Source organism: Amycolatopsis sp. NPDC003731, from assembly GCF_053586895.1.
In genome coordinates, this window is the sequence record NZ_JBSFNC010000015.1 from 1 (window position 1) to 56700 (window position 56700).

The 56700-nt window shown below is 72.3% G+C and carries 52 protein-coding genes and 1 pseudogene (1 of these 53 only partly in view); 27 read left to right on the forward strand and 26 right to left on the reverse strand.

Annotation, left to right across the window (positions count from 1 at the left end; all coding sequences use genetic code 11):
- Positions 1–154: 154 nt before the first annotated feature.
- From ACWDN5_RS08960 to ACWDN5_RS08975, 4 genes are all read left to right on the forward strand, one after another.
- The gene (locus tag ACWDN5_RS08960; RefSeq protein WP_449675655.1) at positions 155–1363 is read left to right on the forward strand and encodes a cytochrome P450; all 1209 of its coding nucleotides are present in this window, start codon (positions 155–157) and stop codon (positions 1361–1363) included.
- 95 nt (positions 1364–1458) lie between these two features.
- On the forward strand, positions 1459–2067 hold the full coding sequence (locus tag ACWDN5_RS08965; RefSeq protein WP_449675656.1) for a TetR family transcriptional regulator: 609 nt from the start codon (positions 1459–1461) through the stop codon (positions 2065–2067).
- Positions 2064–2264, forward strand: coding sequence for a ferredoxin (locus ACWDN5_RS08970; protein WP_449675658.1), 201 nt, complete (start codon positions 2064–2066; stop codon positions 2262–2264). Before ACWDN5_RS08965 ends, ACWDN5_RS08970 begins: the two co-directional genes overlap by 4 nt.
- Positions 2261–3436: an NAD(P)/FAD-dependent oxidoreductase gene (locus ACWDN5_RS08975; protein WP_449675660.1), complete on the forward strand. Its 1176-nt coding sequence runs from the start codon at positions 2261–2263 to the stop codon at positions 3434–3436. The genes ACWDN5_RS08970 and ACWDN5_RS08975 overlap by 4 nt, the downstream gene beginning before the upstream one ends.
- A 45-nt stretch (positions 3437–3481) precedes the next feature.
- On the opposite strand, the gene glmS is transcribed toward ACWDN5_RS08975, so the two are convergent.
- Positions 3482–5305, reverse strand: a complete 1824-nt coding sequence (gene glmS, locus ACWDN5_RS08980; protein ID WP_449675662.1) for a glutamine--fructose-6-phosphate transaminase (isomerizing) — start codon at positions 5303–5305, stop codon at positions 3482–3484.
- Positions 5306–5319: 14 nt separating this feature from the next.
- Entirely contained in the window at positions 5320–5592 is a 273-nt protein-coding gene (locus ACWDN5_RS08985) for a hypothetical protein (RefSeq protein WP_449675664.1), read from the reverse strand.
- A 94-nt stretch (positions 5593–5686) separates the two neighbouring features.
- On the opposite strand from ACWDN5_RS08985, the gene ACWDN5_RS08990 reads away from it, so the two are divergent.
- A complete protein-coding gene (locus ACWDN5_RS08990) occupies positions 5687–6019 on the forward strand; it encodes a class I SAM-dependent methyltransferase (RefSeq protein ID WP_449675666.1) in 333 nt (110 codons plus the stop codon).
- Positions 6020–6049: 30 nt separating this feature from the next.
- On the opposite strand, the pseudogene dapA reads toward ACWDN5_RS08990, so the two are convergent.
- Positions 6050–6906 (reverse strand): annotated as a pseudogene (gene dapA, locus ACWDN5_RS08995) (4-hydroxy-tetrahydrodipicolinate synthase).
- A 176-nt stretch (positions 6907–7082) separates the two neighbouring features.
- Here dapA and ACWDN5_RS09000 point away from each other — a divergent pair.
- Entirely contained in the window at positions 7083–8009 is a 927-nt protein-coding gene (locus tag ACWDN5_RS09000) for a LysR family transcriptional regulator (protein ID WP_449675667.1), read from the forward strand.
- A gap of 84 nt (positions 8010–8093) precedes the next feature.
- On the opposite strand, the gene ACWDN5_RS09005 is transcribed toward ACWDN5_RS09000, so the two are convergent.
- From ACWDN5_RS09005 to ACWDN5_RS09020, 4 genes are read right to left on the reverse strand one after another with little or no spacing between them, the layout of a single operon-like run.
- Positions 8094–8438, reverse strand: a complete 345-nt coding sequence (locus ACWDN5_RS09005) for an STAS domain-containing protein (RefSeq protein WP_449675669.1) — start codon at positions 8436–8438, stop codon at positions 8094–8096.
- Positions 8435–9664 carry a PP2C family protein-serine/threonine phosphatase gene (locus tag ACWDN5_RS09010; protein ID WP_449675671.1) on the reverse strand — a complete coding sequence of 410 codons (1230 nt, stop codon included), beginning with the start codon at positions 9662–9664 and terminating at the stop codon, positions 8435–8437. Before ACWDN5_RS09010 ends, ACWDN5_RS09005 begins: the two co-directional genes overlap by 4 nt.
- A complete protein-coding gene (locus ACWDN5_RS09015; protein WP_449675673.1) occupies positions 9664–10464 on the reverse strand; it encodes an alpha/beta fold hydrolase in 801 nt (266 codons plus the stop codon). The genes ACWDN5_RS09010 and ACWDN5_RS09015 overlap by 1 nt, the downstream gene beginning before the upstream one ends.
- A gap of 56 nt (positions 10465–10520) precedes the next feature.
- Complete coding sequence (locus ACWDN5_RS09020; RefSeq protein ID WP_449675675.1) at positions 10521–11189, reverse strand: TetR/AcrR family transcriptional regulator; 669 nt, start codon at positions 11187–11189, stop codon at positions 10521–10523.
- A 57-nt stretch (positions 11190–11246) separates the two neighbouring features.
- Between ACWDN5_RS09020 and ACWDN5_RS09025 the strand changes: the two genes are divergently transcribed.
- Positions 11247–12251 (forward strand): hypothetical protein, encoded by a 1005-nt coding sequence (locus ACWDN5_RS09025; RefSeq protein ID WP_449675677.1) that lies wholly within the window; start codon positions 11247–11249, stop codon positions 12249–12251.
- Here ACWDN5_RS09025 and ACWDN5_RS09030 read toward each other — a convergent pair.
- Positions 12241–12615 (reverse strand): STAS domain-containing protein, encoded by a 375-nt coding sequence (locus ACWDN5_RS09030; protein ID WP_449675679.1) that lies wholly within the window; start codon positions 12613–12615, stop codon positions 12241–12243. The two genes, ACWDN5_RS09025 and ACWDN5_RS09030, sit on opposite strands and share 11 nt — an antisense overlap.
- A gap of 99 nt (positions 12616–12714) precedes the next feature.
- The gene (locus ACWDN5_RS09035; protein ID WP_449675681.1) at positions 12715–13200 is read right to left on the reverse strand and encodes a pyridoxamine 5'-phosphate oxidase family protein; all 486 of its coding nucleotides are present in this window, start codon (positions 13198–13200) and stop codon (positions 12715–12717) included.
- Between the two features lie 37 nt (positions 13201–13237).
- On the opposite strand from ACWDN5_RS09035, the gene ACWDN5_RS09040 reads away from it, so the two are divergent.
- Positions 13238–13831: an acyl-CoA-like ligand-binding transcription factor gene (locus ACWDN5_RS09040; protein WP_449675683.1), complete on the forward strand. Its 594-nt coding sequence runs from the start codon at positions 13238–13240 to the stop codon at positions 13829–13831.
- 289 nt (positions 13832–14120) lie between these two features.
- Here ACWDN5_RS09040 and ACWDN5_RS09045 read toward each other — a convergent pair whose 3' ends face one another.
- On the reverse strand, positions 14121–15089 hold the full coding sequence (locus tag ACWDN5_RS09045) for a hypothetical protein (RefSeq protein ID WP_310971127.1): 969 nt from the start codon (positions 15087–15089) through the stop codon (positions 14121–14123).
- Positions 15090–15531: 442 nt separating this feature from the next.
- Here ACWDN5_RS09045 and ACWDN5_RS09050 point away from each other — a divergent pair, with 442 nt between their 5' ends.
- The 7 genes from ACWDN5_RS09050 (at position 15532) to ACWDN5_RS09080 (ending at position 23617) form a co-directional block, all read left to right on the forward strand.
- Positions 15532–16641 (forward strand): glycoside hydrolase family 53 protein, encoded by a 1110-nt coding sequence (locus tag ACWDN5_RS09050; protein ID WP_449675685.1) that lies wholly within the window; start codon positions 15532–15534, stop codon positions 16639–16641.
- A 156-nt stretch (positions 16642–16797) separates the two neighbouring features.
- On the forward strand, positions 16798–19074 hold the full coding sequence (locus ACWDN5_RS09055) for a cellulase family glycosylhydrolase (RefSeq protein ID WP_449675687.1): 2277 nt from the start codon (positions 16798–16800) through the stop codon (positions 19072–19074).
- 52 nt (positions 19075–19126) lie between these two features.
- Positions 19127–20944: a rhamnogalacturonan lyase gene (locus ACWDN5_RS09060; protein ID WP_449675689.1), complete on the forward strand. Its 1818-nt coding sequence runs from the start codon at positions 19127–19129 to the stop codon at positions 20942–20944.
- 71 nt (positions 20945–21015) lie between these two features.
- Positions 21016–21414: a hypothetical protein gene (locus tag ACWDN5_RS09065; protein WP_310971131.1), complete on the forward strand. Its 399-nt coding sequence runs from the start codon at positions 21016–21018 to the stop codon at positions 21412–21414.
- A gap of 32 nt (positions 21415–21446) precedes the next feature.
- Positions 21447–21842 carry a VOC family protein gene (locus tag ACWDN5_RS09070; protein WP_310971132.1) on the forward strand — a complete coding sequence of 132 codons (396 nt, stop codon included), beginning with the start codon at positions 21447–21449 and terminating at the stop codon, positions 21840–21842.
- Positions 21843–21857: 15 nt separating this feature from the next.
- On the forward strand, positions 21858–22688 hold the full coding sequence (locus tag ACWDN5_RS09075; protein WP_449675778.1) for an MEDS domain-containing protein: 831 nt from the start codon (positions 21858–21860) through the stop codon (positions 22686–22688).
- Positions 22685–23617: a sensor histidine kinase gene (locus tag ACWDN5_RS09080; RefSeq protein ID WP_310971133.1), complete on the forward strand. Its 933-nt coding sequence runs from the start codon at positions 22685–22687 to the stop codon at positions 23615–23617. The genes ACWDN5_RS09075 and ACWDN5_RS09080 overlap by 4 nt, the downstream gene beginning before the upstream one ends.
- Positions 23618–23624: 7 nt before the next feature.
- Here ACWDN5_RS09080 and ACWDN5_RS09085 read toward each other — a convergent pair whose 3' ends face one another.
- A complete protein-coding gene (locus ACWDN5_RS09085) occupies positions 23625–24566 on the reverse strand; it encodes a lysyl oxidase family protein (RefSeq protein WP_449675691.1) in 942 nt (313 codons plus the stop codon).
- A gap of 162 nt (positions 24567–24728) precedes the next feature.
- On the opposite strand from ACWDN5_RS09085, the gene wecB reads away from it, so the two are divergent.
- A complete protein-coding gene (wecB, locus tag ACWDN5_RS09090; RefSeq protein WP_449675693.1) occupies positions 24729–25883 on the forward strand; it encodes a non-hydrolyzing UDP-N-acetylglucosamine 2-epimerase in 1155 nt (384 codons plus the stop codon).
- Positions 25884–26018: 135 nt separating this feature from the next.
- Here the strand turns inward: wecB and ACWDN5_RS09095 are convergent, their stop codons facing one another.
- Both ACWDN5_RS09095 and ACWDN5_RS09100 read right to left on the reverse strand, forming a co-directional pair.
- A complete protein-coding gene (locus tag ACWDN5_RS09095) occupies positions 26019–27326 on the reverse strand; it encodes an NAD(P)/FAD-dependent oxidoreductase (RefSeq protein WP_449675695.1) in 1308 nt (435 codons plus the stop codon).
- 4 nt (positions 27327–27330) lie between these two features.
- Positions 27331–28161, reverse strand: coding sequence for a glycosyltransferase (locus ACWDN5_RS09100; RefSeq protein ID WP_310971137.1), 831 nt, complete (start codon positions 28159–28161; stop codon positions 27331–27333).
- A gap of 305 nt (positions 28162–28466) precedes the next feature.
- On the opposite strand from ACWDN5_RS09100, the gene ACWDN5_RS09105 reads away from it, so the two are divergent.
- Both ACWDN5_RS09105 and ACWDN5_RS09110 read left to right on the forward strand, forming a co-directional pair.
- A complete protein-coding gene (locus ACWDN5_RS09105; RefSeq protein WP_449675697.1) occupies positions 28467–29897 on the forward strand; it encodes an exopolysaccharide biosynthesis polyprenyl glycosylphosphotransferase in 1431 nt (476 codons plus the stop codon).
- Positions 29879–31246 (forward strand): putative glycoside hydrolase family 15 protein, encoded by a 1368-nt coding sequence (locus ACWDN5_RS09110; RefSeq protein WP_310971139.1) that lies wholly within the window; start codon positions 29879–29881, stop codon positions 31244–31246. The genes ACWDN5_RS09105 and ACWDN5_RS09110 overlap by 19 nt, the downstream gene beginning before the upstream one ends.
- 130 nt (positions 31247–31376) lie before the next feature.
- Here ACWDN5_RS09110 and ACWDN5_RS09115 read toward each other — a convergent pair whose 3' ends face one another.
- The 9 genes from ACWDN5_RS09115 to ACWDN5_RS09155 are packed head-to-tail and all read right to left on the reverse strand — an operon-like array spanning position 31377 to position 41150.
- Positions 31377–32501 carry a glycosyltransferase family 4 protein gene (locus ACWDN5_RS09115; protein WP_449675699.1) on the reverse strand — a complete coding sequence of 375 codons (1125 nt, stop codon included), beginning with the start codon at positions 32499–32501 and terminating at the stop codon, positions 31377–31379.
- A complete protein-coding gene (locus ACWDN5_RS09120) occupies positions 32498–33607 on the reverse strand; it encodes a glycosyltransferase (protein WP_449675701.1) in 1110 nt (369 codons plus the stop codon). Before ACWDN5_RS09120 ends, ACWDN5_RS09115 begins: the two co-directional genes overlap by 4 nt.
- Complete coding sequence (locus ACWDN5_RS09125) at positions 33604–35028, reverse strand: oligosaccharide flippase family protein (RefSeq protein WP_449675703.1); 1425 nt, start codon at positions 35026–35028, stop codon at positions 33604–33606. The genes ACWDN5_RS09120 and ACWDN5_RS09125 overlap by 4 nt, the downstream gene beginning before the upstream one ends.
- Positions 35025–36260 (reverse strand): glycosyltransferase 87 family protein, encoded by a 1236-nt coding sequence (locus tag ACWDN5_RS09130; protein ID WP_449675705.1) that lies wholly within the window; start codon positions 36258–36260, stop codon positions 35025–35027. The genes ACWDN5_RS09125 and ACWDN5_RS09130 overlap by 4 nt, the downstream gene beginning before the upstream one ends.
- Entirely contained in the window at positions 36257–37105 is an 849-nt protein-coding gene (locus ACWDN5_RS09135; protein ID WP_449675707.1) for a hypothetical protein, read from the reverse strand. Before ACWDN5_RS09135 ends, ACWDN5_RS09130 begins: the two co-directional genes overlap by 4 nt.
- A complete protein-coding gene (locus tag ACWDN5_RS09140) occupies positions 37102–38145 on the reverse strand; it encodes a glycosyltransferase (protein WP_449675709.1) in 1044 nt (347 codons plus the stop codon). The genes ACWDN5_RS09135 and ACWDN5_RS09140 overlap by 4 nt, the downstream gene beginning before the upstream one ends.
- On the reverse strand, positions 38120–39355 hold the full coding sequence (locus tag ACWDN5_RS09145; protein WP_449675711.1) for an O-antigen ligase family protein: 1236 nt from the start codon (positions 39353–39355) through the stop codon (positions 38120–38122). The genes ACWDN5_RS09140 and ACWDN5_RS09145 overlap by 26 nt, the downstream gene beginning before the upstream one ends.
- A complete protein-coding gene (locus ACWDN5_RS09150) occupies positions 39352–40317 on the reverse strand; it encodes a polysaccharide deacetylase family protein (RefSeq protein ID WP_449675713.1) in 966 nt (321 codons plus the stop codon). The genes ACWDN5_RS09145 and ACWDN5_RS09150 overlap by 4 nt, the downstream gene beginning before the upstream one ends.
- Positions 40314–41150 carry a hypothetical protein gene (locus tag ACWDN5_RS09155; protein WP_449675714.1) on the reverse strand — a complete coding sequence of 279 codons (837 nt, stop codon included), beginning with the start codon at positions 41148–41150 and terminating at the stop codon, positions 40314–40316. The genes ACWDN5_RS09150 and ACWDN5_RS09155 overlap by 4 nt, the downstream gene beginning before the upstream one ends.
- 406 nt (positions 41151–41556) lie before the next feature.
- Between ACWDN5_RS09155 and ACWDN5_RS09160 the strand changes: the two genes are divergently transcribed.
- The 4 genes from ACWDN5_RS09160 to ACWDN5_RS09175 all read left to right on the forward strand — a co-directional run bounded on the left by ACWDN5_RS09160 (position 41557) and on the right by ACWDN5_RS09175 (position 43675).
- Positions 41557–41925 (forward strand): hypothetical protein, encoded by a 369-nt coding sequence (locus ACWDN5_RS09160; RefSeq protein ID WP_310971149.1) that lies wholly within the window; start codon positions 41557–41559, stop codon positions 41923–41925.
- A gap of 106 nt (positions 41926–42031) precedes the next feature.
- Positions 42032–42382 (forward strand): hypothetical protein, encoded by a 351-nt coding sequence (locus ACWDN5_RS09165; RefSeq protein WP_310971150.1) that lies wholly within the window; start codon positions 42032–42034, stop codon positions 42380–42382.
- Between the two features lie 90 nt (positions 42383–42472).
- The gene (locus ACWDN5_RS09170) at positions 42473–42766 is read left to right on the forward strand and encodes an ANTAR domain-containing protein (RefSeq protein WP_449675717.1); all 294 of its coding nucleotides are present in this window, start codon (positions 42473–42475) and stop codon (positions 42764–42766) included.
- 558 nt (positions 42767–43324) lie between these two features.
- Entirely contained in the window at positions 43325–43675 is a 351-nt protein-coding gene (locus ACWDN5_RS09175) for a hypothetical protein (RefSeq protein ID WP_310971152.1), read from the forward strand.
- A gap of 239 nt (positions 43676–43914) precedes the next feature.
- Here ACWDN5_RS09175 and ACWDN5_RS09180 read toward each other — a convergent pair whose 3' ends face one another.
- Positions 43915–44136 carry a hypothetical protein gene (locus tag ACWDN5_RS09180; protein ID WP_310971153.1) on the reverse strand — a complete coding sequence of 74 codons (222 nt, stop codon included), beginning with the start codon at positions 44134–44136 and terminating at the stop codon, positions 43915–43917.
- A gap of 108 nt (positions 44137–44244) precedes the next feature.
- Complete coding sequence (locus ACWDN5_RS09185) at positions 44245–45873, reverse strand: glycoside hydrolase family 27 protein (protein WP_449675720.1); 1629 nt, start codon at positions 45871–45873, stop codon at positions 44245–44247.
- Positions 45874–46108: 235 nt separating this feature from the next.
- Here ACWDN5_RS09185 and ACWDN5_RS09190 point away from each other — a divergent pair, with 235 nt between their 5' ends.
- From ACWDN5_RS09190 to ACWDN5_RS09200, 3 genes are all read left to right on the forward strand, one after another.
- Positions 46109–48985 carry a glycoside hydrolase family 9 protein gene (locus ACWDN5_RS09190; RefSeq protein WP_449675721.1) on the forward strand — a complete coding sequence of 959 codons (2877 nt, stop codon included), beginning with the start codon at positions 46109–46111 and terminating at the stop codon, positions 48983–48985.
- A gap of 169 nt (positions 48986–49154) precedes the next feature.
- Complete coding sequence (locus ACWDN5_RS09195) at positions 49155–49880, forward strand: ABC transporter ATP-binding protein (RefSeq protein ID WP_310971156.1); 726 nt, start codon at positions 49155–49157, stop codon at positions 49878–49880.
- On the forward strand, positions 49877–50602 hold the full coding sequence (locus tag ACWDN5_RS09200; RefSeq protein ID WP_449675723.1) for an ABC transporter permease: 726 nt from the start codon (positions 49877–49879) through the stop codon (positions 50600–50602). Before ACWDN5_RS09195 ends, ACWDN5_RS09200 begins: the two co-directional genes overlap by 4 nt.
- A 35-nt stretch (positions 50603–50637) precedes the next feature.
- On the opposite strand, the gene ACWDN5_RS09205 is transcribed toward ACWDN5_RS09200, so the two are convergent.
- Entirely contained in the window at positions 50638–51828 is a 1191-nt protein-coding gene (locus tag ACWDN5_RS09205) for a glycoside hydrolase family 5 protein (protein ID WP_449675725.1), read from the reverse strand.
- A 729-nt stretch (positions 51829–52557) separates the two neighbouring features.
- On the opposite strand from ACWDN5_RS09205, the gene ACWDN5_RS09210 reads away from it, so the two are divergent.
- Together ACWDN5_RS09210 and ACWDN5_RS09215 are read left to right on the forward strand one after the other, a co-directional pair.
- Complete coding sequence (locus ACWDN5_RS09210; protein ID WP_449675727.1) at positions 52558–53403, forward strand: hypothetical protein; 846 nt, start codon at positions 52558–52560, stop codon at positions 53401–53403.
- A 115-nt stretch (positions 53404–53518) separates the two neighbouring features.
- Positions 53519–54676 carry a toll/interleukin-1 receptor domain-containing protein gene (locus ACWDN5_RS09215; protein WP_449675729.1) on the forward strand — a complete coding sequence of 386 codons (1158 nt, stop codon included), beginning with the start codon at positions 53519–53521 and terminating at the stop codon, positions 54674–54676.
- Here ACWDN5_RS09215 and ACWDN5_RS09220 read toward each other — a convergent pair.
- A protein-coding gene (locus tag ACWDN5_RS09220; RefSeq protein ID WP_449675731.1) for a CHAT domain-containing protein crosses the window boundary here: on the reverse strand, positions 54657–56700 show its 3' portion. 1847 nt of this gene lie beyond the right edge of the window; only the last 2044 of its 3891 coding nucleotides appear in the window; the start codon falls outside the window, past its right edge; it ends in the stop codon at positions 54657–54659. The genes ACWDN5_RS09215 and ACWDN5_RS09220 overlap by 20 nt on opposite strands.

A 56700-nucleotide genomic window follows, 5' to 3' on the forward strand; every position in this document is an offset into this window, starting at 1 on the left:
GCCAGCTGATCAAAATATAAATAGTCCACACACCAAAAAACAATATTTAAAAAGCCCCGGCACTCGGTGGGCGGCGATTAAGTCAACTGCTTGACTTAACAAGGGATCGTCGCCATCCTCGGGGCAGCGGACATTCACCAACGAGAGGCCCGTAATGACGCCAAGCCACCCCGAATCGCTGCCGCGGTTCCCGTTCGAGGCCGCCACCGCGCTGGAGCCGCCGGCCGAGTGGGCCGAGTTCCGCGAGAAGTGCCCGGTCGCGCGCGTCGCGCTGGCCAGCGGGGACGAAGCCGCGCTGATCACCCGCTACGCCGACGTCAAGACCGTCCTGTCCGACCCGCGGTTCACCCGGCCGGCGCCGGGGGACAACGCCGCCCGCGTCGCGGACACCGAGTCGGGCGGGGTGTTCAACAGCGAGATGGCGTCGGTGCTCCCGCAGCACGGCGAGGACCACCTGACGTGGCGCCGCATGATCGGCAAGTGGTTCACCGCCAAGCGGATGAACGCGCTGCGGCCGGGCATGGCGGCGATGGCCGGGCAACTGATCGACGAGATGGTCGCCAAGGGCGCGCCCGGCGACCTCAAGGCGGGCCTCGCCTTCCCGCTGCCGGTCTGGGTCATCTGCGACATGCTCGGCGTGCCGGACACCGATCGCGACCGGTTCGCCCACTGGTCCGACGTCATGCTCAGCATGACCCGCTACACCCAGGCGGAGTTCGACGCCGCGCAGGCGGAGTTCGGCCGGTACATGGGCGGGCACCTCGCCGCCAAGCGGGCCGAACCGGGTGACGACATCCTCAGCGCGCTGATCGCCGACGGCGCCGGCTGGTCCGACGCGAAGCTGGCCGCCACCGGCATCGGCCTGCTCATCGCCGGCCACGAGACCACCGCGAACATGATCGCCAAGATGACGGCGATGCTGCTGGCCGACCGCAGCCGCTGGGAGCAGCTGCTGGCCGATCCGTCGCTGGTGCGCACGGCGGTCGAGGAGGCGCTGCGGGCGGACGCCAACGCGGGAGTCGGCATGCAGCGTTACCTGACCGAGGACTTCGAAGTCGGCGGCACCGTGCTGCCGGCGGGCACCACCGCGATGTGCAGCATGGCCGCGGCCAACCGGGACGAAGGCGCCTTCGAGAACGCCGCCGAACTCGACCTGACCCGCAGCCCGAACCCGCACCTGGCCTTCGGCGCCGGTGCGCACGCGTGCCTCGGGCAGCCGCTGGCCCGCACCGAGCTGCAGGTCGTGCTGGAAGTGCTGCTGCGCAAGCTGCCGAACCTCGAGCTCGCGGTCCCGGCGGACCAGCTGCGCCGGGTCGAGGGGCTCGCCGTCGGCGGGTTGCGGGAACTGCCCGTCCGCTGGTGACGGCGGCGCGTGGGCCCGGCCGGGGCTGCGCGGCGGCGCCCGGGGTGACCACGGCGGGCCGGGCCGGACGCGCCCGGGCGACCCGGGAGCGGATCTTGGTCGCTGCGGAACACCTCTACGCCGAACACGGCGTGCTGGCCGTGTCGAACCGGCAGATCAGTGAGGCGGCCGGGCAGAGGAACAACACCGCCGTGGGCTACCACTTCGGCACCCGGGCCGAGCTGGTGCGGGCCATCGTCCGCAAGCACACCGGGCCGGTCGAGCGGCTGCGTGGCCGCCGGCTGGACCGCGGCCAGACCGGGCTGCGGGGTTGGCTCGCGTGCCTGGTGTACCCGACGACCGAGCACCTGGCCGAGCTGGGCACGCCGACCTGGTTCGCCCGGTTCGCCGCCCAGGTGATGACCGAGCCGTCGCTGCGCGAAGTCATCATCGAGGAGACCCTGACGTCCCCGTCGCCGGCGCGGACCCTCACCGGCCTCTACCGGTGCCTGCCCGGACTGCCCGCCGAAGTCCGCGCCGAACGCAACGACAGCACCCGCCTCGTGCTGATGCACGCGATGGCCGAGCGCGAACGCGCCCTCGCCGACGGCACGGGCACCCCGAGGGCCGGCTGGCGCGACACCGCCGCCGCCCTCACCGACGTACTGGCCGGGCTGTGGCTCGCGCCGGTCACGAAGCAACCGCGAGGAAAGGAAAAGCCATGAAGGTCATCGTGGACGAGGCCAAGTGCTGCGGCGCCGGCACCTGCGTCATGCTCGCCCCGGACGTGTTCGACCAGCGCGACGACGACGGCATCGTCATCCTGCTCGACGAGCGCCCCGCCGAGGCGCTGCACGCGACCGTCCGCGAGGCGGCGAGCGTGTGCCCGGGGGTCGCGATCTCGATCAGCGAGCAGGGATGATCGACGACGTCCTGGTCGTCGGCGCCTCGGCCGCCGGGCTCGCGACCGTGGAAGCCCTGCGCCGCAAGGGGTACGCGGGCCTCGTGACCGTGCTGGGCGCCGAAGCGCACCTGCCTTACGACCGGCCGCCGCTGTCCAAGCAGGTCCTCGAGGGGAGCTGGACCCCCGAGCAGACCCGGCTCCGGACCCCGGACGAACTGTCCGCATTGGACGCCGAGTTCGCGCTCGGCGACCCGGCGGTGCGGCTGGACGCCGGCGCGCGGACCGTCCACACCGCGGCCGGGCGGACCCGGACCGCCGACGCGGTCGTGCTCGCCACCGGGCTGCGGCCGCGCACCCTGCCGGGGCAGGACGGCCTGGCCGGCGTCCACGTGCTGCGCACCCTCGACGACACGCTGGCCCTGCGTGCGGACCTGGCGCCGGGCAAGCGGGTGGTGGTCGTCGGCGACGGCGTGCTCGGTACGGAGATCGCCGCGACCCTGTGCGCGGCGGGCGTGGCGGTCACCCTCGCCGGACCTCAATCCGCGCCGCTGGCCTACCAGTTCGGCCCCCTCGCCGCGGGCTTGCTCGCCGAGCTGCACATCGCCCGCGGCGTCGAGTTGCGGCTCGGCTCGCCGGTCACCGGGCTCGCCGCGGAAGCCGGCCGGGTGACCGGGGTGCGGCTGGCGACAGGAAAGGCGCTGCCTGCCGACGTCGTCGTGGTCGCCTTCGGAGCCGCGCCGGCGACGGAATGGCTGGCGGGCAGCGGGGTGCTGTGCGACAACGGCGTGGTGTGCGACTCCCGCTGCCGGGCGGCGCAGGGGATCTACGCGGCCGGCGACGTCGCCCGCTGGCACCACGAAGGGCTCGATGCGGTGCTGCGGCTGGAAAACCGGACAAACGCCACCGAGCAGGCGGTCGCGGTCGCGGGGAACATCCTCGGCGAGGACCGCCCGTACACGCCGGTGCCGTACTTCTGGACCAACCAGTTCGACGCCCGGATCCACGTGCACGGAACCCTGTCCGCGGACGCCGAAGTGTCCGTTGTGGAGGGTGACCCGGCCGCGGGGCGGTTCGTGGCGGAGTACCGGCGTGGCGGGGCCGTCACCGGGGTGCTCGGCTGGAACATGCCCAAGCAGGCCCGGCTGCGGCGGCAGGACATCGCCGGGGCGGCCCTCGCCGGGAGAGCCTGAAACCTCGATCCGCCGGGCAGCCCGCACGGCGCCTGGGCGGAAGTGTCACTCGACTGTGACGGATTTCGCCAGGTTGCGCGGCTTGTCGATGTCGTAGCCCAGGGTCAGCGCCGCGTGGTAGGCGAGCAGCTGCAGCGGGATGGTCAAGAGGATCGGGTCGAGCTCCGGCTCGGTCTTGGGCACCACGATCCGCGGGACGTCGAGTTCGCCGAAGTCGACGTCCGCGTGGGTCACCGCCAAGACCGCGCCGCCACGGGCCTTGATCTGCTGGACCGCGGCCAGGTTGCGCTCGGTCAGCTCGTCCGACGGCACGACGGCGACCGTCGGGAGGGCTTCGTCGATCAGGGCCAGCGGGCCGTGCTTGAGCTCGGACGTCTGGTACGCCTCGGCGTGCCGGTAGGAGATCTCCTTGAACTTCTGCGCGCCCTCGCGGGCCACCGGGTAGCCGCGGACGCGGCCGACGAAGAACAGGCTCTTCGCGGCGGCGACCGTCTTCGCGTGCTCGGCGATCTCCGGCTCGAAGTCCAGAACGGACTTGATCTGGCCGGGCAGCGCGCGGACGGCGTCGATGATCCGCAGACCGTCCGCATTGGACAGATCGCGCACCCGGCCGAGCGCCAGCGCGATCAGGGCGAACCCGACGGCCATGTTGGTCAGCGCCTTGGTCGAGGCGACCGCGATCTCCGGGCCGGCGTGCAGGTAGACGCCGCCTTCGCAGGCGCGGGCGATGGTCGAGCCGACCACGTTGACCAGGCCGACGACCCGGCCGCCCTTGCGCTTGATCTCCTCGACGGCGAAAGCGGTGTCGATGGTCTCCCCGGACTGGCTGACCGCGATGTAGAGCGTGTCGGCCTCGATGATCGGGTTGCGGTAGCGGAATTCCGACGCGGCCTCGGCGTCGGCCGGGATCCGGGCGAGTTCTTCGATCATCGTCGCGCCGATCTGGCCGACGTAGTACGCGGAGCCGCAGCCGAGGATCTTCACGCGGGCGAACCCGCGCAGCTCCCGCGGCGTCAGGTTGAGCCCGTCCAGCCGGGCGACGCCGAACCGGTCGTCGAGGCGGCCGCGGATGATCCGCTCGACGGACTCGGGCTGCTCCTGGATCTCCTTGGCCATGTAGTGCGGGTAGCCGCCCAGGTCGAGGTCCTCGGCGTCGATGTCGATCTCGGTGGCGGGCTTGGTGGTGTCGCTCTCGTCGACGGTGAAGGTGCGGTAGCCGGTGGCGAAGACGGTCGCGAACTCGCCGTCGTCGAGGTGCGCGACCTGCGAGGTGTGCCGGACGAGCGCGGCGAGGTCACTGGCGACGAACATCTCCCGCTCGCCGACGCCGATGATCAGCGGCGAGCCGTTGCGCGCGATGACCAGCCGGTCCGGGTGCGCGCTGTCGGTGACGGCGATCGCGTACGTGCCGGTGACCCGGGAGACCGCCTCGACGACGGCGTCTTCCAGGGTTTCGGCGGCCGAGCGCGCGATCAGGTGGGCGAGGACCTCGGTGTCGGTCTCGGACGCGAGGGTGACGCCGGCGTCCGCGAGCTGGGCGCGCAGGGTGTCGGCGTTGTCGATGATGCCGTTGTGGACGACGCAGATCCGGCCGTCTTCGGAGGTGTGCGGGTGCGCGTTGGCCTCCGACGCGGGGCCGTGCGTGGCCCAGCGCGTGTGCCCGATGCCGGCCTTGCCGGTGAGCCGCTTGGGCAGCGCGGCGGCGAGGTTGCGCACCCGCCCGACGACCCGGTGGACCTGGGCGGTGCCCTTCGCGCCGAGGACGGCGATGCCCGCCGAGTCGTAGCCGCGGTACTCGAGCCGGGTCAGGCCTTCGAGCAGGATGGGGGCCGCGTTCTGGCCGCCGATGTAGCCGACGATCCCGCACATGGGGAGACCTCTTCCTAGCTGTAGACGATGCGGCGCAGCTGCCGCTCGGAGAGGACGGGCGCGGCCACCAGCCGCCCGCGGAGCTCGCCGGCGATCAGGGGGAAGATCTCGGGGTTCTTCCGCCCCTGGGCCTGCAGCTCGGCGTGCCGGCGGCGCACGTAGTCCTCGGTGGGAGTCCGGTAGAAGGCCAGGACGTCGTCGACGACGCGGGCGGCGACCCCGGGTGGCAGCCCGGTGGACGCGGCCACGCGCTCGACGATGTCGGTGTCCTTCACGCGGGCCATCATGCCTCTTCTGGTGGCGAACCCCAAATTCCTGCCCGAAATCGGGCAAGTTCTACCTGGTTGGACACTTTCCGCGGCTGCGGGCGAGGGTGGGGACGTGCGACAAGACGAGATCTGGGACGCCGACGCCGCCGAGCGCTACGACACCCCGGGCCGCGGGATGTTCGCCCCCGAGGTCGTCGGGCCCGTCGTGGAGCGCCCGGACGGCGGGCGGGCGCTGGAGTTCGCCATCGGGACCGGGCGGATCGCCGTCCCGCTCGCCGAGCGCGGCGTGTCCGTGACCGGCATCGAGCTGTCGGAGCCGATGCCGGCCCGGCTGCGCGCGAAGGCGGCGATCCCGGTGGTCGCGCGAACCTGCCGACCCAGGACGAGCAGGTGGCGTGCTTCCCCAACGCGGCCCGCCACCTGGAGCCGGGCGGCCGGTTCGTGATCGAGCTGGGCGTCCCTGTGTCCCACCACTTCACGTTCGGCTCGGGACGGCAGGCGCGGGCTCCGCTTCGACCAGCGGAAGGCGCACGCTCGCGTGCGGGATGACGCCCAGCTCGGCCAGCGCGGCCTTGGCGTTCGCCGCGGCCGTGCCGGACCGCATGAGCCGGTCCGTCAGCGGGATCAGCTCGTCGTGGATCGCGCGCGCCTTCCCGAGGTCGCCGTCGCGGACGGCGCGGATGAGGTCGGCGGTGCGCTCGGCCGCCACGTTGGCCACGACGCTGACCAGGCCCGCGGCGCCGCACGCCAGGTACGGCAGGTTGAGCTCGTCGATGCCGCAGTAGTACGCCAGCGACGTCCGGCTCAGCACCGTCATCGCTTCGGACAGGTCGCCCTTCGCGTCCTTGACCGCCCGGATCCGCGGGTGGCCGGCCAGCTCGATCAACGTCGCCGCCGTCATCGCGACGCCGGTGCGCGCCGGGACGTCGTAGAGCATCACCGGCAGCTCGGTGGCGTCCGCGACGGCCAGGCAGTGGGCGAGCACGCCGGCCTGCGTCGGCCGGGAGTAGTAGGGACAGACGAGCAGCAGCGCGTCGGCGCCCGCCGCCTCGGCTTCGCGGGCCCGGCGGACGCTCGAGGCCGTGTCGTGGGTGCCGACGCCGGCGATCACGCGCGCCCGGTTCGCCACCTGGGCGGCCACGGCCCGGACGAGGCCGGCGGACTCGGCGTCGGAGAGGGTCGGGACTCGCCGGTGGTCCCGCCGACGACGAGGCCGTCGCACCCGGTGGCCAGCAGGTGCTCGACGAGCCGGGTCAGGCCGGGTGCGCTGAGCGCGCCGCCGGGCTCCATGGGGGTCACCATCGCGACGAGGTTGGCGCCGAATTCGGTCATGGTCCGACCGTGCCGGGTGAAACTGCTGCGGTCCAGCGATGCTTTTTTGCCGATATTGCGTAGTTTGGCTTTACCAATCCGGCCAAAGTAGGCCGGCCCCCCACGCGGCAGGTAACCCGTTGCCGCGAAAGTCATCCGGCCGTGACTGCGGTCGGATTGGTAAAGATCGGCACAGCATGATTGAGGTGGGTGCACTGCGGGCGTTGCGCTCCGTGGCGGCGCTCGGGACGCTGGCGCGGGCGGCCGAGGAGCTGGGTTTCACGGCGTCGGCGGTGTCGCAGCAGATCAAGCGGCTGGAACGGCAGGTCGGCGTCCCGGTGCTGGCGCCGGCGGGCCGCGGGGTGGTGCTGACCCCGGCGGGCCGGGCGATCGTCGACTCGGCGCCGGAGGTGTTCCAGGCGCTGGAGCGCTGCGCCGAAGCCGCCCAGTCGGTCTCGGAAGGCGCACCGCGGGGCACGCTCCGGGTGGTGGCGTTTTCGACGGCGATCCGCGGCCTGCTGGCGCCCCTGATGCCGCGGCTGGCCTTCCCGGAACTGCGCGTGGAGGTCACGGAGCAGGACCCGGACGAGGCGTTGCGCAGCGTCCTCGCGGGGACCGCCGACCTGGCGCTGGTCCACGACGCCGACGGGTTGCTGCCCACGCCGTTGCCGCCGACGCTGGCCCGGCGGTGGGTGCACACGGACGTCGGCGACGTGGTGGTGAGCCGCACGCACCCGCTCGCGGAGGCCGGAGCACCGCTGGACGAGCATTCGCTGGCCGGGCACGCGTGGGTGACCAGCCCACCGGGAACCGTTTGCCACCAATGGTTCCGGCGGTTGTTCGCGGAGGAGCCCGATGTGCGTCACCGGGTCGACGACTTCGCGACGCAGCTGTCGCTGGTGGCGTCGGGGCAGGTGGTGGCGTTGGTTCCGAGGCTGGCGCGGCCGCCGCTGGGGGATGGCTTGATCGCGCGGCCGCTTCGACGGCCGCCGAAGCGGGAGGTGCACGCGGTGTGGCGGCGGAGCGCGGAGGCCAGCCCGGCCATCCGGGCGGTGCTGGCCGAGCTGGATCCCGCTGCGTGTGTTGAGGGCGGGGCTTCAGCCGGTGGTCGGGTCGGGGCGTGACGGGAGCCGTTCGGGCTCGGCATCGGCCGGGTCGTGTTCGCCGCACCGACCCGTCGCTCGGACCAGGCCCTGGCCGGGGAAACGTCAATCCTTGAAGGCGTCTTCGGCGCTCGGGTAGGTCGGGAAGAAGCCGGCGAGGCCGATCAGCCCGAAGGTCCGGCTCAGCCGGGCCGGAACCGCCGCCAGTGCGACGCCCGCGCCGGCCGCCTCGGCGACGTTGCGGGCCGCGATCAGCGCGGAAATCCCGCTGGAGTCGCAGAACGTCACCCCGGCCAGGTCCACCACCAGCAGCTGACCGGGCCCCAGGGCGAGCGCGGCCACCCCGGCGCGGAGGCGGGGCGCGGTCGCCACGTCGAGTTCGCCCTCGACGGTGACCACCGCCCCGGCCCCGGTGGTGCGGGTCGCGACGGAGAACGGGGTGCCGGTCACGCTCGATCGCCTCCGGGAAGCGGGATGCTCAGCGCCAGCAGCGCCGTGTCGTCCTCGACGCCGTCGCCGAAGCCGGCGAGCAGGCCGGTCACCGCCGTGATCACCGCCGGTGCCGTCGTCGGCGCCAGGCCGGTCAGGTGCGTCCGCAGCTGCTCTTCGCTGTAGCGGACGCGGCCTTGCGTGCGGGCTTCGGTCAGGCCGTCGGTGTAGAGCAGCAGAGTGTCGCCCGGGTTCAGGAAGACGTCCTCGGTGGCGAAGCGCGCCCGGGGCAGCGCGCCCACCAGCTGGCCGCCCGGGACGGGCAGGAACGCGGACGTGCCGTCGGCGCGGATCAGCAGCGCCGGCGGGTGGCCGCCGGTGGCCAGGGTGACCGCCGCGCCGTCCGCCCCGGGCCGGATGCGACCCTGGATGACGGTGCAGTAGCGCGGATCGGCGCCGCGGTACTCGTGGTGCAGCACGGTGTTGAGGCGGTCCAGCACGGTGGCCGGCTCGGGATCGTGCACCGCGGCGGCGCGCAGGGTGTAGCGCGCCAGCGACGTCACCACGGCCGCGGCGGCGCCCTTCCCGGACACGTCGCCGAGGAAGAACCCCCACGTGTCCCCGGTCAGCGGGAACAGGTCGTAGAAGTCGCCGCCGACCTCGTCGGCCGACGCCGGGTGGTAGTAGGCCGCGACCTGCACGCCGGGCACCTCGGCCAGGGCGGGCGGCAACAGGGTTTGCTGCAGCGTCCGCGCGAGCCGCTGCACCCGGTCGCGTTCGCGCTCGGCTTCTTCGCGCGCCCGCAGGAGTTCCTGCTCGTAGGCCCGCCGGTCACGGGCGTCGAAGATCGTGGTGCGGATCAGCTGCGCCTGCCCGTCCGTGCCGGTCTTGACCGTCGAGGTCACCAGCACCGGCAGCCGGCTCCCGTCGGCGGTCTTCAGCTCGAAGGCGACGCCGCCGAGCTCGCCCTGCATGCGCAGGAGCGGCGCGAAGTGCGTCTCGTGGTAGATCCGGCCGCCGACGGTGAGCAGATCGGCGAACCGGCGCCGGCCGACGACGGCGTCGCGCTCGTAGCCGAGCCAGCCGAGCAGGGTGGTGTTGATCTTCGCGATGGTGCCGTCGAGCAGCGTCGAGAGGTACCCGCAGGGGGCGTGCTCGTAGAGGTCTTCCGCGCTGTCCTCCAGCAGGGCCGAGAATTCCGGGGCCGCGCTCTCCCGACCACCCGGACCGGGGTGGTCTTCGCACATCACGGCCCGCTCACGAACGCCGTGATCGCGGCGGCCGTCGCCTCCGGCGCGCTGAGCTGCGGGCAGTGCCCGGTGGCGGCGAGCGTCACCAGGGTGCTGCCGTCGATCTGCTCGTGGGTGAACCGCCCCACCGCGGGCGGCGCGATGGCGTCGTTCTCGCACTCGAGGATCAGCGTGGGCACGGAAACCTTCGCCAGATCGGCCCGGTTGTCGGAGAGGAAGGTGACCCGGGCGAAGACGCGCGCGATCGCGGGATCGGTGCGGCAGAAGCTGTTCGTCAGCTCCTCGCCCAGCTCGGGGCGGTCCGGGTTGCCCATGATGACCGGCGCCATGGTCGCCGACCAGCCCAGGTAGTTCGACTCGAGCGAGTCGAGCAGTTCGTCGATGTCGGCCCGGCTGAACCCGCCGTGGTAGTCGCCGTCGTCGAGGTAGCAGGGCGACGGCGTGAGCAGCACCAGCTTCGCGAACCGGTCCGGTTCCCGGTTGACGGCCAGCACGGCGATCATCGCGCTGACCGAGTGGCCCACGAGAACGACGTCCCGCAGGTCGAGCTCGTGGCAGATGGCGAGGACGTCGTCGGCGTAGCCGTCGAGGCTGCCGTAGCGCTCGGGGGTCCAGGCGGAGAGGTCCGAGCGCCCCGCGCCGGTGTGGTCGAAGAGAACGACCCGGTACTGCTGCGCGAGTGCCGGGACGACGAGCCGCCAGAGGTTCTGGTCACAGCCGAAGCCGTGCGCGAGCAGCAGGGTGGGGCCGTCGTCCTGGCCGGTGACGGTCACGTTGTTCCTGGCACGCATGCTCACCGCGCACATCCTGCCACCCACCCCGCGGCCCTGCGTGCTGAGCAACGCAACCACGGTCAGCGGCGCCGCTGGGCGAAGCCGTCGAGCAGGCAGTCCAGGCCGAGCTCGAAGCGGCCGTCCGCCGTCAGGTCCGGCATGTCCGCAAGCCACGTCGCGAGCGAGTCGTCGGCCATCTCGGGTGCATACGCCTGCAGGTCCTCCGTCGAGCCGATGCCGAAACTTTCGAGCAGCACCAGCTCCCGGCTGACGCTCATCGCCGTTCCCGTCACGTAGTTGTCCAGCAGCGACGCATACGCGACGGCGGGGGACAGGCCGGCGCCGTCGAGCACTGACAGCAGGAAAGCCGTCCGCCGGAGGGTGTGCGGCCCGAACGGGGGCCGGCCGTCCACCAGCTCGGCGTACCAGCGGTGCCGCCCGATCATCGACCACAGGCTGAGCGCGAGCCCGCGCAGGTCGGCGCGCCAGTCGCCGCTGGGGGCGGCCGGCACCGCGACCTCGGCCGACACCGCGTCGAGCATCAGGTCGACCAGGCCGTCCTTGTTCAGTACGTACCGGTACAGCGACATCGGCGTCGACACGCCCAGCGCGTCGGCCACCGTCCGCATGGTCAGCGCGGCGACCCCGCCGGCGTCGGCGACCTCGATCGCCGTGCGCACCACCGCCGCGCGGGTGAGCGCGTTCTTCCGGCCCGGCGGCTCCGGGTGGTGCCAGATCAGCTGTGGCATGTCCGGAATATACAGCGTACATTCGGGTGTACGACGTACATTCCGATGGGGGGATGGATGCGGCTCAGGGGAATCAACTACGACACCGGCTTCGGCGGCGCGGTCGGCGACCGGTCGCGCCGGGACTTCGAGCCCGCGGTCGTGCGGCGGGAGCTCGAGATCATCGCGACCGACCTGCACTGCGACACCGTCCGGATCAGCGGCGACGATCCGAGCCGCCTCGCCCTCGCCGCGCACGCCGCGGTCGACGCCGGGCTGCGCGTGTGGTTTTCGCCGTTCCCGATGGACCTCACGCCGCCGCAGCTGACGCCCTACTTCGCGGAGTGCGCCCGGCGGGCGGAGGAGATCCGGGCGCGGGACCCGGAGACCGTGCTCGTGCTCGGCTGCGAGATGTCGTTGTTCTGCACCGGGTTCGTTCCCGGCGCCGTCCTCATGGAACGCCTGCGCAACGCGATGGACCCCGCTGCCTGGGCCGGGTTCGAGCACGAGTGGGACTTCGGCGCGATGCTGCGGGACCTCGTCGAGACCGCGCGGGAGCACTTCGGCGGCCAGGTCACCTACGCCGCCGGGGACTGGGAGGAGATCGACTGGACCGCGTTCGACTTCGCGGCCGTCGACCTGTACCGCTCGGCCGCCAACGCCGAGGACTTCGCCCGGCACGTGCGGGGCCACCTGAGCCACGGGAAGCCGCTGGTCGTCACGGAATTCGGCTGCTGCACCCACCGCGGCGCCGCCGACGCGGGCGGTAGCGGGTGGACGATCGTCGACTTCGAGGCCGAGCCGCGCGTGCTGAACGGCGACTACGTCCGCGACGAGGCCGGGCAGGCGGCGTACTTCACCGAACTGATGGACGTCTTCGAGGCCGAAGGGGTGCACGGCGCGTTCTGGTTCACCTTCGCCGGCTACGAATGCCCGTCCGATCCGGACCCCCGGCGCGATCTCGACCTGGCGAGCTACGGCGCCGTCAGAGTCCTCAATGGACAGAGCGGAACCGCGTACCCGGGGCTCGCCTGGGAACCGAAGGAGGTCTTCCGCGCGATCGCGGCCCGGTTCAGCCGCTGAGCGCGTCTTCCCGGGTGGTGGTGACGGCCAGTGCCTCGTGCAGGCCGGTCAGCCGGAGGGTGCGGTTGACGACGCCGTCCTCGGGGGCGACGACCCGGAGCCGGGTGGCGGTGCCGGCCGCGTGGCGCGCTTCGAGCAGCACCGTGATGCCGATGGACGCCAGGAAGGACACTTCGGACAGGTCGATCACCAGCACGTCCGGCTCGCCCGCGAGCGCGGCGGTGACGCCGTCGCCGAGGAGGGGTGCGCTGAGCAGGTCGACCTCGCCCGCGATCGCGAGCACGACCGCGCTGCCGGCGTCGTGGGCCGTCACGCGCAGGAGGTCCTGGGGGCGGACGCGGTTGCCGTCAGCGGTCACGATCACCCCTGGTCTGCATGCGCGGATCCCTTCTCTCGGTTCACTCCGGGTGGGTGGTACCCCGGGTGCCCGACGACGAAACATCCGGCAACGACCCGAACGGAGTCACCGCGCGGTGGAGCCGCCGAGCGGCATCGCGGGCAGGCCGAGCTTGCGGTGGTCCCAGGAGCGCGTCCGTTCGACGTCGAGGCGGACGGCGACCCGCTTGGTGAGCATGAACTCGACCATCGGGCGGACGTCTTCGCTGTACGGGCCGGTGTACCGCTCCCAGACGTTGACGCCGACGGCCCACAGCGTGTCCGGGTCGTCGACGATCGTGGCCCGGCCTTCGAGGGCGACCCCGCGCAGCGCGTCGTAGGTGTCGCCGGTCTCGATCAGCACGGTGGCGCGGCCGTCGCGGCGCAGGTTCGCGGCCTTCTGCGACTTGGCCTTGGTTTCGAACCACAGCACCCCGTCGAGCACGGCGTACCACATCGCGACGAGGTGCGGCTGGCCCGACGGCCCCAGGGTGGCGAGGGTCGCGACGCGCTGCTCGTCGAGGAACCGGCTGACCTCGTCCGCGGACATGACGATCTGCGCGCGCTGGTTCACCCGTGCTCCTCCGTGAGAGATAGTCCAGAATGAGACTATGTCTCAGAGTGAACCGGAAGGCCTGGCCGTCCGCAAGAGGCGGGCGACGAACGCGCGGATCGCCGCGTCGGCGGCCCGGCTGGCGGGACGGCACGGCGTCGCAGGGACAACGGTCGAGCACATCGCGGCGGACGCCGAGGTCGCCCGCGCGACCTTCTTCCGTTATTACGACACCAAGGAAAGCGCGGTGGCGGCGGGGATCACCGGCCCGTGGCTGACCCTGGTCACGGCGGCGCTCGCCCGGCAGCCGGCCGAGCTGGCGCCGAAGGAAGCGCTGGTGGCGGCGTTCGGCGAGCTCGCGGCGGAGTTCCCGGCCCACGAGGACGCGATCCGCGAGCTGGCCCGGCTGACCCGGACGTCGGCGACGCTGGCGGCGTGGACGGCGCAGACGTACCAGCGTTACGAGCGGGCCATCGCGGAGCTGCTGGCCCCGCGGTTCCGGGACGCGCCGGAGGGCGATCCGCGGCCCCGGATGCTGGCGGCCCTGGCGATGGCGGCGGTCCGCATCTCACTGGACGACTGGGTCGGCGGCGAGGGCCCGCTGCCGGACCTCATCGGCCGCGCGCTGGACGCGATCTCGGTGGCCGGGTAGGCGGCTCGCGTGAGTGGGGCCGCATCTCGCGTGGCTTGGGGATCGTATCTCGCATGGCTGGGGCGTAACTCGCGTGGCTTGGGGGCCGTATGTGGCATGGCTGGAGGTCGTATCTCGCATGGCTGGGGCGTAACTCGCGTGATCGGGGGCGTGTCTCGTGTGATTGGAGAGTCGACACGCGTGTCTGGAGGGACGACACGCGTGATTGGCGGGACGACGCGTGATTGGAGGGTCGACACGCGTGATTGGGGGGACGACACGCGTGATTGGGGGGACGACACGGGTGGGGTCAGATCAGGGGTTCGGCTCGGTAGTGGGCGATGCGGTCGGCCAAGCCCCGGGCTGCCGGGTCGCTCCGGTGGTGGGTGAGGAGGCGCTCGAGCGGGGCCAGGCGGTCCTTCGGGCGGACCGAGCCGACCGTCCCGGCCAGGTCGACCGCCTCCGCGCCGATCCGGGTGGCTTCGTCGACGTCGCCGCGGAGGGCGTGGTTCTGGGCCAGCATGATCAGCGTCAGCGAGCGGCTCCGGGCCATGTCGGCGCCGTACCGGTCGGCGGCCGCGGTCAGCTGGGTGATCGCCGCGCCGCTGTGGCGGGCCGCCACCGCGGTGGCCAGCTCGGTCAGGACCGTGCCGCGCATGGCCGCCATGTCCGTCTCGCGGAAGAACGCCTCCCACGGCCTCGGTTCCGGCCACGAGTCCGCCGTCGCGAACGCGGCCTCGGCCTCCTCCAGCCGGGTCAAGGCCGAGTGCTCGTCGCCGGCCATCGCGCACGCCCACGCCTCGTTCGCCGCGAGGATCGCCAGGGCCCGGCGGGAGTCCGAGCGCCGCGCCGCCGCCCGGCCGCGGGCGAACTCGGCCAGCGCGCCGTCAGCATCGTGGCGGTGCAGGTGCACGCGGCCGAGCCGGTAGTGGATGTTCGCGATCAGGCTCTCGTTGCCGGCCTCGGCCGCGATGTCGAGCGCGCGCTCGAAGCGGCGTCGCGCCGGCTCGTCGCGTCCGATGTCGAACTCCGTCCAGCCCAGCAGGTTGTGCACGTCGGCCAGCACGGTGTACAGCCTGGCCCGCAACGGATCCGGGACCGTTCCCCAGTGCAGCAGCACGCTCGCCGTCTTCACCACCTGGACGGCGTCCCGGCAGAACCCGCCGCCCTGCCGGTAATCCAGGGCCCGCAGAACTCCGACGGCCGCTTCCAGCTGGGCCACGTCGGTGTCTTCGATGCCGATCGGAAGCGGAAAGCCATCACCTGTCGTCGTCACCATGACCTCACCTCGCGCAGGAGCGCACGCATGGTCGGGTTACCGGCGCAGGGGGAATACCCAGGAGCGCCCGGAAAGAAACGGCCCTCACCCGGCAGGGGGGCGCAGGAACCGCGGGATCGGCAACCGGGCGCAGCCCGCCGAGCCGGCCGTCCGGCCGACGCCGCCGCGGTGAAGCCAAGCAGACCCGACGTTCCCGGGCTTGCCGACCGGGCCGAACCGAACGGATCACGCCGAGAGTAAGCGCTTTCTCGATGATCTATCGCCCGGCTGAACCGGTTCGACTGCTTCGAAAGTATCGGTACTTCCGGGGAAATCATTGCTGGTTGACGCCCGTCCGCGCGCGGACTTATCGTGCTTGAACCGATTCGGGGGCCCGCGAGTCCGGCCGCCGTCCGCTGCGGAGACATCACCTGCCCGGAACGGCCCCTTCGAAGGAGATCGGATGACCCTCTTGCGCACCGGCCGTCTCGCCACGGCGGCCCTGATCCTGGTGACCGTGGCCCTGCCCGCTCCGACGGCTTCGGCCGCAAACTCCCTCGGCATGCTGGGCGCGGACGTCTCGACCGTCCAGCGCGCGCTCGACCTCGGCGCCAAGTACACCGACGCGGCCGGGGTGGCCCGCGATCCCCTGGACATCCTGAAGGGCGCGGGCGTCAACTACGTGCGGCTGCGGGTCTGGAACAACCCGCGCAGCGGCTACAACAACAAGGCCAAGGTGCTGCAGTACGCCCGCGCGGTGAAGGCCAAGGGGCTCAAGCTCCTGGTCGACTTCCACTACTCCGACACGTGGGCCGACCCCGATACGCAGACCAAGCCCGCCGCTTGGGCGTCGCACGCCATCGGCCGGCTGCAAACCGACGTGTACGACTACACCTACGACCTCTGCACCGGCCTGAAAGCCCAGGGCACGACACCGGACAGCGTGCAGATCGGCAACGAGATCAACGTCGGCATGCTGTGGAACGACGGGAAGGTCGTCGACAACGACTTCACGAACCTCAGCCTGCTGCTCAAGGCCGGTTACAACGCCACCAAGGCGTGCAACGGCGGCACGCAGGTGGTCGTCCACACCGCCGACGCCGACAGCGACGCCCACGCCCGCTGGTTCTACGACGGCATCCGGGCGAAGGGCGTCCCGTGGGACATCACCGGCCTGTCCTACTACTGCTACTGGCACGGGACGATGGCGGCCATGGCCGGCGTGGTGTCCGACGTGCGGTCCCGGTACGGCAAGCCGGTCGTCCTCGCCGAAACGGCCTACCCGTACACCACGGCCAATGACGATGGCACCCCGAACGTCGTCTCGGCCGCGCAGCCGTGCGCGGGGTACCCGGCCACCCCGGCCGGGCAGGCGGCGAACTTCACCGCGGTCCAGGACACCGCCCGCGCGGCCGGCGCGATCGGCGTCTTCTACTGGGAACCCACCTGGTACGCGGTGACCGGCAACGGCTGGGACCCGGCCGACCTCGCCGGGTCCGGCAACGGCTGGGAGAACCAGGCCGTCTTCGACCGCTCCGGCCGGTTCAACGCCCAGGTTCGGTGGCGAGCGTGAAAACGCTTTCTCAAACCGTGGGGCAGCGAGCTTAACGTTCAGCAGATTGGCCGGTTTCTGTCTCGTGGCCGGTGTTCCGCCCGAGGTCCGCGTGTTACCGTGGGAGCGCTCCCAGCCTGAAACTTTCCTGTCGAGTGGTTCTCCAGGAGGTCGGTAATGAACTGGCGATTCTTCCGCGCGCTCGTGGCCGGCCTGCTGCTGGCCGCCTGCGCCGTCGTGGCGCCGGCCGGGCCCGCCGTGGCCCGAGCGGCCGCGCCCACGCGGGTGATGGCGCTGGGTGACTCGATCACCGGGTCGCCCGGCTGCTGGCGGGCGCTGCTGTGGAAGCACCTCCAGGACACCGGCCACCCGGACGTGGACTTCGTCGGCACCCTGCCCCCGCAGGGCTGCGGCTTCACCCACGACGGTGACAACGAGGGCCACGGCGGATTCCTCGCCACCGGGATCGTCCGGGACAACCAGCTGCCCGGCTGGCTGTCGGCGACGCACCCGGACATCGTCCTGATGCACCTGGGCACCAACGACGTCTGGAACAACATCCCGGCGAGCACGATCCTCGACGCCTACACCACGCTGCTGGGCCAGATGCGGGCCGCGAACCCGGCGACCAAGCTGATCATCGCGAAGATCATCCCGATGAACCCCGCCAACTGCGCCGCCTGCGGCCAGCGGGTCGTCGACCTGAACAACGCCATCCCCGGCTGGGCGCAGGCACACTCGACGGCCGCGTCGCCGATCACCGTCGTCGACCAGTGGACCGGGTTCGACACCGCGGCCGACACCGGTGACGGCGTGCACCCGAACAACACCACCGGCATCCAGAAGATGGAGAGCCGCTGGTACCCGGCGCTGGTGGCCGCCCTCGGCACCGACACGCCCGCCGCGACCGGCCTGCACGTCGACGGCACCCGGATCCTCGAGGGCAACGGAAGTCCGTTCGTGATGCGCGGGGTGAACCATGCGTACGTCTGGTACCCGAGCCAGAGCCGGGCCTTCGCCGACATCAAGTCCTTCGGCGCCAACACGGTCCGGGTCGTCCTCGGCAGCGGGCAGAGGTGGGGACCGACGCCGGCCGCCGAGGTCACCAGCGTCATCGGGCAGTGCAAGCAGAACCGGCTGATCTGCGTCCTGGAGGTGCACGACACCACCGGGTACGGCGAACAGAGCGGCGCCGCCACCCTCGACCAGGCGGCGAGCTACTGGATCAGCGTCGCCAGCGCGCTGAAGGGCCAGGAGGACTACGTCGTGATCAACCTGGGCAACGAGCCGTTCGGCAACGACCAGCAGGTGAGCGCGACCTGGCCGGCGGCGACGGGCAACGCGGTCAAGCGGCTGCGGGCCGCCGGGCTGACGCACCTGCTGATGGCCGACGCGCCGATGTGGGGCCAAGACTGGCAGAACATCATGCGCGACAACGCGGGCACGGTGTTCGCCGCCGACCCGCAGCACAACACCGTCTTCTCCATCCACATGTACGGCGTCTACGACACCGCGGCCGAGATCAACGCCTACTTCGACGCCTTCCGCACCGCCGGGCTGCCCCTGGTCGTCGGCGAGTTCGGGAACATGCACACCGACGGCAACCCGGACGAGGACACCATTATGGCCCAGGCGCAGGCCCGCGGCCTCGGCTACCTCGGCTGGTCGTGGAGCGGCAACAGCAGCGACGTCGCCTACCTCGACATGACGAACAACTTCGACCCGGCCGGCCTGACGACCTGGGGCCAACGGTTCCTCACCGGCACCGACGGCGTCCGCCAGACGTCGAAGGAAGCCACCGTCTACGGCGGCGGCCAGGCGGACACCCAGGCACCGTCCGTTCCGGGCACCCCGGCCGTGTCGGGCGTGACTTCGAGTGGTGCCACGCTGAGCTGGACGGCTTCGACCGACGACGTCGGCGTCACTGGCTATGACGTCCTCCGCGCGCCGGGGGCGAGTGGTGGGACGTTCGCGGTGGTGGGTTCGACGGCGACGACGTCCTACACCGACAGCGGGCTGGCCGCTTCGAGCACGTACCGGTACCAGGTGCGGGCCAGGGACGCCGCCGGCAACGTCTCGGCCGCGTCCGGTGCCGCGTCGGTGACGACGAGCGCGGGTGGCGGGGCCGGTGGGTGCAAGGTCGCCTACTCCGCCTCGAACTGGGGCGGCGGCAACGGGTTCACCGCCAACGTCACCATCACGAACACGGGCACCGGTGCGCTCACCGCCTGGACACTGGCGTTCACCTTCGCCGGCGGCCAGCAGGTGACCCCGCCCGGCTGGGGCGCCACCTTCGCCCAGTCCGGCGGTGCCGTCACCGCCAAGAACCTGAGCTGGAACGGTTCGCTGGCGCCGAACGCCTCGACCGGCATCGGCTTCAACGGCACCTACACCGGCGCGAACCCAGCACCGACGGCGTTCACGCTCAACGGCAGCGCCTGCACGACCGGCTGAGTCCATTCGGGACGGAAAGCTCGTCCCGCACCGAACCCGGAACGGAGAAACCATGCGTGACTTCGGCAAGCGGCTGGTCTTCGCCGCCACCGGCCTGGCCGTGGCCGGGCTACTGCCCGCCCCGGCCGCCGGCGCGGCCGCCGCGCCGCAGCTCGACCGGCTGAACCGCGGGGTGGTCAGCGTCCACACCGCACAGGGCAACGCCGTCGGCTGGCGCCTGCTGGCCGGCGACCCGGCCGGCGTGGCGTTCAACGTCTACCGCGACGGCGCCAGGGTGACCGCGAACCCGGTCAGCGGGCCGACGAGCTTCGTCGACGCGGGCGCGCCCGCCGGGGCCCGGTACACCGTGCGGGCGGTCGTCGGCGGCGTCGAGCGGATGTCCACCTTCGCCGCGGAGGACTCGCTGACCTTGGAAAGCGGGGTCGCCGCGAGCACCCGGGACGTCCCGATCCAGCCGCCGTCCGGGGGCACGACACCGTCCGGGGAGAGCTACACCTACACCGCGAACGACGCCAGCGCCGGTGACCTCGACGGCGACGGCCAGTACGAGCTCGTGCTGAAGTGGGACCCGACCAACTCGAAGGACAACTCGCAGTCGGGCTACACCGGCAACGTCTACGTCGACGCCTACCGGCTCGACGGCACCCGCCTCTGGCGGATCGACCTCGGGCGCAACATCCGCGCCGGTGCGCACTACACGCAGTTCCAGGTCTTCGACTACGACGGCGACGGCAAGGCCGAGGTGGCGATGAAGACCGCCGACGGCACCCGGTCGGGCACCGGCCAGGTGATCGGCAGCGCGAGCGCCGACTACCGCAACTCCAGCGGGTACGTCCTGTCCGGCCCGGAGTTCCTGACCGTGTTCAACGGCCAGACCGGTGCCGCGGCGTCCACGGTGAACTACGACCCGCCGCGCGGCACGGTGTCGTCGTGGGGCGACAGCTACGGCAACCGCGTCGACCGGTTCCTCGCCGGCACGGCCTACCTGGACGGCTCCCGCCCGAGCTTGATCATGAGCCGCGGCTACTACACCCGGACCGTGATCGCCGCCTGGGACTTTCGCAACGGCGCGCTGACCAAGCGGTGGACGTTCGATTCGAACTCGGCCGGCTCGCAGTACACCGGCCAGGGCAACCACCAGCTGGCCATCGCGGACACCGACGGCGACGGCCGCGACGAGATCGTCTTCGGGGCGATGGCCATCGACGACAACGGCAGTCCACTGTGGAACACCCGCAACGGCCACGGCGACGCGATGCACGTCGGCGACCTGATCCCGGCGCGGGCCGGCCTGGAAGAGTTCAAAGTGGACGAAGACAAGTCCAAGCCCGCCGCCTGGATGGCCGACGCGAGGACCGGCCAGATCATCTGGCAGAACGCCTCCTGCACCTGCGACAACGGCCGCGGCGTCTCGGACGACATCTACGCCGGCAGCCCCGGCGCCGAGTCGTGGTCGTCCGCGGTGTCCGGGTTGCTGAACACCAGCGGACAGAACATCGGGCGCAAACCGTCGTCGGCGAACTTCGTCATCTACTGGGACGGCGACGCCCAGCGCGAGCTGTTGGACGGAACTCATATAGACAAGTACGGCACCGGCGGCGACACCCGGCTGCTGACCGCCTCGGGGGTGCACGCGAACAACGGCACGAAGAGCACGCCGTCGCTGCAGGCCGACTTGTTCGGCGACTGGCGCGAGGAGGTGGTCTGGCCGACGTCGGACAACCGCGCGCTGCGGATCTATTCGACCACGGACGCGACGAGCATCTCGCACGTTTCGCTGATGCAGGACCGCCAGTACCGGGAGGCCGTCGCATGGCAGAACACGGCGTACAACCAGCCACCGCACGCCAGCTTCGCGCTCGCCCGGTGACGGCGGTGGCCCGCGCCGAGATCAACTAGGGTGGGCGGTGCCCTGGGGGAAGGCGAGAGCGAGGAGCGGCCGTGCCCACACTGACCGAATTGCCCCGGTGGACGATTCGGACCTCCGGCGACCAGGCCACCTTCACGCCCACGGGCCACGAAGCCGGCGCACCCGGGATGCCGCGCGGACTGGTCCTGCGCGAGGAAGACCTCCCCGGCTTCGCCAAGGCGCTCGGCGAGGTGATGAAGCTGCCGACCTACTGGACGGCACGCGCCCGGGCGGGCCGGCTCGCGCTCGACGGCGAACCGGCCTGGTCGGCGCCCCGGCGCGACCCGGTGGACGGCTTCGTCCACGTCGACGGCCCGTGCCACGGCTCGGGTGACTCCTTCACCGTCGACCTGGCCGACGTCCGCGCCCTGCGGGTCCGGATCGCCGCCTACCTGCACCAGCGGGGGTTCGAGGCCCGGTCCGGCGGGTAGCCCGGAGGCACCCGCGGGGACAGGGAGACGACATGGCCATCCGGCTCGGCAGCACCGTGCTCAACTGCACCGACCTCGACACGATGACCCGCTTCTGGTGCGCGGCGCTGGACCTCGAGCCGTCCTCCGAGGACGACGGCTTCCGCCTGCTGCGCGGCCGGTACGTCAACCTCTCTCTGCAGCGGTCCTCGACGCCGGTGTCCGCGCGCGACCAGATGCACCTGGACCTCTACACCGACGACCAGCGGCACGAGGTCGACCGGCTGATCGGCCTGGGCGCGCGGTTCGTGCGGCACGTCGACGACGATCCGGCCGACGACTGGGTCGTCCTCGCCGACCCGGAAGACAACCTGTTCTGCGTCTGCGCGAAACCGGCGGAGGAGGTCCGCGACCCCGCGGCCCGGACAGGTGCCGGCCCGGCAGCGTAGTCTCGGTCTGTGCCGATGCCGACCGAGCGGGACAGCAGACCTCGCGACCACGTGTGCCGGGGATACCGGCGGCGCGGCGAATTCGTGTCCCACGCGCAGGAGTTCCTGGCCGAAGGGCTGGCCGCCGGCGAGCGGGTGCTCTACGTCGCCCCTGGTGACGAGGCCGCGCTGACCGGGCAGCTGCGGGCGGACGAGCGCTGCGACGAAGGCCTGGACAGTGGCGCGGTCCAGGTCGCTTCGGTCGACGCGACGTACGCCATGGGAGCCGTCGTCGACCCCGCCGGCCAGGTCGAGCTCTACACCGCGGCGACCTCCGACGCGCTGGCGGCCGGGTTCACCGGGCTGCGGGTCGCGGCCGACGTGACGTCGCTGGTGCGCACCCCGGCCCAGGTGGACGCCTTCGCCCGCTACGAGCACCTGGTGGACCACTACATGGCCGGCCACCCGATGTCGGCGATGTGCGGCTACGACGTGGCCGAGCTCGGGGGCGACGTCGTCGCGCAGCTGGCGTGCATGCACCCCACCGACTACGACGGCGGGACCCGGTTCCACCTGCACGGCCACGCGCGCGGCGGCAGCGCCGCGGCGCTCGACGGGGAGCTGGACCTGGAGTCTCGCGGGAGCTGGCCGCTGGCGCTGGAGCGCGCCGGCCTTCGGTCCCAAGGAGGAACGATCGCCATCGACGCCGCCGGTCTCGACTTCGTCGACCACCGCAGCCTGATCGCGCTGGCCGACTACGCCGAGCGGCACGCCGCCACGGTGGTCCTGCGGACGAAGCTGTCCACGCCGGCGCGGCTCGTGGACCTGCTGGACCTGCCCGGCGTGCGCGTGGAGCGTGCCGCATGAACGTCCAGGGCTACGACCACGCCGCCGTCCACTACAGCGGCGACGAGGACCTGCTCGCCGTCGCCGTGCCCTTCCTGGAAGGCGGGCTGGCGACCGGCGAACCGACGCTGGTGTCGCTGGAGCCGGAACGCGCCGAGCTGGTGCGCGCCGCCCTGCCGTCGTCGGCGCGGGTGGAGTACCTGTCCACCAGCGACCTGTATGCGCGGCCCGCCGCGGCGATCCGTTCCTACCGCGAGCTGCTGGCCGGTTTCGTCGCCGGTGGCGCGGCCGGGATCCGCATCTTCGGCGAGATCCCGCAGGCGGCGATCGACACGTCGTGGGACTGGTGGGCCCGCTACGAGGCGGCGGTCAACCACGCCTACGGCGAGTTCCCGCTGCGCAGCATGTGCGCGTACGACACCCGGACGACGCCCCGCCACGTCCTCGACGACGTGGCCCGCACACACCCCTTCGTCGCCACCGCCGGCGGCGGGCACCGGACGAACACCGGCTACGTCGACCCGCTGTCGTTCCTGGCCGACCCGCGGCCGATGGCGCCGCTCCCGATCGAAGGCACCGCGCCGCTGGCCGAGCTCGCCGACCCGCGGCCGTCGGACGCCCGCCGGGCGGTGCTGGCCACGGCGCCGGTGGACCTGCCCGCGGACGAGGTGGACGACCTCGTGCTGGCGGTCAGCGAGATCGTGGACAACGCGCTCCGCCACGGCCGCCCGCCGGTCCGGGTGCGGATCTGGGCCGGCGCCGGGCAGATGGTCGTTTCGGTGCACGACACCGGGCCCGGGCCGGCCGATCCGTTCGCCGGGCTGCTGCCGGCGGACCGGAGCATCGGCGGCCGCGGGTTGTGGATCGCGCACCAGGTCTGCAGCGAGGTGACGCTGCACCGGGACGAGACCGGCTTCACGGCTCGTCTCACCGCGGGCCGTCCCTGGTGACGGCGGTTCAGGCGCAGCGCGGCTGGCCCGGGCAGCTCCGCAGCAGCTTGACGATCGGCGCGGCCGGGATCGTCCCATCCGGTGCCGGCATCCCCTGCGGCCAGGAGATCGACAGCGCGACCGCCGAAGAATTGTTGCGGTAGTTCGTCTCCAGCAGCGTCCGGTCCGCGTTCACCGTGTTCACCAGGTCGTACGTCCCGGTCGGGACGCGGGTGATGTCCAGCCACTGGAAGTCCACGGTGAACTTGTAGTCGTCGCCCGACCCGACCGAAATGCCTTCGAGCACTTCCAGGGCCGTGGGTTCGTGGTGCCGGCACATGTTTTCGCGCAGGGTCGCGGCGAGGTCGGCGTCGGGTCCGGTGTCGCCCGGGACGTGGGCCAGCAGGCCGGCGTCGTGCACCTCGAACCGGTCGCCGAGGCAGAAGCCGTTCTTGCGGTCGGTGACCACCGTCTTGCCCTGCCGGGAAACCAGCGCGAAGTGCTCGAAGTTCATCAGGTGCCAGTGCTGGTGGGCGAGCGCCGGTTCGTAGTACGTGAACGCGCCGGTGGCCCGCTGCGCCGCCGCGTAGCTGCCCGGGATGGCCCCGTTCGTGCCGGTGCGCAGCGCCTGCCGGACCGTCATGTTCGGCTGCCGGGTGTTGTCGCGACGGCCGTACAGCAGGAGCGGCCCGTCGCCGACGTTCTCCTCCGCGCTGGTGAACCGCAGCCGGACGGCCTTCGCCGCCGACGGCGCGACGCAGGGGCCGTTGGGCGCGGCCGGGTCGATCACCAGGCAGACGTCCCAGGCCGTGCACAGCGGGAGGAGGCCGGCACTGCCGCCGGCGCACCCCGGCGGGGCCTGGCGGAGGTCGGGGAGGAGGAAGTCCGGCCCGGTGTCGGCGCGGGGAGCGGAGGCGGAAACGGTGGTGGCGAGGGCCACGAGCGCCAGTACCGCGAATTTCTTGAGCAAGAGCGGGCCGTCCTGTCCGGTATTCCGATCGCGGTCATTCTAGGGCGTCCGCAATTCCACCGGGCGACACCGTGTCGTCACACGATCGACTGAGTGTCCCGCGGTTTCCCGGTTCCGGTCAGTAGCGTGCGGCGAACTCCCCGCCCGAAAGGACCGCACCGCATGTCGACGACCACCGCAGATTTCCGTGGAGCCGGCTCGCCGGCCGTGGAGCCCGCCGGAACCGGGGGCATCACACTGGTCTGCGGCACGCGGCCGGAACTGATCAAGCTCGCGCCGCTGATGCGGGTGTTCGGCGACGAGTGCGCCGTCGTCTACACGGGACAGCACTACGACCGCTCGCTGTATTCGCGCATCCGCGCGGATCTGCCGCCGTCCGACCGGTTCCACGAGCTCGGCGTGGGCGCCGGCCGCCGCGGCGGACAGCTCGGCCGGACGATCAGCGCGGTCGACGAGGTCCTGGCGGACCGGCCCGGCCGGGCGGTGGTCGTCCAGGGCGACACGACGTCGGCGCTCGCCGGCGCGCTGGCGGCCAACGCGCACGACCTCCCGCTGGTGCACGTCGAGGCCGGGCTGCGCAGCCACGACCGGGCGATGCCGGAGGAGCACAACCGGGTGCTGATCGACCACCTCGCCGACCTGTGCTGCGCGCCGACCGAGCTCAACCGGGCCCACCTGCTGGCGGAAAACGTGCCGGACGAACGGATCACCGTCACCGGCAACACCGTCGTCGAAGCACTGCAGGCCGCCCTTCCGTCCACAGAGGACCGACGGGCGGTGCTGTCGGCCCGCGGCCTGGAGCGCGACCGGTTCGTCCTGGCGACGATCCACCGCCCGGAGAACGTCGACGACGCCGCGCGGCTGGCGGTGATCCTGCACGAGCTGGGCCGCCTGCCGCTGCCGGTGGTGTTCCCGCTGCACCCGCGCACGGCCAAGAGCATCGACCGGTTCGGGTTGCGGCACCTGCTGGAGCCGCTGGTCGAGCTGGAGCCCCAGGCCTACCCGGCGTTCCTCGCGCTGGCCGCGGAGGCGGCGGTGCTCGTGTCGGACTCCGGTGGCATCCAAGAGGAAGCGAGTGTCCTCAAGCGACCGGTGGTGGTGGTCCGGCGCAGCACGGAGCGGCCGGAGATCGCCGGCACGTTCGGCACCAGGGTGCTCCCCGGGCCGGGCATCGGCGCGGAGGTGGCCCGCTGGCTCGACGACGTGGCCGCCCACCGCGAGCGCCTCCACCACCTCCCGTCCCCGTACGGCGACGGATCCGCCGCCACCCGCATCGTGACGGCCCTCGCCGCCCTCCTCGATCAACGAGCGGGCTGATCCGCCCGCGGCCGTGTCGTCCGCCCAGGTACGCGTGTCGTCCATCCAGGTACGCGTGTCGTCCGCCCGCGTGGACGACACGCGTACTCAGCTGGACGACACGCGTACCCCGGTGGACGACACGGCGGGGCTCGATCAGCGGGCCGGGGCGGCCGCGGGCTGGTCCGCCAGCAGGGAGACCACGTCGTTGGCCAGGCGGACGCTCGAGTTCCAGCTGGTGACGTCGGGGTAGACGTGTGCGGTGGTGGCCAGCAACAGCCCGGTCCCTTCCACGGTCACCGCCGGGCGCTGGGCCAGGTACCCCAGCGGGTACACCGGTTCCACGAACGGTGCCTTGAAGACCCGGACCTCCTCGACGTCGTCCGCGGCGAGCTGCGGGTACAGCTGTCGCAGCTGCGCCGTCCAGCGCGCGGCGATCGCCGTGTCGTCGTCGCGGTACAGCGGGGAGCCGCGGTCCGTGTAGTGCATGACGTACACCAGGTGGCGGCCGTCGTGCGCGCCGGCCAGTGCGGACATCGCCACGACGCCGTCGAACTCCGTGCCCGAGTGCAGCACCGGTGTCCAGTAGTGCTCGGTGACCGGCTTCCGGAGGAAGAACACGCCGTTGACCACGCCCTGGTAGGGCAACTCCACCTGGGGCAACCGGGCCGCGAGCGCGTCGTCGGCGATGCGCCGCAGCAACGGCAGCGGCACCGTCGAGATCACGTGGTCCGCTTCCAGGACCTCACCGTCGGCCAGGGTGAGGACCGAACGGCCGTCGCTGCTGCTCAGCCGCCGGACGGGCGTCGACGTGCGCACCACCCCGCCCTCGCGCGAAATCGACGTCCGCAGGGCGTCGATGATCGCCTTGTAGCCGCCGTCCGGGTAGCCGCGGGTGGCGACGTTGCGCTCGCGGCCGAGCCGCTGCCACAGGTACAGCGCCGGCACGTCCCCGAACGACGGCCCGAACTTCGAGCCGAACATCGGCGCGAAGAGCCGCTCCCAGACGACGTCGCCGTAGAGCCGGCGCAGCCAGTCCTCGGTGCGGAGCGTGTCGAGGTCGCGGCCCTGCCCCAACCGCCGCAGCAGCAGCGAAACCACGCCGAAGCGCACGCGGTCGTGCAACCTCAGGGGGGAGAAGCGGAGCAGGTCGAGCGGGGAGTTGAACGCGTGGTGGCGGCCGTCGACGACCATGCCCATCGTCGTCTCCCGCCACCGCACCGCGTCCCGCAGGCCGACTTCGCCCAGCAGGGCCAGCAGGCTGGCGTCCGACGGCATGATGCAGTGGTAGAAGCGCTCGATCCACCGGTCGCCGTGGGCGAAGAACGTGCCCAGGCCGCCGAGCTGGTCGCTGCTCTCCAGCAGGGTCACGCGGGTGCCGCGGCGGGCGAGGCGGTGGGCGGCGGCGAGGCCGCAGATGCCGCCGCCGATCACGGCGACGTGCGGGGAGTCGGGAGAGGTCACCGGGTCACAGCTTCCGGTAGGGCGCCGGGCTGAGCCGGTCGCGGGCGAGCAGTTTCAGGTATTGCACGACGGTCCGCCGCAGCTTCAGCTTGCTCGGCCCCTGCTTGCGGTCGTACCGCAGGGCCAGCGGGACCTCGGTGATCACCGGGCGGCAGTGGCGCAGCTTGAGCAGCAGCTCCACCATGCAGGCGAACCCCTGCTCCTCGATGAGCCGCTCGCCCCAGTGCGCCGACGCGCGCGCCAGCAGCGACGCCCGGTAGGCGCGGTAGCCGCTGGTGAAGTCCCGGACGCCGTCGACGTCGAGGGCGCGGTGGAACAGCTGGGCCGCGCCGCGCGAGAGCAGCCGCCGCCCGAACGGGGCGGTCCGGTCGTCGCCGCCCGGGACGAACCGGGAGCAGATGGCGACGTCCGCGCCGGCGGTGATCTCCGCCTGCAGCGCGCGGATCAGGGCCGGGTCGTGCGTGTCGTCGGCGTCCATCACGACGACGACGTCGTCGGGGCCGGCCTCCTCCAGCGCCGCCCGGAGCCCGGACTGCACCGCGCGGCCGAGCCCGAGGTTCACCAGGTGCCGCACGACGCGGACGTCGAGCCCGCCGTAGCCGGCTTCGGCCACCGCGACGGTGGCGTCGGCCGAACCGTCGTCGACGACCCAGACGGTGACCTCTTCGGTGCGGGCCACGTCGGCGAGCCGGTGCAGCAGCGGCGGCAGGGACGCTTCTTCGTTGAACGCGGGCAGCACGACGTGCGCCCGCCCGCCGGTCCGGGCCCCGGTGGGATCCGGTCCGGCGCGGTCCGGTTCGGACAGTGTGGCCAGGGTGGTCTCTTCGCGTGCCACGGTTCCCCTTGTCTCGTCTTTGCGCATCACCCGGCCGGAATCGGGTTTCGTGCGGCCGTCGAGTCCTATTCGGCTATGTTGTGTGGTTTCTTTAGTGGCCCCGGAAGTCCCTCGGAAGGATGCGCGTCATCAGGATTACTTGGTGTTCCCGAAAATCACTGGATCGGGTTGATGGGGCGCCCCGATCGAGTGCATTTCCGGGGATGCGCGAAAAAATTCACCCGATCGAGCCGGTGGTGCCTCGAATGGCTGAGTCGTGAAGAAAGCGAGAATGGAATCCTCATGTCAAGTAGAGGTCGAGACCGGTGACTGAACTCAGAGACACGGTCGTCACCGAAGCGGTGCCGGCGCAGCGGCGCGTCCGCACGGGCGACCGGCCGCGCGACGCCGTCCGCTCCCGCCCGCTCCTCGCCCGGGTCAACGCCGTGGCCGTGCTGCTCGTCGCCGTCGACGGCGCCGCCTGGCTGACGGCGGTGCTGCGGACCGGCCCCGGCCCGGCGTGCGCGGCGGCGACCGCCGTGGCCCTCGCCGGGGCGCGCGTGGCCGGCCGCGTCCACCGCCGCCGGCTCTGGCTGTCCTGGCTGCAGGACCTCCCGCGTTCGGTCACCGCCACCGCACTGGCGTTCGCGCTCGTCACCGGGTTCGGGCTGGTGGCCGGGGTGGACGGCGACGACACGGCCCGGATGCAGGAGGTCGTGCTGTGCTTCGCCGTGCTCAGCGAGGCCGTCCGCCCGGCCGTCTTCGCGTTCGGCCGGTGGGGGCGGCGACGGCTGCGGCGCTGCGACCGGGCCGTCGTCGTGGGGTCCGGCCGGATCGGCGGCGAGCTGGTCCGCACCATGCTGGAGCACCCCGAATTCGGGCTGCTGCCGGTCGGCGTGGCGGCGTCCGGCCGGGAGCCGGTGCCGTCCGGGCTGCCGGTCGAGCGGATCGACGACGACCTCACCGGGGCCATCACCCGGCTGCGCGCGGGCACGGTGGTCCTCGCCCCGGCCGACGACCGCGACCACGCGATCGTCGACGCCGCCATCACCGCCCACCGCCTCGGGTGCGTCACGCTGGTGCTGCCGCACCTGTTCGAGCTCTGCCCGGACGGCCCGGGGGTCGACCGCCTCCGCAGCTACCCGCTGGTGTGGCTGGGCGGCGCGCCGACCCGGCGGCCGAGCTGGTGGGTCAAGCGCGCGGTCGAGACGGCGCTGGCCGCGGCCGCGCTCGTCGTCCTCGCCCCGGTCATCGCGGTCTGCGCGCTCGCGGTCGCGGTGGAGAGCGGGTTCCCGGTCTTCTTCCGGCAGGTGCGGGTCGGGATGGACGGCGGCACGTTCGTCCTGTTCAAGCTGCGCAGCGTCCGGCAGGCCGCCGTCGACGATTCGCAGACGCGCTGGTCGGTCGCGGGGGACCACCGGGTCGGCCCGGTCGGCCGCTTCCTGCGCCGGTCCTCTTTGGACGAATTGCCGCAGCTGTGGAACGTCGTGCGCGGTGACATGTCGCTGGTCGGCCCGCGGCCCGAGCGGCCGGTGTTCGTGCACGAGTTCTCCGCCGTCCACGACCTGTACTGGGCCCGGCACCGGGTGCCGACCGGGTTGACCGGGCTGGCGCAGGTGCACGGCCTGCGCGGGGACACCTCGATCGCGGACCGGGCGCGCTACGACAACTACTACATCGCGAACTGGTCGTTGTGGCTCGACGTCAAGATCATCATCCTCACGGTGGGAGAACTGCTGTGCCGAAGGCAACGCTGATCCGCCGTCGCCCGGCGGCGTCCTGGACGGCCACGGTGGTGCTGCTGGCGAGCTGCCTGGCCGGCTGCGTCGCCAGCTCGGCGCAGGAGCTCGCCGCGCCGCCGCCGAAGCCCCTGGCGCCCTGCGCGTGGTGGTACGGGATCGGCCAGCCGCCGACGGCGCAGGAGATCGAGCTGGCGGCCAAGCGCTACCAGGTCGTCGTGCTCAACGCCGACCAGGGCGCGGCCATGCGTCGGCTGCACCAGCTCAACCCGCGGGTGAAGGTACTGGTGTACAAGGACCTGTCGAGCACGCGCAACTACCCGGGCGCGGTCGACAGCGGCCAGGACGCGGTGTTCCTGCCGAGCGGGATCGGGTACGTCGCCGCGCAGGAGCACCACCCGGAGTGGTTCGCCCAGGACGTCAACGGCCGCCGGATCGAGTGGCAGGGCTACCCGAAGCACTGGCAGATGACGGTGTGGAACCCGGACTACCAGAAGGCCTGGACCGACGCCGTCGTCACGGAAGTGAAGCGGGAGGGCTGGGACGGCGTGCTCGCGGACAACGACTTCAACTCCCTGAGCCACTACTCGTCGGCGGTGCTCGCGGGCACGGCGAACGTCACGGAGACCGACCGCAAGCTCCGCGACGGCCTGGACGCGTTCCTGGCCAAGGCCGGCGACGCGCTGACGAACGCGGACAAGCTCCTGGTGCCCAACGTGTCCGAGACGCACCTGGTGCCGGGCCGCTGGACCGCGCACTCCCGCTTCGGCGGCGCGATGGAGGAGAACTTCGGCTTCCGCGAGAACGGCGGTACCGGCGGCCTGCTGACTTTCCGCGGCAACGAGTTCCAGGAGCTGCGCGCGCAGGCGGCGCTCGGCGAGTCCCTGCTGCTGCTGGTGACGCGGACGCACAATGCGCGTGAGGAGCGGTCCGGTTACGCGAGCGCGGCGTTGCTGGCGGGCCCGCGCACGTGCTGGACCCGCGCGACGACGGACGACTACCGCGACCCGGAGTGGTCGACCCTGCAGGATTCCGGGCTCGGCGAAGCGGTCGACGCGGCGAGCCGGCTGCCCAACGGCGTCTGGAGCCGGACGTTCACCAACGGCTGGGTCGCGGTCAACCCGACGGCCTCCAGCCAGACGGTGGTCCCCCCGGAGGGCCTCGTCAAGCCCGGCGCACCCCCCTCACCCACCCCGACTTCGTCCCCCACTTCCGCACCCACCGCCACGTCCACCCCGGCCCCACCCCCGCTCACCCTCGAAGCCGCGGACGCGGTCGTCCTGGTCGACCCGCAGCAGCTGGTGAAGCGAGGAGCCTGGCGAGTCACCCGCGACGAGTTCCGAGTCGGCCGCCTCTGGGCCCGCTAACCCGTGTCGACCCCCCAATCACGCGTGTCGACCCCCCAATCACGCGTGTCGACCCCCCAATCACGCGTGTCGACCCTTTAATCACGCGTGTCGACTCTCCAGTCACGCGAGTCCGGTGTCCGGAGGGTCATCACGCGTGATTGAAGGGTCGACACGATGTCGTCAGCTTCTCGTAGAGGGCGAGGTGACGGCGGGCGCAGGACTCCGGGCGGTAGCAGGCGTGGGCGCGTTCGGCGAGGAGACGGCCGAGCCGGCCCGGGTCCGGTTCGGCGAACAGGGCGCGTAGGCGCGCGGCCAGGGCCGGGACGTCGCCCGGCGGGGCCAGGAACGCGGGGCCGCCCGGGACGTCGAGCATCGCGGGGACGCCGCCGGTGGCCGTCGCCAGGACCGGCTTGCCCGCGGCCATCGCTTCGGCCACCACCAGCGGCTGTTGCTCCATTGTGGACGGCAGGACCAGCGCGTCGGCGGACGCCAGCAGCGCCGGGACGTCCGGCCGGAAGCCGAGGAACGTCACGCGCCCCGCCAGCGGCTCCTGCCGCGCGACCCGCTCCGCCGCCGCCCGCTCCGGGCCGTCGCCGACCACCGTCAGCCGCGCGTCGGGCGGCAGCACGCCCGGCAGGGACAACGCCGCCAGCAGGTCGAGCAACCCCTTGCGCTCCACCAGAAGCCCGGCGAAGACGAGGTGCCGCACCGGACCCCGCGGCGGGGACGGCGAAGCCTCGGCGACGCAGTTGTCGACGTGCACGATCCGCCGCTCGGGCACCCGCAGGCGACGGCGCAGGAACGCCCCCATCGCGTCCGCCGGCACGATCGTCCGGTCCAGGATCCGCGCGACGACGGCGTCCGCGGCCAGCACCGTCCGCGTGTACGCCGACGGCCCCGCGGCCCCCCGCGCGCCCCGGAACCACGGCTCCGCGACGTCGTCGGGCACGCCGTGGTAGGTCTGCACCAGAGCCGGACCGCGCCCGAACCGCAGGCCGGCGATCACCAGCCCGGCGCGCCTGTCCTGCGCGTGCACGACGTCGGGCCGCCACGCCCGCAGCGCCGCCCGTGCCCGGCCCGCCGCGGCGAGATCCTCCTTGTCGGTCACCGCGAGTTCCTGGTGGAGGCCGTCGAGCAGCGAAGCTCCCCGCGCGGGCACGGGACCGAAGACGCGGACGTCGTGGCCGTCGGCGGCCAGCGTCGCGGCCAGGCGGACGGTGACGTCCACCGGACCGCCGCGATCCTGGGTGAGGAGATAGGCGATGCGGGTCACGAGAGGCGCTCCGACGGGGTGAGTTTGTCGACGAGGGCGGCGATCTGGTCGGTCATCCGCCCCCGGTCGAAGGACAGTTCCACGCGGCGGCGGCCGAGTCCGCCTTCGCGCCGGGCCAGCGCGGGGTCGGCCAGCCGCGCGACGACGGCGTCGGCGAGCAGGCCGACGTCGCCGGGCGGCACCATCGCGCCCGCGTCGGCGACGCTCTGGCGCATCCCGCCGACGTCGAAGCCGACGACCGGCCGCGCGCACGCCATGGCTTCCAGCGGCACCAGCGCCATGCCTTCGGCGCGCGAGGGCAGGACGACGACGTCCGCGGCGGTGTACCAGGCCGCGGGATCTTCGGTGTGTCCCGGCCAGTGCACGGACGCGTGCCCCGCGACCGGGTGCCGCTCGCGCCAGAGCGGGCCCATCGGCCCGTCGCCGGCGAGGACGAGCTGCGCGTCCGGCAGCCGCCGGAGCACCGCGGGCCACGCCGACAGCAGCTGGTCCTGGCCCTTGAGTTCGGCGAGCCGGCCGACGCAGACGGCGATGGGCGCGTGTTCCGGCAGCCCGAGCCGACGTCGCGCGGCGGCCCGGTCACCGGGGACGAACCGGGTGGTGTCGACGCCGTTGCAGACGACCTCGGCCTCGGCGGTCACCCCGGCGGCCCGGCCGGAAACGAGCTCGTCGTCGCTCACGCACACGAGGAGATCGGTCCACCGCGACGCCAACCGCTCCCACGCGGCGGACGCGCGCAGCAGCGGCCCGCTCGCCGACTCGAAGGACCACATGTGGGGCTGGAACACCGTGGGCCGCGAACCACGCACGGCCAGCCTTCCGGCCAGGCCGGCCTTGGAGCTGTGCAGGTGGACGACGTCGGGGTCGAGGCCGGCGAGCAGCCGGCGCAGCCGCAGCGCTTCGGCGATCGAGCCGGGCCCGGGCGAGCGGCCGGCGGACCAGCTGCGCAGGGCGACCCCGTGCTCGCGCGCGCGATCCGGCAGCCAGCCGGACGGCGGGCAGGCGATGGTGACCGACCACCCGCGGTCGCGTTGGGCGACGGCGAGTTCCAGCACGACCGCGGCGACGCCGGCGGTGACCGGCTGGGTGACGTGCACGAGCTTCACCGGAGACCTCCTCGGCGCAGTTCGGCGAGCGCACCCCGCTGCAGCACCACCGTCGCCCCGGCGTATCCGGCGACGAGCACCGCCGCCTCCGCCACCACCCCCGGCAGCGAGCCCCCGAACCACCGCCCGGCAACCACCGCCGGGACCGCCCCCGCCACGCAGGCCAGCACCACGCGAACCGCCATCCCGCCCAGCTCCGCCACCGACGGCGCCACTCCCAGCCCGGCCAGCACCCGCCACGCGACCGGGACCACCAGCCACGCGGCCGCGAGCTGCACCACCGACACCGCCCCGATCCCGGCGTGCGTCAGCACCACCAGCCCCACCGCGAGCAGCACCAGGTGCGTCGTCTCGAGCGCCAGATACCGCCGCACGTGCCCGGTCGCCTTGACCGCCTGGTACCAGATCTGCAGCAGGCAGATCCCCACGCCGTAGCCCGACAGCAGCACCAGCGGCCCGGCGGCCCCCGCCCAGCGCTCGCCCAGCAGCACGACGTGGCCGGCGAGGACCGCGAGCGCCAGGTACAGCCCGCCGGTCACCACGAGGACCGCCCGGGTGAACCGCGCGACCGCCCCGGCGAGCGGAGTGCCCTCGCGCCGCAGCCGCGTGAACACCGGGAACGCGACCGCGCCGAGCACGACCGCCACCATGATGTACGGCACCCACGCCAGCCGGTACGCCAGCGAGTAGACGCCGACCGCGTCCGGCCCGAGCACGTGCCCCACCGCGAAGTAGTCGACGTTCACCAGCAGCGCGCCCACCACCGCCGCCGGCCCGACCACGGCCACCCAGCCCAGGACTTCGCGCGCGGCCGCGGTGTCCCAGCAGGGCCGGACGCCGCCGCGGGCCAGCGCGCCGAACACCGGCTGCGACACCGCCGTGGCGAGCAGGCCGAGCACCAGCGACAGCGGCCCGGCGCCGCACACCGCGAGCACGACCGTCAGCGCCGCGCCCAGCACCGCGCTGCCGCCGTCGGGCAGCAGCCGCCGCCGGAAGTCGAGCTCGCGGTGCATCAAGCCCATCTGCACCCCGCCCGCCGCCGAGAACGGCAGGCCGAGCGCGGCCAGCCGGACCAGCCCGGCGGCGTCCGGCGTGCCGAGCAACGCCGTGAGCGGACCGGCCAGAGCCGCCAGCGCCACGGCCAGGACGAGCCCGGCGCCGACGCTCAGCGTGAGCACCGTGCCCGCCGTCCGGCGCGGGTCGCGTTCGGTGCGCCCGATGACGTCGTAGACGCCGATCGACTGGACGACCTGGCCGAGGTTCACCAGCGCCACCGCGAGCGCCACGGCGCCGAGCTGGCCCTCGGTGAGCAGGGCGGCCAGCACCAGCGTGACCAGCATCTGGCTGCTCTTGCTGACGAGGTTGACCACGCCCAGCCACAGCGTGCCGCGGACCGCGCGGGTCCCGAGCGCGGCCGTCACGCGGCCCTCCTCGCGGCGACCACGGCGAGCACCCACGCCACGACCACCGCGGCACCGTCCACGGTCACCGACGTCCGCGGCCCGAACAGTCGGTCCACTGTGTACAGATGGGCGAAGGGGACGGCGAGCGCGAGGACGGCCAGCCCGGCCGCACCCCACCCGGGCGCACCCCGGTGGCGCCACCACAACGCGGCCACCACGGCCATCGCGGGGACGGCGATCAGCACGTCACCGGGCTGGTGCACCACGCAGACGACCACGGCGAGGAGGGTCAGCAGATCGGCGACCGGCTCTTTCGCCCGCCGGATGAGCAGCGCGCTCGCGACGAGCACCCCGGCCAGCACCACCAGCTCGGACGGCGTCCAGCCGGTGACGCGGAAGACCACCGCGGCGACGTCGATGCGTTGCGCGGTCACGGAGTCGACGGCACCGTAGTCGGTGCCGCGGGCGTGACTGAGGTTCGCGAGGACGACGTCGACGAACGGCCCGATGCCGCCACCGCGCACCACGAGGAGCACGACGACCGGCAGGCTGGCCGCCGCGGCGATGGCGGTGCCCAGCAGCGCGACCCGTCGCGAGCCGCGGGCAAACAGCAGGACGGTCAGCGGGAAGCCGTACTGCGGCTTGAGCCAGGCGAGCGCGAGGGCGGCGGCCGCCCACCCGGGCCGGTCGCGCCGGGCGAGCAGGGCCCCGGCGGCGCCGAGGGCGATCAGCGGGTTGATCTGGCCGACGTAGAGCTGCGCCTTCCCGACCTGGCTGGTCACGAGCAGCGCGGAGACGACGGCGGTGGTGACGCCGAACGGCACCGGAACGTACCGCCGGACGGCGTGCGCGGTCAGCGCGGCGAGCGCGACGAGCAGCAGCAGCGAGAAGAGGGTGAACGCGACCGCGCCCACGCGGTAGCCGGGCAGCGCGAACGGGGCGTGCAGGATGAGGTGGTAGGGCTGGTAGAGGTTGAAGTCCTGGCGGACCGGCCAGTGCGCGAACATCGCGGCCGGGTCGTAGGGGTTGCCGCCGGCGAGGAACTCGCGGATGGGGAAGTAGAGGGCGTCCCGGAAGTCCTGCAACCGCTCTTCGCCCGCGACGGCCGGGGTGGGCAGCGGGACCTGCCACGCGGGGGAGACGGCGTGCCAGGCGCTCACGACCCCGGCGAGCGTCGCGAGGAGCAGGACGAGACGCTCCTTGGGGGACATGCCGTGCTGTTCGAGGGCAACGCTCTGCTCGGCGGTCATGCCAGCACCACCGCCACCAGGACCGCGTCCACCGGCAGCACCCCGACCGCCGCGGTCAGCTCGGCCTGGTTGCGGCCACCCGCCGTGACCGCGACCACCGAGGCGCCCTCGCCGCTCTCCTCCGGCAGCCCCGCCGCCAGCTTGGCCGCGACCTCGGTCAGCGACGGGGTCACCGGCACCACGCGCACCGGCCGTCCGGCCGCGCGGCACAGCACCGCCAGCCGGTCCGCCGCCGACGGGTCCTCCTCCCGCAGCATCGCCACCGGGCGGCGCACGCCCGCCGCCGCCAACGCCCGGCGCACCGGGCCCGGGCCCGCACCGCCCGGCGTCAACCGGCGCACGGCCGCCGTCGCCAAGCCCGCGGCGACCGCGCCCACCAGGGCCAAGCCGCCCACCAGCGGCACGTCCGGGGCCACCGTGACCACGTCGGGCCGCGCGTCCAGCGTCCGCAGCTTCCCGGCCGGCGCCAGCAGATCCGCGTCGATCATCGCCTTGCCGAGCGCCATCGCCGCGGCTCCGGCCTGCTCGGCCGAGGGCGCCCGCACCGACAGCCGCGCCAGGCCCGAGGCCGGGACCAGCTCGACCGCCACGTGCCCGGCCAGCTCGTCCGCGCTGTACCCCGAAACCGGGGCCGCCGCGGCGAGCACCGACGGGCTGCGGGCCAGCTCCACCAACGCCGGCAGCGCCAGAGACACGACCTCGCCGTACGGCGCACCGTCCGCCGCGGCGGGGGCGGCGAGCAGGCTCACCCGGCCCTGGTACTCGGCGCCGCGCGTCAGGCCGACGACCAGCACGAGCGCACCCACCAGCAGCGCCACGACGACGCTGGAAACCACGGACTTCATCGGGCACCTCGGAGCAACTCGTCGTAGGACTTCATGAGCGTGTGCGGGTCGTAGTCGCGTTCGATGGCCCGGATTCCGTCAGCGCCAACGGTTTCTCGCGCGGCCGGGTCGAACAGCAAGCGATCGAGCGCGGCGGCCGTCGCGGCCGGATCCGCGGGCGGCACCACGATCCCGCCACCCCCGGCGAGCACCCCGCCGATCCCGCCGACGTCCGTCGCCACCACCGGCCGCCCGGCCGCCATCGACTCCAGCACCGCCAGCGGCAGGCCTTCCCAGTCGCTGGTCAGCACCGTGACGTCGGCCGCGGCCAGGAGGTCCGGCACGTCCGCGCGCGTCCCGAGGAACTCGACCCGGCGGCCCAGCGCCGCCGCCCGGCGCTCCAGCTCCGGACGCAGGCTGCCGTCGCCGGCCAGCCACAGCACGGCGTCGCCGTCGACCGCGGCCCACGCGTCCAGCAGGACGTCGTGCCGCTTCTGCGGTTCGAGCCGGGCCAGGCAGAGCGCGACCGGTGTCCGCGAAGGGACGCCCAGCGACGCGCGGATCTCCGCGCGCCCGAACACCGGCGTCCTCGGGAACACGGCGTTGGGGATCACCACCGGACGCTCCAGTCCCGACGCCGTCAGCCGGTCCGCGGTGGCCTGCGAGACCGCGACGACCGTGCCGGACGTGCGGCGCAGGATCCCGGCCGCCGCCGCGTAGTCCGGCTCGGCCACGCCGTGGAAGACGGTGATCGGCCGGCGTCCGGCCAGCCGGGCCACCAAGCTCGCGCCGACGTTGTGGGCCAGCACGACGTCGGGCCGGAACCGCGAAATCGCCCGGCGGGTCGCCCAGGCCGCCTTCAGCACGCCCGCCTTGCTGCGGCGGGCGAGCGGCACGGGGAACGTCGGCACGCCGGCCGCGGCGAGCGCGTCGGCGCGGAAACCCCCGCCGCTGGCGACGGCGGACACCCAGCCGTACTCCTCGCCGCGGGTCACCATGCCGGCCACGAGCGTCTCCGCCCCGCCCGCCCCCATCTCACTGATCACGTGCAGCACCCGCATCGGCGCTCCCCTCTCCTTCTCGAACCCGGGCTTCGGCCGCGACGGCGAGCGCGGCCAGCGACCACAACGGCAGGTAGTACTGCTCGGACAGGAACGTCGAGGTGACCAGCACGGCGAGCAGCGACGCCTGGATCGCGACCGCTTCCGTCCGCCGCGGCCCGGGGCCGGCCAGCCGGACCGTCCGCTCGCTCGCCACCGCGGCGACGCCGACCACCCCGGCGAACAGCGCGAACCCGGGCAGGCCGAGTTCCGCGGCGACCTCGAGGTACATGTTGTGCGCCACCGGGGTCTGCTCGTCGACCTCGGCGTTGTGCGACTCGGCGGCGTAGTGCTCGCGGAACCCGCCGGGGCCGACGCCGAGCACCGGCCGGCCGGTCAGCATCCGGGCCGCCGCCTGCCAGCGCAGCTCCCGGGTGTCCACATTGGTCGCCGCGATGAAGCTCTTCTCCTGCAGCGCCCGGTCCAGCTGCGGCCCGGCGAACAGCAGCGCGCCCAGCCCCAGCCCGGCGACCGCGACGGCCGCGGCGGCGAGCACCCGCCACGGCAGCACGCGGCGCAGCAGCAGCCAGCCGACCGCGGCGGTCAGGCCGAGCGCGCCGCCGCGGGAGAACGTCGCCGTCGCGCCGGCCACCAGGACGATGCCCGCGGCGGTCAGGACGAATCCCCGGCCACGGCGGTGCAGCGCCGCGAGCAGCGGGACGGCGGCGACGAGGAAGTAGGCCAGGTCGTTCGGGTCCGGCTGCGGCCCGCTCGCGCGCGCTTCGCCCTCGGCGACCAGGCTGTAGAGGGCGCCCGCACCGGCGACGGTGGCACCGGCGGCCGCGGCGAGCAGCAGCCACCGGATCGGGACCTCGCGGCTCGCGACGTCCGCGAGCACCGCGGTGACCACCAGGAACGGCAGCCAGCGCAGGGTGTACTCGGCGGTGAACGCGCCGGCCGCGTGCACGGACGCCGTCGCCGCCAGCACGACCGCGAGCAGCGCCAGGACCGCGTGCAGCGGCGTCGGGCGGGGTGGCTGCCGCCGGCGGACCCGCACGACCAGCCAGACGACGACGAGCAGCGCGGGCGCGGCCTTCCCGAGCTGGCTCTGCACGGCCGTCAGGTAGCCCTCGACCGGCGCCAGGGCGACGGTCGCGCACGCGAGGACCCGAAGCAGGGTCGCCTCGACGTTTTCGCGCTGGGCCGGCCGGACGACCGCGACCAGTGTCATCTGCCGAGGTCCAACCTGGTCACCGGCCGGGTGCGCCGCACGGCCGTCCGGCGCACGTACTCCCCGGTGCCGACGACGTCGAAGTGCTCGCGCAGCGCGGAAAGCACCCAGCCGAGCCAGGCCACCTTCCGCGCACCGGGTGCGGCCATCCCCGGGAAGAACTCCATCCCGGGCGCGTCGGCCGCACCGAGGACGTCGGTGGGGTGCAACAGCAGTGACGGCGAGACCCCGCGGACGAGGCAAAGCCGCAACGCCGTCCGGAAGTACGCCCGGGCCAGCCGCGGCGAGATCGCGTGCAGCTGCAGCAGGTACGAGCCGTGGATCGGCGTGCGCAGCAGCGGCATCGTCGTCACCGGCAGCTCGACCAGCGTGCTGCCGGCGCACGTCTGCCAGCGGTAGGCGTGCACCGGCGCCAGCACGCGCGAGACGCCGCCGAACAGCTCGCCGGCCCCTTCGTCGACGTTCTTCGCGGTGCGGTTGTGGTACGCGCGGGCCAGCGGGCCGATCCACGTCGGCAGCGTGCTGGCGTCGTAGGCGTAACCGCGCTCGGCGAGCAGCTCGACCAGGTCGCGCGTGACGCTGTAACCGGGGCCGCGGAACCCGCTCGGCCGGGGCGCGCCCGCGGCGGCGATCGCCTCTTCGGTGCGGCCGAGCTCGTCTTCCAGGCGGTCGCGGGAGTAGCGGTGCAACCAGGGTTCGTGGCCGAAGGAGTGGTTCGCCACCTCGTGCCCGGCCGCGGCGATCTCGGCGACCGCCTTGGCGCCGTCTTCGCGCACGACGTCGGCGCCGACCACGAAGACCGTCGTCGTCAGGCCCTGCTCGCCGAGGATCTCCAGCAGCCGTGGCACCGCGGACGGCAGGAAGCTGGGCCGGTCCCGCCAGCCCGGATCGCCGTGGGTCTTGAGGTAGGCCCACAGGTTGTCGAGGTCGACCGAGACGCTCGCGAGCGGCCGCGGCGTCACGCGGCTTCCCCGGCGAGGGCAGGAGCGGCCGCGCGGGACTGCACGCCGAGCAGCAGGACACCGCACACGACCACGGCGAGCCCGGTGGCGACCCACGGCCCCTGCCCGGCGACGACGTGGTCGCCCAGGGCGGCGATGCCGGTGACCGACGCCAGCACGATCGTGGTCGCGTCCGCGGTGGCCACCACCGCGGCGGCCGGGCCGCGCTGCAGGGCGGAGGCCATCGAAGCCTGGCCGAGCACGGCGGCCGCCAGCATCAGCCAGGTCAGCGGATTTCCCGGCAGGGCCGCGAGATCGAGGTGGGCGAGGGTCCGGCTGGCCACCGCCACGACGGCGAACGCGACGCCGGACAGGACCGCGGCCGGCAGGAACGTCCCCGCCCGGCCCGCCGGGATCATGGCCAGCCCGATCCCGAGCACCACGGCCGCCAGCGCGGCGACCCCGGCGGGCGGGAGGTCCGTCGCGACCGAGGCCGACGACGACCCGGCCAGCACGACCAGCCCGGACGCCAGCAGTACCAGCGTCATCGCCTCCCCGGCGCGGATCCGCCAGCCGAGGACCACCACGCCGAACGCCGTCGCCAGCCCGATCGCCGACGACGACGCGGTCTGGACCAGGTACAGCGGCAGGGAAGCCCGCGCGAAGAACGCGAGCGCGAAGCCGCCCACCTGACCGGCGAAACCCAGCAGGTACAAGCGATCGGCGGCGAGCCGGGCCAGCAGCCCCAGTCCCGCGCCCGGCCGGTTGCCCGCCCGCCGCGCGGCGACGCTCTGCGCGACGATCCCCACCGCGTAGAGCACCGCGGACGCCACGAGCACCGCGTAATCCACCACGAACCACTCCTCACGTCCCGCACCGCGAACCGGGTGATCCGGCAAAGCGTAGGAACGCGGAAGTGGCTTCACTTTCGAAGGATGGGGTTGCGGAATTCGTCACGCTCCGAGATGGATCTGCGGGCCACGAGCAACCCCATAGCGTGACGCATGGCCTTGTTTCGAGGGGTAGAACACGTTGCGTAGTAACGGTTCGTCGATCGCCCGCGACATCCTCCGGACCGGACGGCGGAAACCCGCGGCGGCCCACCCGTTCGGGCTACAGGAACCCCGGTCAGGGGTTCGCGCACCCCACACGATCGGTGAACCGGCTGGAATGCGGGACGGCCCATCAGTACGTTTTTCCCACCGAGGCGGAACAATGCCTTGAATGCTGCTCCAGCAATTGTCTTGTCGAGGAGAATCCATGCTGAAGAAAATCGGCTTCGTCGCCGCCGCCATGGCGGCCGGGGCTTTCGTCACCGGTGGGATCGCGGCCGCCGGGACGCCGGACGAAGAGCACGGCCACCACCACGGCCACCACGGCTGGGACCACACCGGTCAGGTCGGCCTGGTCAACCTGAACAACACCGACGCGCTGCACAACGTCCAGGGCACGCTCGGGCTGTGCCACAACAACGTCAACGTGCTCGGCGTCCAGGTGCCGGTCCAGGAATCGCTCAACGGCATCGGCGTGCCGATCCTGTCGCCGGGCGCCAGCGAGGCCGAAGGCGAGTCGCCGTACAACTGCGCCTCCAGCGGGCTCGCCGACGGCGGCACCAGCCAGGGCGACTGAGCTTTCCGCCCCGGCGGAAAGAAATGATTTCCGACAATGGCGCGGCTCCGGCGCGCGCCGTGGAATACCGCCCCGTGCCGGGGTGGGCAGTTGAGGAGTTCTTTTCGTGATCAAGCAGCTCGGATTCGTCGCGACCGCACTGGCGGCCGGCTTGGCCGCGTTCGGTGGCTCGGCCTCGGCGACCAGCATCACCGTCGAGGGCCACCCGGCCGACCACAGCGAGCAGTTCGGCCTGGCCAACGTGCAGAGCCTCGACGCGCTGCACAACGTGGACCTCGTCGGCGGCGTCTGCGACGACAACGTCAACGTGCTCGGGGTGCAGGTCCCGGTGCAGGACGTCGCCCAGGGCGTCGGCGTGCCGGTCCTGTCGCCGGGGGCGAACGAGGCCGAGGGCTCGTCGCCGTCGAACTGCGCCAGCGGCAGCATCGCGGACGGCGGGACGGCCCAGGGCCACTGACCGACCCCGGTGGGGAGCCGTCGCGCGGATGCAGTGTCCGTGCGGCGGCTTTTCGCGTTTTGCGGGCCGAGGAAGCAGAGGAGCACGACCGTGCCCGGTGACGTCGACCCGGTGGCCGAGAACGCGCAGCTGCGCGAGGCCCTGTCGTCCCAGCCGGTGATCGAGCAGGCGAAGGGCATGGTGATGCTCTTGCGCGGGTGCACCGCCGCGGAGGCGTTCGGCGTGCTGGTCACCGTGTCGCAGCTGAGCAACGTCAAGCTCCGCGACGTCGCCACGGTCGTCGTGGCCGCCGGCAGCGACGCCGAGCCGGGACTGTCCGATGCGGACGCGGAGCGCGCGGTCCGCGCGGTGTTGTGTTGCCACCTGCTGGACGCGTCCGGCTAGTGTCCTGAGTCGTTAATTCGCTGGCAGTATGCGGCGAGGAATGTGGCATGACCGGTAGCGTGGGCGGACGCTCAACGCCAACGGCGGCAGCTTCGGGCTCGGCATCCCCACACCCTGGACACCGGCCACGAAATTCGAACTCAGGGCACTAGCTGCTGGGAACCGGCGAGGACGGGCGTCGCCCGGCTGCGGGCTCGGCTGAGGGGTTCAGGCCTCGCCGGTTCACCAGCCGGAATTCCGTTCCCGGGGTCAGGGGAACGAGTTCCGTACACTCGAGCCTAGGGCTTCCGCCGCGTTTTCGCCGCGATTCTTCGAGTGGTCGCGGCGTGAACGAGTGTGCGAATGGAGCCGGTTTTGCGGGAAACGGTTTTCCGCGTGGTAAACCTCGCTGACCCGATCGGGCCAATGGTGGCCAGGTCAACGGCTTGCGGTGCGTACCCGATGGTGGCGCGAAGTGGAATTGTGCCCGTGCGGAACAGTACGTTTCCCCCACGCGGGACGGAGAACACACACCTCGCCCCCGTCCTGTCCGATGCACCGAACGATCGAGGAGAACAAATGCTGAAGAAGGTTGGAATCGTCGCGGCTGCCATGGCGGCCGGCGCGTTCATGGCCGGCGGCGTCGCGGCCGCCGACACGCCGTTCGACCACGACCACCACGGCGGCCACACCGGGCAGCTCGGCCTGCTCAACCTGAACAACACCGACGTGCTGCACAACGTCAACGCCGTGGTCGGCGTGTGCGACAACAACATCAACGTGCTGGGCGTCCAGGTGCCGATCCAGAACTCGGCCAACGGCATCGGCGTGCCGATCCTGTCGCCGGGCGAGCACGAGGCCAGCGGCGAGAACCCGGAGAACTGCGCCTCGGGCGGCATCGCCGACGGCGGCACCAGCCAGGGCCACTGAGTCCCCGCGCCACGGCTGCCCGTTGTGTGTGCGGAAGCCGGCCGGGGCGCGGAACCCGGCGCCGCGCCTGATGTCGTGCGGCGTGCCCGGAACAGGGAGCGAGCTGCACACTCCGGTTCCCCGTCCCGGGCACGCAGCGACCTGGTGCCGACGCCGGCACGGGTGGGACCGGCCCAGGGCCGGTCCCACCCGGCGCAGCGAAGCCGCGATCGGAGTCCCGATCGCGGCTTTCGCCGTTTCTACCGGCGGCCGAGAAGCCGGCCGACGACCCCGCGGCGGCGCCTGGGCGTGGTGCCCACCCGCAGCACGATGTCCAAGAGCGCCGCCTGCTGTTCGCTGGCGGCACGGCTGTAGCCGGGCGACGCCGCCACGGCGCGCCGAAGGTCGTCAGGGTCGGCGGTGCCGGTGTCGAACCCGGTGACCCGGGTGACGTCGATGGGGCCTCGGCACGGTGTTTCCACGCGAAAGTTCTCCTGCGGTCGGACGGTCCGTGTCTCGTTATCGCTCCGTTACCGCCTGAGCGTTACCGCCACCGTGTCGCCCGGTCAGGTGAGAACCGGCGAAGAGGCTCAGACGCGGCTCCACTTCTGGTTCGCCTGGCCGTTGCAGGACCACAGGATCGCCCGGGTCCCGTTCGCGGTCGCTGCCCCTTCGGCGTCCAGACACAGTCCTGATTGGACGTTGCGGAGCGTGCCGTCCGAGCCGAGCGTCCACTTCTGGTTGTTCTGCCCGGTGCACGAGCGGCTGGTCACCTGGGCGCCGCTCGAGCCGCCGTCGAGGCACTTGTCGCCGAAGACGCGGATTTCGCCGTTCTCCCAGGTGGTCCACAGCTGGTTGGCGGCGGTCTGGCAGTCCCAGAGCAGCGTGCCCGCGCCGGACGCGGTGGAGGCGTTGTCGACGTCGAGGCAGCGGTTCGAGCCCGTGCCGCGCAGCCGTGACGTCGTGGCCGCGAGCGGGGTGCCGCCGGAAACGCGGTAGGCGGCGATGCCGTGGGCCGGCACGCTCGCGCTGATCGGCCCGCTGGACGCCGACGTGCCGCCCGTCCACACGTCGGTCAGGGTGAACGACGTCCCGGACAGCCCGATCTGCGCCGCGGTGGTGCTGATGGTCGTCGTGCCGCTGCCGCGGTTGAGCAAGCCGACCGCGACCGACCCGTCGGACAGCGGTTTGGCGAACACCTCGACGTTGCCGTCGTCGCGCACCCGGCGGCCACCGGCGCCGAGCCGGTCCTGGTCGATCGCCAGCAGCCGCGGGTTGCGCAGGACCGCGCTGATCTCCGCGGACATCGTGCGGATGTCGTTGCCCGCCATCAGCGGCGCGGCCAGCAGGGCCCAGAGCGCGAAGTGGGCGCGGGACTCGGTCAGCGACAGGCCGGGCCGGCCGACGACCAGCATGTCCGGGTCGTTCCAGTGCCCGGGCCCGGCCTGCGCGGCCAGCGGCGCGGTCACGTCGAGGACGTTGCCGACGCCCATCGGGTAGCTGTTGGTGTTGCCGTTCTGCCAGATGTCGAGCAGGTCTTCGGTGGTGCGCCACAGGTCGGCGACCTGGCCCCAGTCGTACTTGTCGCCGGTGATGGCGTGGTAGCTGTTCGGGTTGATGCTGTAGACGATGGGCCGCCCGGTGCCGCGCAGCGCGTCGCGCATCAGGCCGAAGCGGCTGACCTGCTCGTCGCGCGTTCCGGCGGGGGAGCACCAGTCGTACTTCAGGTAGTCGACGCCCCAGGAGGCGAACGTGCGGGCGTCCTGGGCCTCGTGGCCCTGGCTGCCGGTCGAGCCGGGGTAGGTGCCGGTGCGCTGGGCGCACGTGCGGTCGGTGGGCACCTGGTAGATGCCGAACTTCAGGCCGCGGGCGTGGATGTAGTCGCCGAGGGCCTTCATGCCGCTCGGGAACTTCGAGGCGTTGGCGCGCAGGTTGCCCTGGCTGTCGCGCTGCGGGTCGAACCAGCAGTCGTCGACGACGACGTACTGGTAGCCCGCGTCGCGCATGCCGGAGGAGACCATCGCGTCGGCCGCTTGGTGGATGGTCGACTCGCTGACGTTGCAGCCGAAGCTGTTCCAGCTGTTCCAGCCCAGCGGCGGGGTCACCGCCGGGCTCCCGGGCGCGGCGACGGCGGCCGCCGGGACCGCGGCGGACAACGACAACGCGGCGGCCGCCGCGGTGAACAAGTGCAGGACCCGTGAACGGGTTCGAGCGGGCATCGTCGCCCCTTTCCGGACGGGCGGACCGGGAGTTAGCGTTAACATTTCCGGTCGCGCTGAAACTTTCGGAAAATTTCGCGTTGGCTGACCCGGTGACCCAGGTATGTATAGACGAACGCCGGTACCGCGTCCACCCTCCTTCGCCGATCATTGCCAAAGGCGCACGTCGATGATTACAGTCCCCTGTCTGGGAGCGCTCCCACTTTTGCCGAGCTCGACGACGAGGAGATGGCGAATGCGGGTAAGAAGATTCCGGGCTGGTCTGGTGTTACTGGCGGTGACGGCGCTCGGGCTGACCGCGGGTTCGGTGCCCGCGTCCGCCGCGGACTACGAGCGGCTGCTCAACGGCACCTTCGCCAGTGGCACCCTCGACCCCTGGTGGGCCGGGTCCGGGACCACCGGCCGGGTCACCGGCGGTGAGTTCTGCACCGACGTCACCGGCGGCACGGCCAACGGCTACGACGCGCTGGCCGGCCAGAACGGCGTCCCCTTCGAGGCCGGGCAGGAGTACACGCTGGAGTTCGACGCGCACGCGACGACCAGCCAGCAGATCTCCGCCGTCGCCGGCGAGGCCGTCTCGCCCTACCGGCAGATCTCCCGCACCGACCTGACCGTCACGCCGGCGACCCAGCACTTCACCGTCACCTTCACGTCCACTTTGGACTTCCCGGCCGCGGGCAACGGCCAGCTGGCCTTCTGGTTCGGCGGCCAGGCCGCGAACAACACCGTCTGCCTGGACAACATCTCGCTGATCGGCGGCGTGCTCCCGCCCGGTGGCCTGCCGCCGACGAGCGGCATCCGGGTGAACCAGGAAAGTTACACCCCCGGCCTGCCCAAGCACGCCACCGTCATCAACAGCTCGACGTCGCCGGTGACGTGGACGTTGCGCAACGCCGCCGGCACCGCGGTGGCCACCGGCCAGACCCGCCCCCGCGGCGCGGACGCCGCCTCCGGCGAGAACGTCCACGACATCGACTTCTCCGCCTACGACACCGCGGGCACCGGCTACACCCTGGTCGTCGGCTCGGAGACGAGCTTCCCGTTCGACATCTCCGCGGACGGCCTCAAGAAACTCCGCTACGACTCGCTGGCGTTCTTCTACAACCAGCGCAGCGGCATCGCGATCGACGCCCAGTACGTCGGGGCCACCTACGCGCGCCCCGCGGGTCACGTCAACGTGGCACCGAACCAGGGCGACAACAACGTGCCGTGCCGGTCGGACCTGAACTGCGGTTACACCCTCGACGTCCGCGGCGGCTGGTACGACGCGGGTGACCACGGCAAGTACGTCGTCAACGGCGGCATCGCGACCTGGGAGCTGCTCGACGAGTACGAGCGCGCGCTGAAGCTGGGCGACGCGAGCGCGCTGGGCGACGGGAAGCTGGCCATCCCGGAGCGGGCGAACGGCGTCCCGGACATCCTCGACGAGGCCCGCTGGGAGGTCGACTTCCTGCTCTCCATGCAGGTCCCCGACGGCAAGCCGAACGCGGGCATGGTGCACCACAAGATCCACGACGCGGCGTGGACCGCCCTGCCGACCCGGCCCGAGCTGGACAGCCAGCCGCGGCGGCTCTCCCCGCCGAGCACGGCGGCGACGCTGAACATGGCCGCGGTCGCGGCGCAGGCGTCCCGGCTGTGGCGGACCATCGACCCGGCGTACTCGGCGAAGCTGCTCGCCGCGGCCGAGAAGGCGTACGCCGCGGCCAAGGCCAACCCGAATCTGCTCGCCGACCCCAATGACGGCACCGGCGGCGGGACCTACAGCGACAACACCGTGACCGACGAGTTCTACTGGGCGGCCGCGGAACTGTTCGCGACGACGGCGAAGAGCGCGTACCGCACCGATGTCACCGGCTCCGCGCTCTACCGCGGCGTCAGCTTCAACACGCACGGCTTCGACTGGGGCTCGACCGGCGCCCTCGGCGACATCACCCTCGCGCTGGTGCCCACCGACCTGCCCGCGGCGGACGTCGCGGCCATCAAGACGGCGATCACCACGACGGCCGACAGCCACCTCGCCCAGATGGCGGGCATGGGCTACCCCGCGCCGTACCGCACGGCCGACGGCACGTACGAGTGGGGCTCGAACGGCCTGGTCGCCAACAACGGCGTGGTGCTGGCCCTGGCCTACGACTTCACGAAGCAGGACAAGTACCGCGACGGCGCGTTCCAGGCCATGGACTACCTGCTCGGCCGCAACCCGGCGAACTACTCCTACGTCTCCGGGCACGGTGACCAGGCCGTGCAGAACGTCCACCACCGGTTCTGGGCGCACCAGCTGGACCCGTCGCTGCCGATCGCACCGCCCGGGGCGCTGTCCGGCGGGCCCAACAGCGGCCTGCAGGATCCGACCGCGGCCCGGCTCCTCGCCGGCTGCCCGCCCCAGCGCTGCTTCGTCGACGACATCCAGGCGTACTCGGTGAACGAGGTCGCGATCAACTGGAACTCGGCGCTGGCCTGGCTGGCGAACTGGACGGCGGAGAAGTCGCCGTCCGCGGTGGACACGACCGCCCCGGCCGCGGCCGGCAAGCCCGCCGTGTCCGCGGTGTCCGCCACCGGGGCGACGGTGACCTGGTCGGCGTCTTCGGACGCCGAAAGCGGGATCAAGAACTACGACGTCGTCAGCGTGACCGGTGCGACCCGCAAGGTCCTCGCCACCGTCACCGGGACCAGCGCGACCTTGACCGGGCTGTCGCCGTCGACCGCCTACACGCTGGTCGTGGTGGCCCGCAACGGCGCGGGCCTGACCGGCCCGGATTCGGCGTCGGCGCAGTTCACGACGCTGCCGGACGCCTCGGGCGGCGGCTGCTCGGTGACCTACACGGCGAACAGCTGGTCCGGCGGCTTCACGGCCTACGTCACGGTCACCAACACCGGGACGGCAGCGTGGTCGAACTGGGTCCTGAAGTTCGCCTTCCCGGGTAACCAGAAGGTGACCCAGGGCTGGTCGGCGACGTGGGCGCAGTCCGGTGCTGCGGTCACCGCCACGGCGATGCCCTGGAACGCCTCCGTGGGCGCGGGCAAGTCGGTGTCGATCGGCTTCAACGGCAGCTACACGGGCAGCAACGCGTCCCCGTCGTCCTTCGCGGTGAACGGGAAGACGTGCGGCTGACGCCCGTTCCGGTCGTTCGATCGGCGGACTGACGAAGACTCCGCTAACGTCACACCTGCGGGCAGGTGCGCCTCCTCCCCCCTCGGCGCATCTGCCCGCACTTTTCCGCCTCTTGTCTCCGCCCGCACCGGCGCTCACCATGAGTGGTCCGGGGCGGGAGGAGGACGCCGTGGCCGAGCCGGCGATCGTCGTGGACGGGTTGCGCGTCCGCCGCGGCGGCGAAGAGGTGCTGCGCGACATCGGGTGCACCGTGCGGCGCGGGACGGTGACCGGCCTGCTGGGGCCGAACGGCTGCGGCAAGAGCACGTTGATGCGCTCGATCGTCGGTGTCCAGCTCGTCGAGTCCGGGCGCGTGGACGTGCTGGGCCGGCCCGCCGGCCACCCCGAACTGCGTCGCCGGATCGGGTACGCGACCCAGGACCCGGCGATCTACGCGGACCTGACGGTGACCGAAGCCCTGCGCTACTTCGCCGCGGTGCTCGGCACGACACCGTCGGACGTGGACCGGGTGATCACCCAGACGGGACTCACGAAGTCGGCCCGCGTCCTGGTCGGCCGCCTCTCCGGCGGCCAGCGCGGCCGCGCCAACCTGGCGGTGGCGCTGCTGGGCACGCCCGAGCTGCTGGTGCTGGACGAGCCGACGGTCGGCTCCGACCCCGAGCTGCGCGACGAGCTCTGGCAGCTGTTCCACGGCCTGGCCGCCGCCGGCGTCACGCTGCTGATCTCCAGCCACGTCATGGACGAGGCCGCCCGCTGCGACGACCTCCTGCTGCTGCACCGTGGCCGGGTCCTGGCCCGCGGCACGCCGGAGGACCTGCGGGCGCGGACCGGCGCGCCCGACCTCGAGCAGGCGTTCCTGCGCCTGATCCGGGACCGGACGGAGGCGGCGCGGTGAACGCGCTGGCCACCACCCGCCGGATCCTCACCCAGCTGCGGCACGACCCGCGCACGGTGGTGCTGCTCATCGCCGTGCCGAGCGTGCTGATGGTCCTGCTGCGGTACGTGCTCAACTCGGAGCAGCGGTTCAGCGCGGTCGCACCGGCGTTGCTCGGGATCTTCCCGTTCACGATCATGTTCCTGCTGACCTCGGTGACGACGCTGCGCGAGCGCACGACGGGCACGCTCGAGCGTCTGATGACCCTGCCGATCGGCAAGCTGGACCTGATCCTCGGCTACGCGCTGGCGTTCGGCGTGCTGGCGGCGCTGCAGGTGGTCGTGGCGGCCGGGATCTCCCTGACCTGGCTCGGGCTGGACATCGCGGGCTCGGTCTGGGTGCTGCTGCTCGTGGTGGTGCTGGACGCGCTGCTCGGCACGGCGCTCGGGCTGTTCGTCAGCGCGTTCGCCCGCACCGAGTTCCAGGCGATCCAGTTCCTGCCGGTGTTCGTGCTGCCGCAGTTCCTGCTGTGCGGCCTGTTCGTCCCGCGCGGCGAGATGGGCTGGGTGCTCGGCGCGGTGTCGGACGTCCTGCCGCTGTCGTACGCCGTGGACGCGCTGACGCAGGTGACCCGCTCGGCCGAGGTCGACGGCACCCTGGTCCGCAACATCGGGATCATCGCCGGGTGCGTCGTCCTGGCCCTGCTGCTGGGTGCGGCGACGCTGCGCCGCCGCACGCTTTGAGGACGGCCGGGGCCGAACGACGCGCATGCCGGTGGTCATCGACTGGCGAGGCCGCCCATGATGGCGTCGATGATGCCCTGGTGCGTCACCGCGTAGGACCGGCGGTCGAACAGGCCGAGCCCGTACTGGCCGTTGTTGCCGTTGTCCCAGTAGACGGTGGCGGCGCCGTACTTCTTGGCCGTCGACACGACGGCCCGCGCGAAGTCGGCCCGGTACCGGTTGTTCGCGGAATCGAACGCGGACTTGTCGACGGACCCGAATTCCCCGACGACGGCCGGATAGCCCTTCGCGACGAATGCGTTGTACACGAGTTTCAGCTGGGCGTCGAGGTAGTCTTCCTGACCCCAGGTCGACTTTTTCGACGGATTGGTCGCGCCCCGGCCCCACTGCGTGATGTTGCCGTTTTCCTCGCCGGCGAAGTCCCACGGGCTGTAGTAGTGCACGGAAATCATGATCCGTTTTTCGCCGGCCGGAATCGACGGGGAACGGAACTGGTCGGTCGGCATCGTGAAGCCGTAGTTCCCGGTGGTGTAGTCGATGTTGGTGTTCCAGCCGGCGACGAGCAGCCACCGCGAAGCGTTGTTCCCGCCGGTCTTGCGCACGGTGTCGACGAAGATCTGGTCGTAGGCGTTGATGTTCGAGTAGCACGGCTGCGTCGGCGTGCCGTACTGGCCGTCGAACTCCTCGTTCATGGCTTCCATGATCAGGTGCTGGTCGTAGCCGGCGAACCGGGCCGCGACCTGCTGCCAGACCTTCTGGTACTTGGCTTTGACGGTGGCCTGGTCGCCGGCGTCGCAGATCAGCCAGGAGCCGGTGATGGTCTTGTAGCCGTCGCCGTGCATGTTGATCAGCACATACAGACCGCGCTGGTAGGCGTAGTCGACAACCTGCTGGATCCGGTTCAGCCAGGAGGCGTTGACGGTGTAGTTCGGCCCGGCGCCGATGTAGCCGAGGTAGGAGATCGGAATCCGGATCGTCTTGAACCCGGCGGCCTTGACTTTGTCGACGAGCGCTTGGGTGATGGTGGGCTGCCCCCAGGCGGTTTCGCTGGGCACACCATTGCTGTTGGCTTCCAGCTGGTTCCCCAGATTCCACCCGGCCCCCATGTCGGCAACGATCTGCGACGCAGTGAGCTGACCGGCGGCACCGGCCGGAGCAACCCCGCAGACGCTCGCGGTGACGCCCAGCACGGCGGCAAGGAAGAGCTTCATTGCTCTCGAAGTCATGGCGGATACCTTTCCTGCCCCTTGGTGGACATATTCCAACATGCCCGAAAGCAGGCGTCAATCCTCTCGCTGGTGACGATCTATTTATGTGTAAGACTACGGATCGAAGGAATCGAATAATCGAAAGAATCGACGATCGGCGGCTCCGGAATCGGCTCAGGTGCCGGGAAGCCGACGAGTGCGATGGTGATGTAGTCGCCTCCCGGAACGCAGCGTGGCCATCCATCCCGTCGGCGGCGGCAACGACCGCCGGCGTCGGCTACGGATCGAGGCGAGCCGGGCCCACACGTCGGCGTCCGGCTCGATGTGCGCTGAGCATCAGCTCGGCCCCGGGGTGCGCGGAGTCGGCGACCTCGACCAGCTCTGCCTCACCGACGGACAACCCGGACCACGGGGAGCCGGTGTGCCCGCCTCGCTCCGCGTTGCGTGCGGCCGAGGGACACCTCTGTCTTCGCGGCGGGTGATGCCGGGTCCGGCCGCGGCGTTTCCCCGGGGCGTCGCGTTGGGCTCGGCCGTCCGATCCTTCCGGGAATTGTCATCTTTCTGTCCGATAACCCTGGGTGCCGGTCCATCGGCCGTCCGGTAGAACGGCATTTGAGCAACGAATTCGTGGTTTGACGGTCGGACGGGTAACGGCGATACCGGCCGGAACGAATGAATGGAGGCGTTGCCCGTCGTGCGTCGGACCGGCGGGTCGCGAAATCGCTCGAACCCGTCCGGAGGACACTGATGACGAGCACCGAAACGGCCGCGGTGGCGCAGGCGCTGTTCCAGGTCACCGCCGACGGTGCGGTTTCGGTGGTGGCGCCTTCGCTCGACGGGCCGGAAGCGGGAGCCGGGTGGCTCGGTCTCGTGCAGCCGCACCTGAGTTTCGCCGAGACGATCAGCCTGTCATCGCCGGTGTCCGCGCTGAGCTACGTGGTCTTTCCCGGAGGGTTCGCCGCTGTGCGGTACCGGACCTGGGGCCCGCACCGGCTCGGTGTCGTTGAAACGCACGCGTTACTGGGTGAAGAAGACACAGTGACCGCGGAGCCCGCACTGTCCACCGCGAACTGGCCGGACCGTCCGGCCGGGACGCCCGCCGACCTGCTCGCGCTTTCGCTCGCCTGGCCGCTGCAAGCACTGGCCGGCCCCGAGTTGCCGCCGGAGCCGGCCGGAACGACGGAAACGATCGTCATCGACCTGCAACGCGGTCAAGGGACGAGCCCGCACAACGAATACCGGGTAAATGTGGTGGTCCACCGCTATGAATACGGCGTCGAGCCGCAGGGTGCCGCCGTGCCGGCACCGCCCGCACCCGTGCCCGCCGTTGCCGTGCCAGTGGCACCGGCGGTCCCTTCGGCGCCGGCTCCCGGACCGGCCCTGCGGTCCGCACTGACCTTCGCGCGGTGGTGCACTTCGAACGGGCCGAACACGTCCGTGCTCCGCACCTCGCCGAGCTGCCGGTCCACCGGGGAGCGGTCACCGGCCAACTGCTGCGCGAGCGTCCGGTCCCCGATGAGCCGGGCGAGCCGGACGTGGCGGACCCAGCGGCGTCGGCCGATTGCGCCGGGCTGTACCGGACGACGCTGCTGAGCCACGAAAAGCTCGGTGCCGGGCGGCCGGACATCCCGACCACGCTGCCGGCGGGGCGGGTCTCGATCCGTTGCCTGGACGAAGAAGTCACACCCGAACAAACCCAGGAGGATCCGTGCGTTCGTCAACGGACAACCCGATGGCGGGCAGTGTCCCGCTGTTCCTCGACGTCCTGGTGCGGTCCGTCGACCTGGCGCCCGGCGGCATCGAGATCGGCCTGATCCGGTTCTCCGGCTGGCAGTTGCACCGGATCGATCCGCTGCCGGCCGGCTTCGCCGGGCACGCGGCGTACCTGGTCCGGGTGAACTACGAGTTCGACGTGCCTCCCGGGGAGACGCCGCCGGCCTGGGCGGAGGTGCAGTTCGCCTTCGACGCCGCCGAGGTGATGGTGGTCGACGTGATCCCCCGCGCGGTTACGGTCGCCGAGCCCGCACGCACCTACGAGCTCACCGGGCAGCTCAACTTCGTCCGCCGCGCCGACAGCCGCTCCTGCTGGGCGGCCGACGCGAGCGAAGCCAACGTCGCGCTCCCCGCCGTCCGTCCGGAGGTGGCCAGCTTCGGGCTCGGGAGTGCGCGGGTGCGGTGGCGGCACTCCGGCGGTGTCCATGTCGGCACGCACACCGCGTGGCTGGTCCTGCTGACCCCACCTGACTACACCGAGGTGCCGGTGCTGGCCGGCGGTGCCTACCACCTGACGGCGGACGGCGGGCTCGGTCTCCGCGCGAGCGGCGAGCCGGACGCGTTCACCGTGCGGCTCCCCGGAGCGCCGCAGCCGGACGTCCCGGTCATGCCGGCCGGCGACGGCAGGCCCCGCGTCTTCGTCTCCTACGCGCAGGAGTCCACGGCGCACAAGCAGGCCGTCATGAGGCTGTGCCGGCTGCTGAGCCGGGCCGGCGTCGACGTGCGTGTCGACCAGGACGGCCTGGAACACCGTCGCAACTGGGACGAGTGGACCACGACCCAGCTCCTGCGCACCGACTACGTGATCGTCGTGGCGTCACCGGTGTACAAAGCGGTGGGCGACGGCGAACTGACCGACGGGACGCGCCACCGCGGTGTCCGGTCGGAGTACGGCAGGCTGGCCGACCTTCTGCACCGCAAGCGGGACCTGTGGACGAAGAAGGTGCTGCCGGTCGTCCTGCCGGGCCGGTCGCCCGACGAGATCCCCCTGACGTTCCTCCCCGCGATCGCCGACCACTACATCCTTTCCGACATCACGGTGGACGCGGCCGCGGAGTTGCTGAAGGTCCTGTTCACCGCCCCTGCGGCGTGAAGCCGGCCCAGCTCTCGATCCCGATCGCGCGGGAGCCGGGCGGCCGCAGCTCCAGCAGCGGCTCCGGCATCCCGTCGAGCGACGGTGCTCCCTCGAGCAGGGCGATCTGCGCCCGGCGCAACGCCTCGGCGGGCGCGAGGCCGTGGCGGCGCACGTTCTCGTGGAACAGCCACATCAGCGCGGCCGTGGACCAGCCGGCGGGCACCCGCCACAGGGAGCCCACGACGGTCCGGGCGCCGATCGCCAGGAAGGTCGCCGACAGGGACAGCGCCTCGTCGTAGTCCACTCCGGACACCTGGGTCGTGCACCCGGCCAGGACGACCAGCGCGAGTTCGAGGGGCCGGGTCGGGCTCAGCTCCAGGAGGTCACGAGCCGACAGCGCGCCACCGGCCAGTTCGATCCGGGACTGCAGGGGGTTGCGCATGTCCGCGTAGGCGTGGCAGGCGAGGTGCAGCACGCCGAGCGGGTCGCGCAAGTGGGCTCGCACCTGTTCGGAGGTGCCCGAACCGGCCGGGGCCGGGACCCACCAGTGCGCCTGGCCGGTGCCGCCCAAGAAGACACCGGCGGGGTAGCAGGAGTCCCGGATGACCACCGCTTCGGTTGCACCGTCCGACAGGTCGCCGACGGGATTTCCGACCAGCAAGGCGGCATCGGTGCGCACGTCCGGGCGGGCCACGGCTTCGCAGAGCAGCCGCCCCGAAGGGACGTACGAGACGGTCGCGTCCTGCCCGAGGTGCCGGTCGTGGCCGTCGACCCGACGATACGCGGCGTGCCACGGCACCAGCCCGAGGACGCCGAGCGGCACCAGGACGAGCCGTGGATCGCGCCCGGCGACCTCGGTGGCGTGGGCGAGGAGTTCACCGGCCGCGGCGTCCCAGGCCCAGCCGCAGACTTCGCGCAGCTCGGTGCACCACTGCCGGTACTCGGGCCCGGTCGGGTCCTTCGCGTCGTCCCACGCGGTGTAAGCCTCCTGGTAGCTCTTGACCGGCTCGGCCTCGCCGAGCTTGGGCAGCGGCCGTACCACCGGATCACCCTCCGCGGGGACGAGAACGGCGAGCGCACCGTGGTGGTCGTTCGCCGGCAGGAGGTAGGCGAGCATGTCGGAACCCTGCGCGCGCAGGGCGTTCCGGAGCTCCTCGACCGTGGGCGGGCTGAGCAGGTCTTCCGAGTCCTTCGCCAGCACCCGGAGCACCTTGCGCCGCAGGGCACCCCAGCCGGTGGCCGGGCTGCCGTGCCCGGGGGCCAGCGGCTCGTCGACGCCGCCGGTGGACTCCCATTCGCGCGCCAGCTCCTCCTGGCCCAAGGCGCCGAGTTGGGCCGAGACCGACCGGGTGGTGTTGGCCGACCGCAGCACCAGGCTGCGCCGCGCGTCGACGATCTGGACGAGTTCCGCCACGGCACCGTCGTCGACGCACCAGGCGGTGAGCCGGTCGGCGGCGTCCATCGCGGTGCGCGCGATCTCCATCGCGTGCTCGCTTTCGGACTGGATCAGCACCCGCCAGGCGGCGTTCTCGACGACCTGCCGGGCGAGCTTGCGGCTTTCGGCGAAGTCCCCGGGACGACCGCGCCGTCGCAGCGCGGCAGCGAGCGAGGTCGCCTGTCCGGTGAACAGCGGTGTGCCGTCTCTGCGGATCCCGGTGAGACACTCCCGGTAGGCTTCGATCGCCCGCTCCAGCGCTTCGGTGTCGCTCGGCTCCAGCTGCGAGAGGTTGTCGTACGCGAGTGCGCGCGCCACGTGGATCCCCAACGCCTCCTCGTCGTCGGCCGGAACCTCCATGCCCGACCATCGCGTGCAGATCTCCCGCAGCGAACCGGCATCTTTGTTCCTGATGGCGACGAGCACTTCATCGCTGGCCAACACAGGTGCCAGCATTCTGCCGAACCACGAGTCGGTGCGCACGCGGTCGCGAGCGGGGAGCAGGTCGGTCGCCAAGGCCGCTCCCCCGAGGCGAAGGATGCCCTCGAGCATGTCTTGGAGCGGCTCGATGGTGGAGTCGGGCGGCAGCGCGTCCAAGAGGTCCCAC

Excerpts from the sequence above, each read along its gene's own strand:
- ACWDN5_RS09140 (WP_449675709.1), bottom strand. The coding sequence starts at position 38,145 with ATGCGGGTGCTGCACGTGATCAGTGAGATGGGGGCGGGCGGGGCGGAG.
- ACWDN5_RS09010 (WP_449675671.1), bottom strand. The coding sequence starts at position 9,664 with ATGTGCGAAGACCACCCCGGTCCGGGTGGTCGGGAGAGCGCGGCCCCG.
- ACWDN5_RS09045 (WP_310971127.1), bottom strand. The coding sequence starts at position 15,089 with ATGGTGACGACGACAGGTGATGGCTTTCCGCTTCCGATCGGCATCGAA.
- ACWDN5_RS09070 (WP_310971132.1), top strand. The coding sequence starts at position 21,447 with ATGGCCATCCGGCTCGGCAGCACCGTGCTCAACTGCACCGACCTCGAC.
- ACWDN5_RS09000 (WP_449675667.1), top strand. The coding sequence starts at position 7,083 with ATGATTGAGGTGGGTGCACTGCGGGCGTTGCGCTCCGTGGCGGCGCTC.
- ACWDN5_RS08960 (WP_449675655.1), top strand. The coding sequence starts at position 155 with ATGACGCCAAGCCACCCCGAATCGCTGCCGCGGTTCCCGTTCGAGGCC.
- ACWDN5_RS08975 (WP_449675660.1), top strand. The coding sequence starts at position 2,261 with ATGATCGACGACGTCCTGGTCGTCGGCGCCTCGGCCGCCGGGCTCGCG.
- ACWDN5_RS09020 (WP_449675675.1), bottom strand. The coding sequence starts at position 11,189 with ATGCCACAGCTGATCTGGCACCACCCGGAGCCGCCGGGCCGGAAGAAC.
- ACWDN5_RS09080 (WP_310971133.1), top strand. The coding sequence starts at position 22,685 with ATGAACGTCCAGGGCTACGACCACGCCGCCGTCCACTACAGCGGCGAC.
- wecB (WP_449675693.1), top strand. The coding sequence starts at position 24,729 with ATGTCGACGACCACCGCAGATTTCCGTGGAGCCGGCTCGCCGGCCGTG.
- ACWDN5_RS09205 (WP_449675725.1), bottom strand. The coding sequence starts at position 51,828 with ATGACTTCGAGAGCAATGAAGCTCTTCCTTGCCGCCGTGCTGGGCGTC.
- ACWDN5_RS09135 (WP_449675707.1), bottom strand. The coding sequence starts at position 37,105 with ATGAAGTCCGTGGTTTCCAGCGTCGTCGTGGCGCTGCTGGTGGGTGCG.
- ACWDN5_RS08985 (WP_449675664.1), bottom strand. The coding sequence starts at position 5,592 with ATGATGGCCCGCGTGAAGGACACCGACATCGTCGAGCGCGTGGCCGCG.
- ACWDN5_RS08970 (WP_449675658.1), top strand. The coding sequence starts at position 2,064 with ATGAAGGTCATCGTGGACGAGGCCAAGTGCTGCGGCGCCGGCACCTGC.
- ACWDN5_RS09040 (WP_449675683.1), top strand. The coding sequence starts at position 13,238 with ATGTCTCAGAGTGAACCGGAAGGCCTGGCCGTCCGCAAGAGGCGGGCG.
- ACWDN5_RS09130 (WP_449675705.1), bottom strand. The coding sequence starts at position 36,260 with ATGACCGCCGAGCAGAGCGTTGCCCTCGAACAGCACGGCATGTCCCCC.
- ACWDN5_RS09055 (WP_449675687.1), top strand. The coding sequence starts at position 16,798 with ATGAACTGGCGATTCTTCCGCGCGCTCGTGGCCGGCCTGCTGCTGGCC.
- ACWDN5_RS09050 (WP_449675685.1), top strand. The coding sequence starts at position 15,532 with ATGACCCTCTTGCGCACCGGCCGTCTCGCCACGGCGGCCCTGATCCTG.
- ACWDN5_RS09075 (WP_449675778.1), top strand. The coding sequence starts at position 21,858 with ATGCCGACCGAGCGGGACAGCAGACCTCGCGACCACGTGTGCCGGGGA.
- ACWDN5_RS09160 (WP_310971149.1), top strand. The coding sequence starts at position 41,557 with ATGCTGAAGAAAATCGGCTTCGTCGCCGCCGCCATGGCGGCCGGGGCT.
- ACWDN5_RS09185 (WP_449675720.1), bottom strand. The coding sequence starts at position 45,873 with ATGCCCGCTCGAACCCGTTCACGGGTCCTGCACTTGTTCACCGCGGCG.
- ACWDN5_RS09190 (WP_449675721.1), top strand. The coding sequence starts at position 46,109 with ATGCGGGTAAGAAGATTCCGGGCTGGTCTGGTGTTACTGGCGGTGACG.
- ACWDN5_RS09025 (WP_449675677.1), top strand. The coding sequence starts at position 11,247 with ATGCGGCTCAGGGGAATCAACTACGACACCGGCTTCGGCGGCGCGGTC.
- ACWDN5_RS09210 (WP_449675727.1), top strand. The coding sequence starts at position 52,558 with ATGACGAGCACCGAAACGGCCGCGGTGGCGCAGGCGCTGTTCCAGGTC.
- ACWDN5_RS09060 (WP_449675689.1), top strand. The coding sequence starts at position 19,127 with ATGCGTGACTTCGGCAAGCGGCTGGTCTTCGCCGCCACCGGCCTGGCC.
- glmS (WP_449675662.1), bottom strand. The coding sequence starts at position 5,305 with ATGTGCGGGATCGTCGGCTACATCGGCGGCCAGAACGCGGCCCCCATC.
- ACWDN5_RS09145 (WP_449675711.1), bottom strand. The coding sequence starts at position 39,355 with ATGACACTGGTCGCGGTCGTCCGGCCGGCCCAGCGCGAAAACGTCGAG.
- ACWDN5_RS09175 (WP_310971152.1), top strand. The coding sequence starts at position 43,325 with ATGCTGAAGAAGGTTGGAATCGTCGCGGCTGCCATGGCGGCCGGCGCG.